The sequence below is a fragment of the Blautia caecimuris genome (assembly GCF_024622975.1).
GTDB classification, from domain to species: Bacteria; Bacillota; Clostridia; order Lachnospirales; family Lachnospiraceae; genus Blautia_A; species Blautia_A caecimuris.
The window spans coordinates 57,672-100,299 of record NZ_JANJZT010000012.1 but is presented as its reverse complement, the minus strand read 5'-3'; the positions used below and the strand labels follow the sequence as shown (position 1 = coordinate 100,299).

Below are 42,628 nucleotides of genomic sequence, written 5' to 3'. Positions count from 1 at the left end.
AGTCAGTAGTCTTATTGTACTCTGAGGTATTTTCAATTTTCAACATCCACATTTTTTATTATACAGGAAGCTCCATTATACTGTTTTTACTTAAAATATTTTTCACCTATTTACCTGATAGCCCTATTCTACCACATCTTATATACAAAAAATCCTAACGGCATATTTTGAATACCGCCAGGATTTGTTTTTAGAAATTCCCCTCCACTTTTTCAAATCTCCACTTCTGCTTCACATCCGGATACTTGTCCCTGTCCACCTCGCTCATAAACATTTCAAAAGGTCTTGCGCAGGTTTTAAAAGGTGCATACAATGCCTGATAGACTACAAATTTTTCTCCCGTTTCTGTATGATCCGCAAAAGCAAGTACTTTATAAAGATACTCTGAGGTATTTTCATTTACCCATTCTCTTTTAAAATGCCGGACAATATCTCCCGGGCGGATGTCTCTTTCAGCTGCTTTCTCTGTTATTGCAGGCGCCTCCGGTTCTGATCCAAGTTCTGTATACTCCTCTTTATCCAGAGATACCGGAACTCCGGTTCTCCCGGAAATATGAACTCCCCCGTACCAGGTTCCTTCTGTCTCAAAAACATCTCCCACTTCATACTCCTGGCTGTACTCATCGTTTTTCTTAATAATTCTGATCCTTCTCATTTTTTCCTCCTGTATCATCAAATGTTTTTATTAATAATCCATTATGGCTTACCAGATCAATCACTTTCATGGGTATTTTAATATATCAGCAATATTATCTTTTTTCAGTTAAAATTATCTCTGTTGTTTCAGAAATTCATCTCTGATCTTCACTGCCCGATCTGGATAGTTAGTAATAATTGCATCCACGCCTGCGTGGAACAGCTTCTCCATATGCTCTGTTTCATTCACAGTCCACACACGGATTTTCAATCCACTTTCCTTATATTCTCTGAGAAAATCTGCCATTGCCATATGGTAGATCGCCGGATGCAGACCTTTGATCCCGGTCTTTTTTGCATAATCTGCCACATTAAGAATCACGTCGCTGTACAGATAAGCAGTTTCCGCATCTGGCTCTAATTCTCTGATCTTCTGCATACTATAATGGTTAAAGGAAGAATAAATGATCCTGTCCTCCATTCCCTGATGCTTTACCTCTTCTATTACCATACGTTCCAGCTCCGGATACCAGAAAATCCCTGTCTTCAGTTCGATATTTACCTTAATACCGCTTGGTTTTACCAGCTCCAAAACCTCTCTCAAGGTAGGAATCCTTCCCTTTTTCCCCTCAGGAGTACTGACCTGAAATCTTTTCAGTTCTTCCAGTGTATAATCTTTTACCCAGCCTGTACCATTACAGACTCTGTCAACATTTTCGTCATGGATGATTACCATCTGGCCATCCCTGCTGAGCTGGACATCCAGTTCAATTCCATCTGCCCCCTGTTCTACTGCCAGTGCAAAAGCCTCCAGGGTATTTTCTGACTCATAGCCGCTTGCGCCTCTGTGGGCAAAAATTTCCGTAGTTTTCACTTTTCTGTCCTCCATAAAAATCTATCCGGGTGTATTTTACCACACCCGGATTTTGGAATAAAGCTATACTGCATCATTGTTTTTATTCATTTACAAGATTATATTCTTCAATTGCTCCATTAATAGATTCTGTCATGTTTTTCACTGCAGCGTCCACATCCTCATTTCCATTAAGAAGACTTTCAATTTCTGATTCCACGATTGCTCTGGCTTCCGGAAATACACTTAAAAGTGCTCCTGCATATTCCGGTGCAGAATCATGAAGCTGATCAATAGCAGTCTGGAACTGCGGATATTCCGCTACATTCTGTTTAAAGGTCTCTTCTTCCTGAGCTGCAACTGTTACCGGAAAATATCCAGTCTGTGCATTCCAGTAAGCCTGTGATTCAGGAGAGATCAGGAACTTGATAAATTCCCACGTTGCACGAAGCTTTTTCGGATCCTGGTTATCAAGAGCCCACAGAGAAGCGCCTCCAATAGATACACCACCCTCATCAGAAGAGGATACTTTCGGGAAATAAGCAGTACCAACCTCGAATTTACCGTTAACATCCTGCAGAATCTGTTTTAAAGATGCAGTAGATCCAAGAGTAATAGCAGATTTTCCTGCTGAAAAGTCTGCAAGACCTGCGTCTCCTCCTTTTCCTACAATCGGAGCAAAACCTTTGTCATTCAGATCTTTCCATACTGTAAGAATATTTTTTGCAGCTCCGTTTTCATCAAAGGCAACTGCTGTTGCAGCTTCTTTACGCCCATTTCCGTTATTGGCATACTCCAGTCCCTGTTTACTGATCAGCTGCTCAAAAAACCATCCATAAATTCCCATGGACATAGCCTCTCCTGCTCCGCCATTGTCCAGAAGCTGCTGACCAATCTCACCGATTCCTTCCAGGCTGTCCGGAACCTCTGTAATTCCTGCTTTTTCAAACATGTCTTTATTATAATAGAGAATTGGAGTCGATGAATTAAACGGCATAGAATATAATTCATTATCAATAGTATAATATGCAGCAAGGTTTGGCTCGATCTGTGAAAGATCATAGCCGTCTCCGTCGATCATCTCCTGCATAGGCACGATCCATCCGGAATCGATCATGAATCTTGTACCAATCTCATAAACCTGAACCAGATCAGCTCCCATATTTCCAATCTGAGCGCTTTTCAGCTTATTGAGAGAATCATCATACTCTCCCTGATACTGCGCGTCTACAGTAATTCCATATTCATTTTCCTCATTAAACTGTTTTACAAGAGTATCCAGAGCTTCTCCATTAACTCCTCCCATGGAATGCCAGAAGGAAATTGTTGTTCCATCTACATCTGAGGCATCCGCCATCTCTGCTGTCGTATTTTCTGCTGCAAATACAGCTGATGAAGTTCCTGCGATCATGGATAATGCCAGCATTGACGCAATTACTTTTTTCTTCATGATTTTTCTCCTCTTCTTCGTGTAATTTTTATTTATCCTTTCACAGCTCCGGAGAACATTCCCCGGATCAGCTGTTTCTGGCCGATGATGAAAATAGAAATTGACGGGATAATGATCATTACCACGCCTGCGATCATCAGAGTGATCGACTGAGAATCCACGCTGTCCAGCATGCTGATACCAATCTGAACCGTACGTCTTTCATTGGATCCTGTTACCAGAAGCGGCCACATATACATATTCCATGCATTGATAAAGGTATAGACCGCCATAGCTCCAATAGCAGATTTTGTCAGTGGAATCAGGATTTTTACGATAAAGCGCAGATTGCCACATCCATCCAGCTTTGCCGATTCATAAAGAGAAACCGGAAACGTCATATAAAACTGCCGGAACAGAAAGATTCCCATTGCAGATGTCAGATACGGAAGGATCAGTACCGGATAAGTATCAAGAATTCCCATTTTTCCTACAGTCAGGTAATTGGAAATAATCGTAGCCTCCCCGGGAACCATCATGGTTGCCATAACCAGCATAAAAAGAATTCCTTTTCCTTTGAATTCCAGGAAAGAGAAAGAAAAAGCCGCAAGCGAGCAGGAAATAATCTGTCCGATAGTAATACATCCTGCCATAATAAAGGAGTTCATAATAAATTTCAGAAGCGGTACATTTTTAAATGCATTGATGAAATTACTCCATGTAGGATGCTTTGGAAGAATATTCAATTCTGTTGTAAAAAGTTCGCTGGACGGCATAAATGCAATGCTTACTGCATAAAGCAATGGAAGCAGCACAACAAAAGCAAACAGAACATTCGCTGTCAGCCGAAGGGCTGTACGCCCTCTTCTTTTTGCAAGAGCCCTGGTATTCATTGTGTTCTTTATCTCCAGAAGCTCACTTCTGGAAATCTGTCCCTCTATGGGCAAAGCCATATTTTCTGCCTGACTCATCAGTATTTTACCCCTTTCTTTTCCATACGAAACATAATCAGTGTAATGACCATAACAATCAGAAACAGGATGACTGACTGGGCTGCTGCACTTCCGAAACGATAGTTAAAAAACGCATCTCTGTAAATAGAATAGACGATTACATTGGTGCTTTCATTTGGTCCGCCCTCTGTCAGGATCTTAATCTGTCCAAAGGACTGAAATGCCTGAATAATATTGACTACCAGTGTATAGAACATAATAGGAGAAAGTCCGGGCAGCGTAAGGCTGAAAAACTGCTGTATGCCACTTGCGCCATCCACTGACGCTCTCTCGTAAATTGTTTCGTCAATATTTCCCAGTCCTGCGGAAAAATACAGAAAGTTAATTCCGCTGTTCAGCCACGCTGTAAGGATTGCTACACACCAAAGTGCAGTTTTGGGATCATTCAGCCAGTTAATATCAAGATTCAACAGTTTATTTACAATTCCCACTGCAGGATGGAGCATGATCTGAAAGATCATTGCCGCAGAACTGGAGGCGATCGCCATAGGAAGCGCATACGCTGTGCTGAAAAACCTGATTCCCGGAAAAGCCTTATTGCAGAGAACTGCTGCCACAAGCCCCAAAAGCATGCTTCCAATCACGACCACTGAAACAAATATCAGGGTAACCTTCAGGCTGTTATGGAAAGACGGGGAACTAAGAAGAGCTTTATAGTTTTCCAGGCCCACAAAAAGCTTTGCCTCACCCATTTTATTTGTTTTATACAGACTAAGGTAAATAGTCTTAAAAAATGGATAAAACAAAAATACTGCGAAAATCAACATACTTGGGACAAGATAAAAATATGGGTTGATTTTTGCCGCTGTTTTTTTTCCCATTATTGCACCTCCTCCCTGTATAAAAGATTTTTTTCTGTTTCCGGATCAAAAATATGTATTTTTTCCATGTCGAAATAAAGTTTTATTTTGTCACCTGTCTGTGTCTTATTTTCCGGTTTCAGACGTACTGCATGAGTTTTATTCTGCTCATCAAAGTAAAGTATGGTTTCTGCACCGGTCATTTCCCGATTTACGACTATTTCTTCCATATTTTCTGTCTGATCCATAATTCCCAGCTCTCTCGCACCGTCTTCATCATAAATATCCTCTGGACGGATTCCCAGGATTACCTGACGGCCATTTGCCGTTATTCCCATACGTTTTGTCAACGGATCACTTAAATAAAACTTTTTGCCCTGACCGGATTCTTCCATTACAAGAGCCACACGATTGTCTGCCTCCGCCTTGATCCTGCACTTAAAAAAATTCATAGACGGCGAACCAAGAAAGCCTGCAACAAACAGGTTGATCGGGTTGTTGTAGATTTTTGCCGGAGCACCTACCTGCTGTATATATCCGGCTTTCATAACCACAATCTTCGTCCCCAGAGTCATTGCTTCCGTCTGGTCATGGGTTACATAGATCATCGTCGTTCCAAGCTGTTCATGAAGCTTCAGAAGCTCCACCCGCATCTGCGCTCTCAGTTTTGCGTCCAGATTCGATAATGGTTCATCCATCAAAAAGGCCTTCGGTTTACGAATGATCGCACTGCCTATGGCAACTCTCTGCTTCTGTCCTCCAGAAAGAGCTGATGGCCGACGGTCCAAAAGAGACTCGATCTCCAGAATTTTTGCCACCTGATGAACCCTCTCCTGAATTTCCTTTTTTGGAACCTTTCTTATTTTCAGAGCATACGCCAGATTTCCATAGACAGTCATATTGGGATAAAGAGCATAATTCTGAAATACCATAGCCATTCCCCGCTCTTTTGGTTCCAGATAATTACAAAGCTGTCCATCAATCCAGAGTTCACCATCTGTAATCTCTTCAAGACCTGCGATCAATCTGAGTGTAGTTGATTTCCCGCATCCGGAAGGTCCCACAAATATGACAAATTCCTTATCATGAATATCCAGATTAAAGTCTTTTACTCCGTAATGCTCTGGATCAAATTGCCTGCTTACATTTCTCAATGCAATTTCCGACATTACATTTCCTCCTCTGCAGCTTTATGCCGCGCTGTTTTAAACCTTTTCCATTATGCCGGAAGAAAATATTTTGTTCTATCATGGGTTTTAAAAAGATTAGTAAAAAATAGATGCAGAATTTTGATACTTTGTAAGAAAAAAATAAAATTTATTTTGAATATCAGACTATTTTTAATAATTTCTATACAACGAAAAACACCGTCCCCGCGGCAATCACGTTGTCCGCAAAAACAGTGCTTTAAGTGCGTCTTCAGGGGTTCGAACCCTGGACACCCTGATTAAGAGTCAGGTGCTCTACCAACTGAGCTAAAGACGCTTATTGAAATGTGTTTATTTTGTGTATTTCCTTAACGCAAGAATTATTATACGAAACACTTCATCAAAAGTCAAGAACTTTTTTACATTTTTTTTATAAAATTCAGTTTTTCTTTTCTGTTCCTTTTTTATCTCCCAGAGAATCCAGCATATGAGCCAGTTCGCCTGTGTTTTTCCTGATCTTCGACAGCTGTTTATCCAGCCTCCGGTGTTCATAACTGAACTGAGTTATAATGCTCTGCATTTTGCTGCGTTTTCTCACAGCAGCCATAAAAACACTTCCTTTTCCATATTTCCGGATTTTATATCAGAGCTATGTTCAGGCGTCAGATCTGCCTGAACATTTTGCTCTGTTTTTTTTGCAAATAATAAGTATCTGCATTTCTTCTATATTATATGTGTATTGTTATAAACCGGAACATACGGCGTCCTCCGTAAACTCTGCCGGCTTACTGTTTCTGACGCATAATAAGCTTGCAGATAGGATTTCCCATGGAAGAAAATTTCTCCTCATATTCGGTCATCACATTTCCTTTCATCATATCCTCCTGATGATGCAGGTCGAAAGTATACACCAGAAGCTCCCAGTCTTTTTCTTTTACCTCTTCCAGAGAAAACTCAAACAGCTCTCTGTTGTCTGTTTTAAATTCTACCACACCTTCAGGAATCAGGATTTTCTCATAGCGGGCAAGAAACTCTCTGGATGTAAGCCTGCGCTTCGCGTGTCTTGCCTTTGGCCATGGATCTGAAAAATTCAGATATATCTTCTGCACTTCTCCTTTTTCAAAAATATCAGGAAGCTCACGGGCATCCACTCTCATAAAAAGAAGGTTGTCCAGCTTTTCTCCCGCTTCCTCCAGTTCTTCTCTTTTCTGCAGAGCCCGGAAAAGCACGCTGTCATACATTTCAATTCCTACATAATTAATGTCCGGGTGAAGTCTTGCCATGTCCATCAAAAACCGGCCTTTTCCCATTCCAACCTCGATATGAACAGGCTGTTCCTTCAAAAAACACTGATTCCACTTTCCTTTTTGTGTTTTTGGTTCCTGGACTACATATCTGTTCTCCAGAATTGCATCTTTGGCTCCCGGTATATTTCTAAGTCTCATAATATAGTTCCTCCTTTTATCCTGCCTTCTTAATCTTATTCTATAAATGAGCAAATACAGAATTTCGCATAATAGAATTCGCAATATGCGGACATAAAAATATGTTTCAACTCTGTATGTGTATCCTGCAAAAACAAAACAACGAAGACTCTTCGTGTCAGAAAATGTCTCCTCTAAAAATACTTTATTTTATATCAGCTTCTGCCACAATATATTTATGGTTAATATCCCTTACAGCCAGTAAGGAAGAATCCATTTTGCTGCCTGGATCTGTAACTAAACAAATACTGAGTCTTACACAATGACATCTGTAATATACGAAAATAAATCTTTTCACAAAAATTCAAAGATTCTCTCCTATCATACATGTTTTCTCTGTACTCAGCAACAAAAAGATTTCCTGCATTTTCACTGCCTTGTCTGCCTGTAATTTTACCTGTATCATTATAACAGCTTCTCTGTCTTCTCTTAATACAGGATTTTCTGAATTTCTGCTGTGTTTCTTTTCCAACAATATACCTGTTTTGTGACCTTTATACAACTTATCATAAAATAATTACCATATAATGCCGTAAATTTGTATGGTATTTTTTTAACAAAAGGTGTATCATAGGAGAAAGTTCCACAAAGTAAGAATCCTGGCAGCAAAAGGAGGTTGAATATGGAACAGATACTCAATAAGCTATCTGAAATAGAACTTACTGCAAAACGCATTATGGAGGATGCAGACAGCACCAAGTCCGCGCTTTCTGCAGAAATGGAGGAAAAGTGCAAAGAATTTGACGCTGCTCTGGAACAGGAGACTAATACAAAGATTCAGGAGCTCCGTAGCAGTCTGGAACAGAAAAAAAACGAAGAGCTTTCTGAACTGCGCAGTCAGATGGAATCTGCTCTCTGTGAACTGGACAGTTATTACAGCCAGAATCACGAAACCCTTTCAGAGCATTTATTCCGGAAACTTCTTGCAAACTGAAAAAGGAGGCATAAGACAGCATGGGAAATCTCCTCTCCTACAGCGGAATTTCAGCAAAGATCCGCGCCATGCAGAGCAAGCTGACAACGGAAGAACAGTTTCAGGAAATTCTTCAGCTATCCAGTGTTCCTCAGGTAATCACTTACCTGAAGCATACAAAGGAATACGAAGAGGCCTGGGCCTCTCTGGATGAAAACACTCTCCACAGAGGACAGATTGAAAAGCTGTTAAAAGCTTCTGTTTTTAACAATTTTTCCCGTATCTATCAGTTTTCCAATCCAGAGCAGCGCAAATTCCTGGATCTTTATTCCAAGCGCTATGAGATTCGTGTTCTGAAGGAAATCATGACAGACCTGTTTGATCACCGAAACACAGATCCTGTAGATGTGACACCATACCGTGATTTTTTCCGTAAACACTCCAATATGGATCTTGACAGGCTAATCGCCTGTACCTCTATGGAAGAATTTATCACGGCATTAAAGGGAAATGAATTTTATCTGCCCCTGTCTCAGATTCAGAATCACGAAAGCGCGCTGCTCTTTGACTACGGCATGGTTCTTGACCTTTATTATTTTACACAGATCTGGAATGTCCGCAAAAAACTTTTTTCCGGAAATGATCTGAAACAGATCACTCATGCATATGGAGAAAAATTCGATATGCTGAATCTGCAGTTTATTTTCCGGTCCAAACGGTATTTTCATATGGCGCCGGCAGATATCTACGCCCTGCTGATACCAATGAATTACAAATTGAAAAAAGAAGAAATCAACACCCTTGTGGAAGCCGCCTCCTATGAAGAGGCACGGCCTTTATTCCGCAAAACCTATTACGGCAAAAAATACGAACATCTGGCAGCACATAATCTTGAGGAATTTTACAATTGTATGCTCCGCAGTACTCTGGAAAAAGAAGCCCGGAGAGATCCTTATTCCGTGGCCCTTCTCTATTCCTATATGTATCACAAAGAGCATGAAGTAAACCGTCTGACCATTGCCATTGAATGTGTACGGTACGGTGTACAGCCTGAAGAAGCGCTTCAGTTTATTCGTAATAATTAACAACCCGGAGGTAACATCGTGATTGAAAAAATGAAATTTTTGAGCATCACAGGGCCAAAGGCAGATATTGACAGAATGACAGAAACCTATCTTTCCAAATATGAGATTCATCTGGAAAATGCTCTTTCTGAGCTGACAGAGGTTGCCAATCTGTCACCGTTTCTGGAAATCAATCCTTATCGTGAAGCTCTCACTTCCATTAACAGTTTTTACGAACAATTGGAAGACCCGGAAAGCATCACGCCCAAAAAGATGGATACAGAAACCGCTGTCTCTGTGGTCCGAAGGCTCCAGAAAGAATCCGGCCATCTTGCTGACGTCCGTCAGAAGCTGAAAGCAGAACATGCTGAAATGCTGGATTCCCTAAAGATCATCCGTCCTTTCCAGAATCTTAATTATGATATATCTGAAATTCTGAACTTCAGTTATATCCATTACCGTTTTGGTCGGATTGAAAAACAGTATTTCCAGAAATTCGAGAAATACATTTATGATACCCTGGATACTTTGTTTATCAAATGCAGTGATAATGAGCAGTATATTTACGGTGTTTATTTTGTGCCAAAGCATCAGGCTCATAAGGTACATGCCGTCTATTCATCCATGCATTTTGAGCAGATCTTTGTTCCCGACTGCTATACCGGTACTGCCAGGGAGGCATTTTCAAAACTGGAGCAGCGTCACAAAGAAATCCACGCAGGTCTGGATGCCAACCAGAAAGCTGCCGACAGTTTCCTTAAAGATAACTGTCAGGATATTGTTTCTGCAAAAGCTGCATTGGATGCCTGCTCTTCAAGCTTTGATATCCGTAAGCTTGCAGCCTGCACACGAACAAGAGACGAAGTAAATCCTTTCTATATCCTGTGTGGCTGGATGACCGAAAAAGACGCGCTGGCTTTCCAGGAGGATATCAGAGACGATGACAAAATCTTCTGCCTTATGGAAGACGAAGAGTCACCGGCAAAAAAGACACCGCCAACAAAGCTTCACAATCCGAAGCTGTTCCGGCCTTTTGAAATGTATGTAAAAATGTACGGCCTTCCTGCTTATAACGAGCTGGACCCCACATGGTTTGTGGCTATTACCTATTCCCTGATCTTCGGAGCCATGTTCGGAGATGTGGGACAGGGACTGATCCTTTTCCTTGGCGGTCTGTTCCTGTATAAGAAAAAGCACATGGACCTTGCAGGCATTATCAGCTGCGCCGGTGTATTTTCCACCTTTTTCGGATTTATGTACGGAAGTATCTTCGGATTTGAAGAAATTCTCCACGCCATATGGCTGAAGCCCATGAAGGCAATGATGGACGTTCCACTGGTAGGACGGCTGAATGCAGTATTTGTCATCGCTATCGGATTCGGAATGCTTCTGATCCTGATCTGTATGGTATTTAATATCATCAATGCTGTCCGCAATCATGATACAGAACGTACATGGTTTGACAGCAACGCTGTTGCCGGGCTTGTATTTTATGGGTCCATTGCTCTGTCCGCAGTGCTTCTTGTTTCCGGCAAAAAGCTTCCCGCAGCAGCTGTTCTGGCAGTTATGTTCGGCGTACCGCTGATTCTGATGTTCCTGAAGGAGCCTCTTACCAATCTGGTAGAGAAAAAGAAACAGATCCTTCCTGAACAAAAGGGGATGTTCTTTGTTCAGAGCTTCTTTGAACTTTTTGAGGTACTGTTAAGCTATTTGTCAAACACCCTTTCTTTCCTTCGTATCGGAGCCTTCGCCGTAAGCCATGCGGCAATGATGGAGGTTGTCCTGATGCTGGCAGGAGCTACAGAGGGCGGCAGCCCCAACTGGATCGTTATTGTTCTGGGCAACATTTTTGTGTGCTCCATGGAGGGTCTGATCGTTGGTATCCAGGTTCTTCGTCTGGAATACTACGAGATCTTCAGCCGCTTCTATGCAGGAAACGGACGCGAGTTCCTTCCTTTTAAGAAAAAGGGACAGAAAGCAAACGCTTAATAAAAACAGCCGGGATTTTTCCCGTAAAAATAATTTTATTTTCAGGAGGATATTACCATGACAATGATCATTCAAATCGTAACAGCAATCGCACTGATTCTCAGCATCATCTTACCTGTGAGCTACTTTTTCCTTGGTGAGAAAAACAAAAAACGCTATAAACGCACACTTGCAGCAAACTGCTTTATGTTCTTTGGCGTAATCCTTGTTGCCTCTGTGGTAATGTTTGCAGGCACATCAAGCGTACAGGCTGCATCAGGCAACAGCGGTCTGGCTACAGGTCTTGGCTATATTGCAGCTGCCCTTGTTACAGGTATTTCCGGTCTTGGTTCCGGTATTGCAGTTGCCAGCTCCGCAAGCGCTGCGCTTGGAGCCCTCAGCGAAGACGGTTCTCTTTTTGGTAAATCTATTATCTTCGTAGCTATGGCCGAAGGTATCGCCCTTTACGGACTGATCATTTCCTTTATGATCCTTGGTAAACTTTAAGAGGCATATTTTATGAAAATGTATTTAATCAGCGACAACATCGACACCTACACAGGCATGCGCCTGGCAGGTGTCGAGGGCGTGGTTGTCCATGAACGTGATGAGCTCCGGGAAGCCCTGGAGCGCACTATTGCAGACAAGGAAATCGGGATCATTCTCCTTACGGAAAAATTTGGACGGGAATTCCCGGAGATCATTGATGAAGTCCGGCTTCACCACAAAACTCCCCTGATCATTGAAATTCCTGACAGGCACGGAACAGGACGTAAACCGGATTTTATCACTTCATATGTCAACGAAGCAATCGGACTGAAATTATAGGCAGGTGAAAACATGACAATAGATGAAAAGTTGCAGCATTTTTATGAGGTCTCTGTCGAGGAAGCAAAGGAGGATGCCGCAAAGGCGATCCAGGAACACAGAGAATCTCTTTCTCAGATGCTGGAAGATCATAAAGCAGCCCGCAGACAAAGCGCTGAGGCTGAGGTAAAGGCCGAAGCCGAGCATGTCCGCAGGGAGATCAACAAGGCTCTGGCCGCAGAGCAGATCACTCTCAAGCGCGGCTGGTCCAGAAAACAGGAAGAGCTGAAAGAAACTCTTTTTGTAGAAGTAAAACAGAAAGCACAGGCTTTTATGGAAACTCCTGAATATATGGATTATCTGTGTAAACAGATTCAGGAAGTGAAATCCTTTGCCGGCGAGGATGAAATTCAGATTTCTTTATCTTCCGGTGACAGCAGTAAGCTCGAGGCTCTTTCACAGAAAACAGGAGCGGAGCTTACTGTTTCTTCAGATGATTTTATCGGCGGTATCCGCGCTGCTATTCCCCAGAAAAATATCATGATCGACAACTCTTTTCTGGAAGGACTGGAGTCCATGCGAAAGGAATTCAAATTTGACGGAGGGCTGAAGAATGAGTAAAACAGGTATTATCTACGGTGTCAACGGCCCGGTTATTTATCTGAAGGGCGATCCCGGATTTAAAATCTCCGAGATGGTCTATGTAGGAAAGGACAATCTGGTAGGAGAAGTCATTGGCCTGAAAAAGGGAATGACCACCGTTCAGGTTTTTGAGGAGACCACAGGGCTTCGCCCCGGTGAAACCGTTACAGGAACAGGCGACGCCATCTCTGTTCTTCTGGGGCCTGGAATCATCCACAATATTTTTGACGGAATCCAGCGTCCTCTGGAGGAAATTGCAAAATCCTCCGGAAAATATATTTCCAGAGGTGTCAGTGTAGATTCTTTGGATACACAGAAAAAATGGAACACTCATATTACAGTTAAGGAGGGGGATGTTGTGGGTCCCGGTACGATCATTGCCGAGACACAGGAAACAGCCTCCATTCTTCATAAATCCATGGTTCCCCCTTCTATCCAGGACGGAACTGTCATCAAAGCAGCTCCGGACGGCGACTATAACATTCTGGAGCCTATTGTAACCATTGAACTGCCGGACGGGACTACAAAGGATCTGACGCTTGCACAGAAATGGCCTATCCGTATTCCAAGACCTACACAGCTGCGTTTCCCGGCAAGTGTTCCTCTTGTTACAGGCCAGCGTATCCTTGACACCCTTTTCCCTATCGCCAAAGGCGGTACTGCCGCTGTTCCGGGCGGATTCGGTACAGGAAAGACCATGACGCAGCATCAGATCGCCAAATGGTCTGACGCTGATATTATTATCTATATCGGCTGTGGAGAGCGTGGAAACGAAATGACTCAGGTTCTGGAAGATTTCAGCAAGCTGATCGACCCTAAATCCGGCAACCTGATGATGGACAGAACAACTCTGATCGCCAATACCTCCAACATGCCTGTTGCTGCCCGTGAAGCCTCTATTTACACCGGCGTCACTCTGGCAGAATATTACAGAGATATGGGATATGACGTAGCCATTATGGCAGACTCTACTTCCCGTTGGGCCGAGGCTCTCCGTGAGCTGTCCGGACGTCTAGAGGAAATGCCTGCAGAGGAAGGCTTCCCTGCATATCTTGCCTCCAAGCTTTCTGCCTTTTATGAGAGAGCCGGTATGATGCAGAACTTAAACGGAACCGAAGGATCTGTTTCTATTATCGGAGCGGTTTCCCCTCAGGGCGGCGACTTCTCAGAGCCTGTTACCCAGAATACCAAACGTTTTGTGCGCTGCTTCTGGGGACTTGATAAATCTCTGGCCTATGCCCGCCACTTCCCGGCAATCCACTGGCTTACCAGCTACAGCGAGTATCTGGAGGATCTCTCCCCCTGGTACCGCACCCATGTGTCCCCGAAATTTGTCACAGACAGAAATCAGATCATGGCGATCCTTAACCAGGAAAGCTCTCTGATGGAAATCGTAAAGCTGATCGGAAGCGATGTTCTTCCTGACGATCAGAAGCTGACTCTGGAAATCGCAAGAGTGATCCGTCTGGGCTTTCTTCAGCAGAACGCTTTCCATGACGAGGATACCTGTGTTCCAATGGAAAAACAGTTCCAGATGATGGAGATTATCCTTTATCTGTACGAGAAATCCCGCGCTCTTGTAAACCGCGGCATGCCGGTTTCCGTATTAAAAGAGGACAATATTTTTGAACGGATCATCTCTATTAAATATGATGTTCCAAACAAAGAGCTTGAAAAATTCGATCAGTACAAAAAAGATATTGATGAATTCTATGAAAACGTATTAAGGAAAAACGGCTGACAGGAGGAAAAGTTTATGGCAATCGAATATCTGGGATTAAGCGAGATAAACGGCCCTCTGGTTGTTCTGGAAGGAGTTAAAAACGCATCCTATGAAGAAATCGTAGAATTTCATATGGACGACGGAACACAGAAAATCGGCCGTATTGTAGAAATTTACGAGGACAAGGCTGTTATTCAGGTCTTTGAGGGAACTGAAAGCATGTCCCTGACAAACACTCATACAAGACTGACCGGACATCCAATGGAGATCGGACTTTCTCCGGAAATCCTCGGACGTACCTTTAACGGAATCGGTCAGCCTATTGACGGACTGGGCGATATTGCCCCGGAAGTAAAACTGAATATCAATGGACTTCCTCTGAATCCAGTATCCAGAGAGTACCCGAGAAACTATATCAACACAGGTATTTCTGCTATCGACGGTCTGACAACACTGATCCGCGGACAGAAACTTCCTATTTTTTCCGGAAACGGACTTCCCCACGACAAACTTGCTGCGCAGATCGTACAGCAGGCTTCTCTGGGAAGCGACTCCGATGAAAACTTTGCCATTGTATTTGCAGCAATGGGCGTAAAATATGACGTAGCTGAATTTTTCCGCCGTACCTTTGAGGAAAGCGGTGCTTCCGACCATGTTGTCATGTTCCTGAATCTGGCAAACGATCCTGTAGTAGAGCGTCTTCTGACACCGAAGATCGCTCTTACGGCAGCCGAATACCTTGCCTTTGAAAAAGGAATGCACATTCTGGTCATCCTTACTGACATTACCTCTTTCTGTGAGGCAATGCGAGAGGTTTCTTCCTCCAAAGGCGAGATCCCGTCCCGTAAAGGATATCCGGGTTATCTGTACAGCGAGCTTGCAACGCTTTATGAGCGCGCAGGAATCGTTCAGGGCGGCACCGGATCTGTAACACAGATTCCGATTCTTACCATGCCCAATGATGATATTACTCATCCTATCCCTGACCTTACCGGATATATTACAGAGGGGCAGATCGTTCTGGACCGTCAGCTTCACGGGCAGGCAATTTACCCGCCTATCAATGTGCTTCCGTCTCTTTCCCGACTGATGAAGGACGGTATCGGAGAAGGCTTTACACGGGCAGACCATCAGGATGTGGCCAACCAGCTTTTCTCCTGTTATGCAAAAGTAGGCGATGCCAGAGCTCTGGCATCCGTTATCGGTGAGGATGAGCTCTCTCCTCTTGATAAGCGCTACCTTGTGTTCGGCAAGGCTTTTGAAGCGGAATTTGTAGGACAGACAGAAACAGAAAACCGCAGCATTACCGAAACCCTGGATAAAGGCTGGGAGCTTCTGGGACTTCTTCCAAAAGAAGAGCTGGATCGTATTGATACCAAGATTCTGAACAAATATTACAGAGAAACCGTCAGATAAGAAAGGGAGGTGGTTTCTTGGATCCAAATACCTTTCCCACCAAGGGAAATCTGATACTTGCAAAAAATTCCCTTGCTCTTTCCCGTCAGGGATTTGAGCTGATGGACAAAAAAAGAAACATTCTGATCAGAGAAATGATGGACCTTATCGATCAGGCAAAGGATATCCAGACACAGATTGACGAAACCTTCCGGACTGCATATGCGGCTCTTCAGAAGGCAAATATGGAAATCGGCATCGCTTTTGTTCAGCAGATTTCCTATACTGTTCCTGTGGAAAACTCCATCCGGATCAAAACCCGAAGCGTTATGGGAACAGAAATCCCACTGGTAGAATATGACGCTCAGAGTACCAACACCCCCACTTATGCCTACTACAGTACAAAAATGTCTCTGGATCAGGCAAAGGCGGAGTTCGAAAAAGTAAAAGAGCTGTCCATCCGGCTCTCCATGATCGAAAATGCAGCCATTCGCCTGGCCGCCAACATCAAAAAAACTCAAAAGCGGGCAAACGCTCTTAAAAATATTACAATCCCCAGATACGAGACATTAACCAGAGATATCCAGAATGCTCTGGAAGAAAAAGAGCGAGAGGAATTTACAAGACTGAAGGTTATCAAACGAATGAAACAGAATGCTGCGTCAGCAGATTCCTGTGGATAACATTCTTTTTTAAACTTTATCCACAATGCAGTAAAAATCCCCAAAAGAGAATTTTATTTCTCTTCCGGGGATTTTTATTTTTCCATAACTCAAAACACTATAAAATGTATACCATTATGTTCAGCATACTATATGATGTAATTTTGTTTATACACGCCAACTTTTCTTAATATTGTCAGATAATTATTCTTTCAAACAGCAAAATCACTCTTTTGTACAAAATATTTCCCTATATTTTCACATTGAAAATGTCAATAGAAATCTGTTGGTTTTTGTCGATTTTTGTATTTTTATCATTATTAACCAAAACATCTGTTTCTTGTCTTTTTATGTAAATCAGGTATTCCACATGTTATTCATGTGGATAATGTGGATAACTTTGTGCATAACTTGATTTTACAGGGTTTTCCACGTTTTCTTACAGTGGATAACTTTTGTACAAAAATCCATACAATCCACATTTTTCGACAGGCTTTGTGCAATTTGCCAAACCCTCGATTATTTCAGATAAGTTCCGACACCAGACGGTGTTTCAAAATCATAATCAGAGACTTTGATCCCTGATGCAGAGGTACTGGCATGAATGATTTTCTCATCTCCGATATACAGGCCTACATGATAAATATTGCTGCCATAAAAAACAAGATCCCCCACCTCAATATCACTGAGCTCTTTTTTCTGTGACGATTCATACTGGGCCGCAGCCACTCTGGGAAGCTCGTATCCAAACTCTTTAAACACAGACATCATAAACCCGGAACAGTCAGCTCCATTTGTCAGGCTTGTTCCCCCATATACATAGGGATTGCCCTCAAACTGCATTGCAAAATCCACAATCTCCTGACGGTGAGCCACGCGCTCCTCTTCCGCCTTTCTTGCTCTTTCCTCAGCCGCTTTTTTTGCAGCCGCTCTGTCCGCCTCTTCCTTCAGCTTCTGGTATTCCTGAGCCTTCTCTTCAGCCTGAGCTACAATATCATTTGCAATTTCACTGATGTCACCTGTCTGATCATCTTTGCTGCCGTCAGTAAAGGTTCCCTCCAGCGTTTCCTCACCGCTGGTAAAATCTGCCGCCTGCGCACCTGCTGCCATGGCGGTGCTCATACAAACACTTAACATCACTGCTGCAATCTTTTTTATCATGGAAATCTCCTTTTTATTCATCCTTGTTTTCATCAGAAATATCCCGATATCCGTACCAAAACCGGAAACAGGCATCTCTGTGCTGCATACAGTTGCGTATGTTATCACAGAAATGCCTGTTTTGTCAAATTTTATTACAGAATGATTACATTTTTGTTTATAACTCTCTCAGAAATGAATGGAACTTTTCTTTCACCTCTCTCTGTCTGCTCTCACTGATAGGAAGAAGCATTTTCCCAACCATTTCTACTCTATCCGGATAATATCTGTTTATTTCATAAGGATTTACAAGATATGACTGATGGATTCTGATAAACGGACGGCCGCCCTTTTCCAACTCTTTTTGTATTTCCCCCAATCTTCCATAGAAAATATCAGTGCAGTCTTTCCCATGAAGTATAATTTTTCGTCTGCGGCTCTCAAAATAAAAAATATCCCGTACAGGAACCCGGCAGGTACTGTGTCCGGTTGTATAAGTATAATAGCATAAGCGCTCTCTGAGCCTCTTTAAAGCCTGTTCAAGGTATCTGTTAAACTGTTCCTCCTCCAATGGTTTACCAAGATAACGAAAAGGCTCCGTTTCAAACATCTGTGTAAAATAAACTTCATGAAAAGTAACATAAATAACCATGGTCTCAGGAGATATTTTCTTTATCTCACGCACTGTACTGATCCCGTTTCTATTACCCATCTCAATGTCCATATAAACAAGATCATACTGTCCGCCGTTGAGGATTGCCTGCAGAATACTGTCTCCATCTGAAAAGACTTCTGTATCTAAACTGACAGCTTTCTGTTTTCCATAGGATAATATCCGGTTTTCCAGTTCAGCCGCAAACTGTGTATCGTCATCACATACAGCAATATTTACCATCACAATTAACTCCCCTTTCGCTTGCCTGCGGTTATTTTTACATATCAAAAAAGTATATGTCAAGCACTCTTTGTTCCAATGAGATTCCCTTTTTACTGTTTCTTACTAAAACTACGTTATTTCTATTCTTTTTTTATCTGCTTTACTTTTGTTATCTAAAATAATATTTTTCTAAATTTAAGTTTCTAAATCCAACTGTTTTTTCTTCTTTCTAACAAAAGGAGAAAAATCATGGAAAATACTATTTTTATTCATACATTACAACAGGCAAAAAACGGCGATACCTCTGCACAGGAACAAATAATTCTCAAATTTCAGCCCATGATTCGCAAGTATGCATACAAATGTCATGCTATGGAATACGAGGATGCACAGCAGGAACTGACCCTTGCTCTTTTAATAGCTATCCAATCCATAAAATATATCCAAAATGAAGGAGCTTGCATTTGTTTCATTCAAAATGCACTGAAAAATCACTTCAAATATCTGTGCCGTATGTCTATTCGGCACTCCGAATACGAGCAGTCCTCTGAAAGTGAAACCTTTGCTTCACTTCCTGCATACAGTGACTTCGGTTTTATAGAACTGAATCTCTCACTTCAGGAATATATGAGATCACTTTCTTCAACCAGACAGAAAATACTGAATTTTATTCTGTCGGAAAAATATTCAACCTCTGAAATCGCAGATAAGCTACATCTGTCTGTTCAGTATATAAATCGTGTAAAAAAAGAATTTTTGTCAGAAAGGAGAAAATTCACATGAAATCCGAACACACTATACAGCTCTTATTATCCGGTATGCTCACCTGGATTGGTTCAAAATTTCAGACTTTTGGTATGTTAATCCTAAGTCTCTTATTTCTTATGATCATTGATTATATCACAGGTATGCTCGCCAGCCGTAAAGAAGGCATTGAACACCCTGATGATATCTCTTATGGCTGGAATTCCCGCAAAGGATTTTTAGGAATCCTGAAAAAGACAGGGTGCTGGCTGGTTATCGGAAGCGCTTTCTCTGTAGATGGATTATTACACAATTCCGCTTCCAGCCTTGGGATTGTCTATCCCTCCCATTTCTATCTGGGTGTTTTTATTACAGTATGGTACTCTCTGAATGAACTTCTGTCTATCATTGAAAATGCGGGACGGATGGGTGTTCCTATCCCTCAAAAATTAAAAAAATATATTTCTGTTTTAAAAAAAGAACTAAATGACAAAGACAGCCTTCCCTAAAGGATCGCTGTCTGTCTTTCAGCCCAGCCTTAATAATTCATGCATTTTTTCCTTTACAACAGTTCTATATGCAGTGCTTACCATCAACTCTGCCCCATTTTCCATAATAATCTTTGAGGATTTATACTGAGAAATATAATGATAATTTATAAGATATGATTGGTGGATTCTGATAAAAGGAATCACAGAATTGTTCAAATTATTTTCAACAGTTGATAACTTTCCATAAAAATAATCCATCCCCTGCAGCGTATGAATATGTATTTTTCGATACACACTTTCAAAATAAATAATATCTTTCATCCGTATTTTGTTTTCCTGATAATGATTTTTATAAGAGAAATACATTACTCTTCTTTCCATCGTGTTTAACGCTTTTCTCAGACATGCCCGAAACTATTCTGGATAAAGAGGCTTTTTCAAAAATCCCACCGGGTTTACATCAAATAGCTGCAGCACATACTCCTCATGACTTGAAATATAAATCAGCTGTACATCCTCATCTATTTTCCGAATAATCTTTGCTGCGCTGATTCCATTCATACGCTTCATTTCTATGTCCATCAGGATAATATCAAAGCAAATTCCCTGCTTTACCGCTTCCAGTAATGTATCTCCATCAAAATAAATACATATGTCAAAGGAGTACGCCTTACTAAAATCCATAATAAGCTCTTCCAGCCGGGTTGTAAAAACCATATCATCATCGCAAATGGCAATATTTATCATCTTTTGTCCTCCAGATATTTATTTAAGATCATCTGGAACGCCACCAGGAATTCTTTTTCATCCGCTTTTAAAGATCTTTGCATCTCAACAATAAAAGTTTCTTTTTCATCATGATCTAAAGACACACAACCCGATAAAATCTCATTGGGTGTTGTATCCAGAATCTGACACAGTTTAATCAGGATATAAAGTGTGCATGTCTTATGTCCATTTTCAATATTGCTGTAATGTCCACTGGATATTCCCAGCTTTTCTGAAACATAATCCTGCTTAAAACCTTTTAAATCCCTGATAGCTTTTATTTTCTGTCCAATAAGATAATTATACTTTTTCAGTTCTGTTTTATTATACTCCATACAACGTCTCCTTTTTCTACCATTGTAAGGAGTAATATCTATAAACTTAAGTTTCTATAAGAATTATTTGCCGTCTATAAGACAACATTTTGATATTTTTACTATCTGATCTCCTTTTCTGTATCCACAGGAATAAAGTCTCTCAGGATTCTGTCTGCTGAAATTCCAAACTCCCTGCATATTCCAATCAGAACTTCAATCGGACAGCTTCTGTTGCCTTTTTCTATGTTATTATAATACGAGTAAGAAATCCCCAATCTATGCGCCAGTTCCTGCTGCGTTATATTCTTATTTTTCCTCTCCTGCCGCATCCGGTATCCAATACATACCGCATATTTTTTAATTATTTTTTCCATTTGCTTCATCCCCTTTTATAGTTACTTTCTGTTTTGGCAAAATAACAGATACCTGAAATCTCCCTTTCTGCACATCAATACAGAGATCTCCCTTACATTCCTCTACGGCACGCTTTACTGATAATATTCCCATTCCATGACCTTTTTCCTTCTTAGTGCTCAGGAAATAATTTCCTTTCCTGATAACAGCATTTTCCTGACAGGAATTCTGTATCATGAGAAAAAAGTTATCTTTTTTCAATACAAATTTAAAAAATATATGTCTTTCATTTTCCTGTAATTGCCGGGTACCCTCAATCGCATTGTCCAGCAGATTCCCGATAATAATACATAAATTATCCTCCGGCATTTCCAGGTTTGAAGGAATCACTACCTCTGATCGGAAATCAATATGTAAGGATTTTATATATGGAATTTTATAATTGACCAACCCGTCTACAAGCATATTCCCACTGTTCACTGCTCCCTGATAAACCAGACCTCTTGATGCCAGCAATTTATCTATATATCTGCAGGCCTCTTCATTCTTCTGTTGGCGAATCAATTCATCCATATAGATCAGATGATTCTTCATATCATGTTTCAGACTACGAAATTCTTTTAGCGTTTCCTCTCTCTCGGAACTTTGCACCCGATAAGCTTCTACCTGTCTCTGATAAATTGTATTTCTGGTTTCCAGCTCTGCTTTCTCCCCCAGTCCTTCGTAAATCTTAATAATAACTATAGACATAACCATCATAATTGATGCTATTAATATTGCATAATAATCGGCAGATGTGCTTTTAGGATACATATATATCTGATATACTCCCCAGTCAACAATCACTGTAGCTGTAGCTAAAAGTAAAAGAATCACACTGCTCTGGCTTTTTACTCCATGGCTTTTTTTATAAGAAACAATCCTGCTGATGCATAATGTAAGAAAAACCAGCAGACAATGAGATACCGTTCTTGCAAAATCGTAATATTCTTTTTCAAAAATAACTTCCTGGGCATACGACAACGAAAGAATAAACAACACTATATATTCGCATAAACATCCCATTAATTCCCACAGAACAATATGGAAAAATATCTTATCTCTCCTTCCCTGATATATAAACATCCCATAAATAGAAAAAAAGATTATTACTATAGCTATATTTCCCCATGGGTTAACATTTGGAAATATAATTAATATTATATATGTCATACATGCTATTACTGGATTAACTAAGATTAAGTGCCAATGCCTCTTTTCAAAAAATATATCCATATATATTTGCATAGATAAGCTTAATAATATGAAACATATAATATTTACTGGATTAAACAATATTTTACCCTCCCTCTTTCTTCTTATTAATTTTAACAGCATAATATGCTATTGGCATATATATGTTTAATATGTCATAAAATATGCATTTTATACGATACTGTTTTTACTGCTTTTCTTTTTTTCTTATAATCCCTTTATCACAAACCAAGGAGAATATCTTATGTTAAAAAAATTTAAACCTCTTTTATCTCACATTTTACTTTCAGCCTGTGCCTTCTCTGTTATTTGCAGAGCATCCATATGTCTTACTATTTTTCACGACAACGTTCCGCCAGACGATCTGGAGCAGTGGATTTCCAATAAACGTAAACGCCATGATTGATACTCTCCTACGCAAAATGGATGTTTCAGAAAATGACTTGCCCTATTATCACTACGGGCTTGTCACGGTTCTGGAAACTGCAAGTGTACAGCTTTTCTGTATCTTCTGGACTGCTTTCCGGAACCAGCTTACAGATTATCTGATCTTCTATATAATTTTTCTGCTAATGAGAAAATATGGAGGCGGCTTTCATTTCAGAGATTTTCTTCCCTGTTTTATCACCTCCATCCTTTCTCTGCTGGGAATTCTGGAACTGTTACAGTATATCCGCCTGGAAATACTTCCCTGCACATTAATCAGTTCTCTTTCACTGCTGTTTATCTTTTTAATAGCTCCGGTTCCCAGCATTGCAGAAGATTTCACTACAGAAGAATTACGCATCCGCAAATATAAACTACTCCATATCATATGGATAATGGAAGTATTCATAATTTTTCTGGCATTTATAAAACAAAAACATCTGCTTCACCTTTTTATGATAACTCTTCTGTTTACATCCAGTATCATGGTAGCAGGAAAAATACGCATTTTTTATTACAGAAAAATAATTACAAAAGAAAAAACAGATGATTAAGAAACTAATTTAGAAATTTTTGTTTCAACCTGTCATATTTTTTTCTTCTTATAAAGTGAATTTGCAAATTCTAAAAATCACGAAAGGATGAAAAAACAATGACAGAACACGAAAAACTTGTAATGCGTAACATTATCTATGCAGTAGAAACAGGAGGACAGGTTTACGGACAGAAAGACTATGCGGATTTCACAGAAGCCTATACAAACAGTTCCTCTGAACATGCAATCACTATTGGAGCCGGACAGTGGTACGGAAATGAAGCCCGTACTCTTCTTCTGAATATCAAATCTGCAGATGCTGCAACTTTTAAGAAATACGATAATGCCGGTGTAGCTTCAGACCTTACCAAAACAGACTGGTCCAATTACCGAATTTCCAAAACTTCTGCAAAGGCCAAAGCTATTGTTAAAATTATTGACTCTGCTGTAGGTCATCGTTGTCAGGACAAACTTGTAGACACTCAGATGGAAGCTTATGTAAAAGAAGCTGCTGCTCTTGGTGTTACATATATAGATGCCAAAATGATGTGCGCCAATTTCAGACATCAGGGCGGGGCTTCCGCTGTAAAAAGAATTTTAGCAAAAACTGCAAAGCCCTATACTTTGGATCACCTTTATGCTGCCTGCCAGACGGACACCGGAAATCAGGTTGGCGCTTATAAAAGCCGCCAGAAAATGGTATACAATGCTCTTAAAACACACATTACCAATTATAAGGTAACTGCTGCAGAAGCCATTCAGGCAGCTATTAAAATCGCAAAAGCTGAAATTGGGTATCTCGAAAAAGCAAGCAACAAAGATCTTGACGATAAAACAGCAAATGCCGGTAATGGAAATTATACCAAATATTGGAGAGATGTTGCTCCAGAATATCAGGGTTCTTACTGGTGTGCCGGCTTTATCAGTTGGGTGTTTATGAAAGCTTTCGGTAAATCTAAAGCAATTGAACTTTTAAAACACTGGCCGTATATTTCCGTTTATGACCTGTCAACCCGCTTTACACATTATTCCACTCCTAAAGTCGGTGATATTGTTATGTTCTACTCTAGCAGCCAGGGTTACTACCACACTGGTTTAGTTATTTCCGTCAATGGCAGCCAGTTCACTACCATTGAAGGAAACACAAGCGGTGGAAGCGGAATTGATCCCAATGGCGGAGGTGTTTTCCAGAAAAATCGTTCTGTCAACAGTGGTACCTTATTCGCCAGACCGGACTACAGTATTGTAACTTCTATCAATGGCTCCGGTGAGGATCCTGTTCCTCCATCTACATGGGTAACCACGGGAACCGCTGTATGTACTGGTGACGATGTCTATGTGCGTAAGACTCCGGGTGGTACTGTAATGGGTATGGTATCCAAAGGTACTAAGCTGGAACTTGACGGCACAAGTTCCGGTGTATGGGTTCATGTAAGAGTTTCCGGAATTGGTATCGGATATATGCATCAGGACTATGTTGGCAAAGATTCCGGCTCTACAGGATCTTCTCCTGTTACAACTGCTCAGAAGGCTTTAAACAGCAAATTTAGTGCCGGACTTGCCGTAGACGGTATCTGGGGACCAGCCTGCAAAAAAGCTTATATTAAAGCAATCCAGTCCGCCCTGAACTCCGTATATGGTGCCGGGCTTGCAACCGATGGCATCTGGGGAACAAATACTTCCAATGCCTGTGCTGCCCATGTCCTCTCTGAAGGCGCTAATAATCTTTATGTTGGAGTTCTTCAGATTGGTCTTTATGCCCACAATATTACGCTGAACAGTGGTATTGATAACGACTTCGGTCCATCCACAAAACAGGGTGTAATTAAGTTCCAGTCTTCTCAGGGATTAGCTGCAGATGGAATGGCAGGGCGAGATACTTTTGCCAGACTTGCCGATGTCTAACTTGTATTTCAGGAAAAGGGGGCTGTATAATACAGCTCCCTCTTCTCTTTTACCTCTGTCTCCTAGTAATCTGCCTCTGAATTTGCATCTTCATCTACATAATCCTCTCCGTAATCCTCTGTATCTCCACTATCCTGAGGCTCTTCATAATCAGAGGAATCATCATAGTCCTGAGAGTTTTCCTGCATTTGCTGTTCCTGTTCATACTTATACAAAAAACTTGGAGAAAAATATTCAATTCCATCACTATGTATATAGGTTGCAATATTCATGCCATCTTTCACATAATAATCCACATCCACATTCAGACTTGTTCGAAGACTGCTGGCTCCGACTACCTCATTTTCCTCAATATTCACTTCTGCATCACTGATATCAAAAGTCATTTCATAAAAATTGCCATCAGAGCCTGTCTCTATAGTCATTGATGTGTCATCATTAGTCATTACATTTCCACTGATGTATTGAATTTCATATTCTTCCTCTGCTTCGTTTCCTGATGAAGAATTACCCGAATTATTTCCTGTCTGTGAGGAACTGCTGCTTCCGGACTGTGAACCGGCGCTGCTCTGAGAGCCTGTGCTAGAAGGTTTCGGTGTAGCGGTTGCCTTTGGCGTTGGCGTTGCTGTTGCCTTCGGTGCAGCGGTTGCCGTTGCCTGCGGACTTGGCGCTGCTGTAGGGGCTGATGTGGATTCTTCTGTCAGACTACAGCCCGAAAAGCACATCATTGTCATTCCCAATGCTATAAATACTGCGATCATTTTTTTATTATTCATTTTTCTTTCCTCCCGCTATACGAAATTATTATTTATGTTTATTATATCCCTTTCTTTTTCCGTTCTGTAAAACCTGTTATAATCACGGCACTTTTTGTAATAATTTCGTTGCTGTTCATACTGCCTTTTGATCAGGGTGCTGTGAACAATTATAAATCCTGTTCCTTCTGTTCTCCCCTTTTCGGAAATTCGTCTTTTACAATCGGGCCTCCTGTGATAAAATATTTATAAAATACTGCAAAGGAACTATCTGCTATGACATTTACGCAAAAAGTCAAACAAATCATTCTGCTTATTTTTGGTCTGTCTGTAGCCCATCTGGGGGTTACCTTTTTTATTCAGGCAAACCTTGGCACAGACCCTTTTAATGTTCTGGTACAGGGAATTTTCCGAAGCATTCCATGGCCGGATGCACTTCACTGGACTCACGGACGCACTCATATGATGATCTGCTTTCTGATCATACTGGTACTGCTTGTGATTGACAGAAGCTACATACGGATCGGAACCATTATCTGTATGTTCCTTGGGGGACCGATCATTGATCTTTTCACTGTAATCCTTGGAGACTATATCAACAGCTCTCTTCCCCTTGCAATACGTGTTATTGTCCTTGTTGCAGGATGCATGATTCTTGCTTTGGGGATGACCATTGTCATTAAATCAGAGGCCGGAACAGGCCCCAATGACCTGGTGGCCATTGTGATCAGCGACAAAACCCACAGAGCTTTTGGTCTTGTCCGTATTTTAACAGACTGCTTTTTTGTTGCAGCCGGCTTTCTTTTAGGAGGAACCTTCGGTCCTGGAACTATTATCTGCGCCTTTATCGTAGGACCGGTTGCTCAGATTTTTATGCCCTATTCTGAGCGTTTTTGTAAAAAAGTACTTGGAAGCCGATGAACACAGACTGTCGAACCAAACATGCAAGTTCACTTTTAACTTCTGAAATATCTCACTCTCTGATGACCTTAAAAAAACGACCACACGTCATGTATGGTCGTTTTTCAGCGCTTTATTTTACATATTCAGTCTGTCTGAAAAAGAGCATGCCGCTCTTTCCTGTATCTTTCATATTGGTTTCTGATATTATAAAAAGCGTTCTGCAGAGATCACAGCATTTGCTCCGTCTGCCACTGCAGTCACTACCTGACGCAGCTGCTTGGTGCGGATATCTCCTGCTGCAAAAATCCCCGGAACACTTGCAGCACAGTCTTCTCCTGCAGAAATATATCCTCCTTCATCCACTTTCACCAGTCCCTGAACCAGCTCTGTATTCGGAACGATTCCAACAGCAACAAAGACTCCCTCCAGAGAAATCTGCTGCTCTTCCCCTGTCTTTTTATTTTGGATCTTCAGTGCAGTCACCTTGTTTTCTCCCTCAATGGCAAGAGGCACGGTATCCCATATGATTTCCACATTTTCGCAGGCAAACAGCTTTTCCTGAAGTATTTTATCCGCCCGGAGTTCATCTCTTCTGTGGATCACATAAACCTTTTTACAGGTTCGGGAAAGAAGAATCGCATCTTCCACCGCTACATTTCCTCCTCCGATCACAGCAACTGTCTGATTCCGGAAAAAAGCTCCGTCGCAGGTGGCGCAGTAGGATACTCCCATTCCCCCAAGCTCCTGTTCCCCCGGAATATCCAGAGTTCTGTGAGCGGCTCCCATTGCAAGAATCAGAGTTTTTGCCCTGTATTCATTTTTACGGGTGCGGATGATCTTAATTCCTTCCTCCAGCTCTATGGATATGACATTCTCTCTTACCGGAGTCAGTCCCAGTTTTTCCGCATGAGAAGCCATTGCTTCACCCAGATCCAGTCCGTTGATCCCGGGCATTCCCGGATAATTATCCACTTCATAAGTATCTACGATCTGACCGCCCTGAGCGAACTTTTTTTCCACCCACAAGGTATTAAGCTGAGCCCTTGCAGCATAAATAGCTGCGCTGATCCCAGCCGGACCCGCTCCCAGTATCGCTAAATCATATATTTCCGACATGATAGATTCCTCCGTTTCTCAGTTTTCTGCTGATTTTTTATCTGTCTTAACCTTTTTTCAGTGTAGCATACATTTGTATTTTTTCCAATAAAATAGTAAAAACACGCTTGCCAGGAGTATTTCTATGCCCGCATTTCTGCGCAGATACAAAAAAACCTTTTTAATCACTGCCTCATTGTTCCTTGTTCTTCTCTCCGGTATGGGGATCGGATATTTTTCCAGCCATGTCTGGTCTGAAAATGGAAAATTTGAAACCTTCTGCAGGGAAATCTTTAAAAAAGAGGTTTCCGAAAACATGCTGACTCTCCATTACTCTCTCGCCCATCCGGAAAAAGAAGGGATTACCCGCCCTGCGCCTGTTCTCGGCACTGTCAGCGCTGATATGTCCGATACATACAAAGCCTGTGAAAATCATCTGAACAAGTTAAAATCTTTTTCTGCATCCAGGCTTTCCCGTGAAAATCAGATTACTCTTGATATGCTTCTTTTGTATTTTCATACCCGGCTTTCGCTCAAAGGAAATGAGCTTCTGGAAGAAATGCTTTCCCCCAGTCTCGGAACACAGGCACAGCTTCCTGTTCTGCTTGCAGAATATGCATTTTATGAAGATCAGGATATTGCAGATTATCTGAATCTTCTTTCTTCTGTCAAGCCATATTTTCAAAGTATCCTGGAATTTGAGAAGCAGAAATCACAGGCCGGATTTTTTATGAGCGATGCCACTCTGGACAGGATTCTCATGCAGTGCAAAGCATTTATAAAAGATCCTGATTCCAATTACATGCTGGAGGTTTTTGCCCGGAAGCTGGAAGATTACGGAAAGTTTTCCCCGGAAGATCAGAAAAAACTTCTGGATGCTCATGAAAAAATCCTGAAATCCCAGGTCATTCCTGCCTATCAGCGTCTTATCCAGGGACTGGAATCACTTCGAGGAACAGGAGTGTCAAGCCGGGGGCTTGCCCATTTTTCAGGCGGAAAAGAATATTATGAATATCTGCTGAAAAGTCAGGTTGGCTCCTATGCCTCCGTTGCCGACATAGAAAAAAGACTTTTGTCACAGCTTTCCGCAGATTTTAAATCAATGCAGCTTTTGCTTCGCAAAAATTCTGCTCTTATTGAGAAACTTCAGCAAAATCCGGAAATTTTTTCCACTGATCCGGAGCAGATTCTTCAAAAGCTCAGCCAGTGTATCACGGCGGATTTCCCGGAACCACCGTCTGCTCCTTATGAGGTTCTCTATGTACATGAATCTATGGAGGATTACCTGAGTCCTGCCTTTTATCTGACGCCGCCATTAGATACCGGAACCCCCAACGTGATTTATATTAACCGTTCAGGCCGCCACTCCGGTCCGGAACTTGTTTCCACTCTTGCTCACGAAGGCTTTCCGGGACATCTTTATCAGACTACCTCTTTTGCCTCCTGTCAGCCGGAAGATATCCGTTATCTGATCTCCTGCGGCGGTTACGTAGAAGGATGGGCAACCTATGTGGAATCCTGCCTTCCCTCCTATGCGGATAATTTTATAAAGGACAGTGATGCAAAAAACCTTTCATCTCTGTACTGGCTGAACAGAAGCATTAATCTGTGCATCTATTCACTTCTGGATATCGGCATCCATGAGCATGGATGGAATCAGTCCCAGACAGCCCGGTTTTTACGTGTTTTTGGCATCCAGAAAACAGATGTTATCCAGGAAATCTATCAGTATATCGTGGAAACCCCTGCCAACTACCTGAAATATTACTGGGGATATCTGAATTTTCTTGATCTGAAAGAAATGCAGAAAGAAGAGCTTGGAGAGGCTTTTGATCTCAGGCTGTTTCATCAGAAAGTACTGGAAATCGGCCCTGTTCCCTTTCCGGTTCTGTATAAATATATGACACAGTAATTATGGGGGCCCAACGCCCCCATATATTTTTTATTCGTCTCTGTAATTTCTGAAGAAATCCTGCAGATGGCTCAAAGCTTTTGTCAGAGTCTCTGTCTCCTGCCTGTCCAGTCCTTTTAAAACCGACATTACCATTCGTTCATGGAACATCCGGTGATGATGATAGGCTTTTTCTCCCTTCTCCGAAAGGGAAACAAGAACAACCCGCCTGTCTTCTTCACTTCTGCCCCGATTGATATAGCCTTTTTTTACCAGATGATTTACAGCTATTGTCAGGGTTCCTACCGTAACGGAGAGATCCTTTGCTATTGCGGACATGCTCCTTGGATTCCGGATCCCCACAGCCTCTATTACATGCATATCATTTACAGAAATGTCCTTATATTCAGGAGTGATCAGAGCCCTCTCCTCAATGTCCATAATTTCATTAAACAAATTTACCAGAACATCATTTACCGTTTCAACAGAATTCATAGCTGGCTCCTTTCCCTGTATGTTTTCTTTATTATACCCCAAACCAGTCCCGGCACAAAGCACTTTTTTGAAGCTTCCGGCTTTCTCTGTAATTTTATTGTTCCTCCTTCTACTGCTGTCAGAAGGAGAGATAACCATACCATTTCTGTATGAAAGAGTAAATATCAACTATGCGGAGGTAAATTCCACCGCATAAGGGCGGTGGAATTTAAAATTTCATTTTAGGGGTAAACAGCAACATTTCGGCTGCACTTGTCAAAAGTGCGCTCTTTTTGCTATAATAAATAAGAAAATCCACGAAATTTATATAAAGGAATCTGCCATGAAAAAAAATAAAAATATACCTCTCAATCTCAGAGAAAAAAGTAATTCCCGGATTGCCTTTTTCTGCTCTGTGACAGTTCTGGTCATTCTGGTTGTCCTTTTCCGCCAGCTTGACTACAATCTGATACAGAAGCCTGCAGAAACTGCAAAAAAAGAAGCTGCAATAAAAAAAGCAGAAGCAGAAAAAAAGGCCAATACTCCGGAAGTATCTACCGCCACTGTTATCGCTGTAGGAGACAATCTTTACCATGGAAGTCTGATAGAGTCCGGCCAGTATGAATCCGGAACATGGAATTACGAGCATATCTACGAGAATGTTAAGGATGAGATCCAGGCCGCAGATATAGCCATGATCGACCAGGAAACTGTATTTACCACAGACCACAGTGCGGTCAGCTCCTATCCTTCCTTTGCCACACCTACAGAAGTAGGCGACGCTCTGATCAAGGCCGGCTTTGACGTCATTGAATCAGCCACCAATCACATTGATGACTATGGTCCTGACTACATAGAACAGACTCTGGATTTCTGGAAGACCAACTATCCGGAAGTTCCTGTACTGGGCATCCATTCCAGTCAGGAAGATGCAGATACTGTAAAAACACTGGAGGTAAACGGGATTAAAATTGCTTTTCTTGACTACACCTACGGAACTAACAACGGAGATTATGTAGACGGAAAAGATTATATGATCGATATTTTTGAAAAAAGCGAAGTTGCTTCTATGATCCAGAAAGCAAAGGAAGACAGCGACTGCCTTATTTTTGTCGCTCACTGGGGAAAAGAGGACGAAACCATGCCTACCGAATATCAGAAGCAGTGGGCTGCCTTTCTGATGGAACAGGGGGTCGATGTTGTAATCGGCGGTCATCCTCATGTACTTCAGCCATATGGACGCATGTCTGACGATAACGGAAACGAAATGCTGATTTTTTATTCTCTTGGCAACTTTGTTTCCACTCAGCAGGAGCTTCCGGAGCTGCTGGAAGGCATGGCCGGTTTTACCATCCAGAAATCTGTGCTGAAAGGAAAAACCACTGTAGAAATTCTGGATGCCACTGTAAAGCCTATGGTTATGCACTATAATAAAGATGAGGGCGTCTTTAGCCCATATATGCTGGAAGACTACACCGAAGATCTGGCATCTCAGCACGGAGTGCGGGACATCATTGGTGATGAATTCACCCTGGATAATCTCCGAAAAAAATTCGATGAGATCATGTCCATGAATGTGGAGCCGTCCACCAGAACCAATCTTCTGGAGGTTTCCTTTGACTATGAACTGAACATGACGGATTCCAAAGGAAATTATGTAGAAGATACATGGTCTGTCAGCTCCGATCAGTATTATGAACAGCTTGGAAGTTCTGATAATACCTCTTCTGATGATACCGGCGAAGGTTCCGGGGAGAATTCAGACGGAGGATCTGACAGCTATGATAACGGTTCCGGGGATTCCTCTGAGGAAACAGAAGATGATGGCTATGATGACGGTTCCGGAGATTACGACTCCGGCTATGAAGATGAGGAAGCTTAAACGTATATAAAAACTGCTGCAGATTTTGTTTACCTGAAACAATTTCCACAGCAGTTTTTTATATGATTTTATTTTATATGACTCTATTTTATGCGATGAAAAAGAAGCTTCTCTGCATTCTGACCTGTAATGCGAATCACTTCCTCCTCTGAAATCCCTTTCAGTTCTCCAATAGCCCGGGCTACATAGGGCAGGTTCAGGGAACTGTTTCTTTTTCCTCTGTTGGGTTCAGGGCTTAAATACGGACTGTCTGTTTCCAGAACAAGCTGTTCAAGAGGGGCATATTCTACAACCTCTTTTAATTTTTTTGCATTTTTAAAAGTCACTACTCCGCCGATTCCAAGATATAATCCCATATTCAGGTACTGCTCAGCCATTTCCTTTCCGTAGGAAAAACAATGGATGATTCCGCCGTACATACCCTCGTCCATATACTCCTTCACAATATCAAGAGTATCCTTTGCAGCATCTCTGCTGTGGATCATAAACGGAAGCTTTTCTTCTCTGGCAATATCCATCTGAGCGCGGAACATTTTTTTCTGGATCTCGTGCGCTGCCTCTTCCTTATGCCAGTAATAGTCCAGCCCGATCTCGCCAATGGCAAGAATCTTTTCTCTGCGGGAAAGCTCACGGATCTCATTTAACGTCTGCTCTGTCATTTTATCCGCATCATCCGGATGCACTCCCACTGCGCCGTAAACAAAGGGATACTTTTCTGTGAGAGTAATTGTGCGCCCAAGCTCCCCCACAGAGGCGCACACATTTACCACGGTGCCGATTCCATTCCCCTGAAGAGAGCTTAAAAGCCCGTCCCTGTCCGGCTCAAAAGCCTCATCGTCATAATGTGCATGTGTCTCAAAAATACTGTATGTTTTCATTCATCCTGTCCTTTTTCACAACACAGAAATTCGTCTCCCGGACGGATCACACCGCCGTGAATTACTTTTGTAAATACGCCCTCTCTTGGCATAATACAGTCTCCCATAGCCTGGAAAATCGCGCAGCCATGGTGGCATTTTTTGCCGATCTGTGTCATTTCCAAAATTACGTCATTACAGCGGAATCTTGTACCTACAGGCATAGCGGCAAAATCAAAGCCCTCTACTACAATATTTTCTCCAAAGGCTCCGTCTGTCACCTCAGCGCCTCTGGCACGGAAATCTTCAATCTTGTCAAACGAAAGAAGACTTACCTGTCTGTGCCACTTTCCGGCATGGGCATCCCCTTTGATTCCCCAGTCCTCAATAAATTCCGCTTCCTGTACACTGTGTTTCTGTGTGCCTTTCTCCTCACTGATACAAATTGCTATTACTTTTCCCATAATTCATTACCTTCTTTATTATTATGATTTTCCCCTGTAAAACCTCTCCGAGCCCCTCAGTCTTCCCGGCTTCTGTCCGGAAATCTTTTATTTTCGGGCGCAGTCAGACGCTTCTCCTGTAAGGATTTCGATTCCGTGCTCCAGAGAATCAATAATATATTCCAGACTTTCCCGTACTGCCTTTGGACTTCCGGGAAGATTGATGATAAGTGTTTTTTTGCGGATTCCTGCTGAAGCCCTGCTCAGCATTGCTCTCTTTGTAATAGTCATGCTGTAAGCACGCATAGCCTCCGGGATTCCCGGAACCCTTCGCTCAATAATATCCTCTGTCGCTTCCGGCATTACATCTCTCTCCGAAAAGCCTGTGCCGCCTGTAGTAAGGATCAGCTCCGCCAGCCCCTGATCCGCGATTTCTGCCATTTTATTTTTCAGTATTTCTCTGTCGTCAGGAAGAATATCCAGAGACACTACCTGATATCCTTCTCTTTCCAGAATTTCACGGATTGCCGGCCCGCTTAAATCTTCCCGCTCTCCCCGGTAACCGGAATCACTTGATGTTATGATTGCTACCCGCTTCATATTTCACCCTCCTATCTGAGACATACAGAGCTTTTCTGTGTCGTCTGCCTGTGCCTTTTCCAAAAACTGATGTCCGTCCGGTTTCTGTTCCAGTGCCTCCAGAATTGCTTCTGTCAGTTCCTCATCTGTGCCGCCGTTTCTTATAATCTCTCTTAAATCCTTTCCCGCCGAATACTGAAGGCAGGTTTTCAGATATCCCTGAGAGGTCAGGCGGATCCGGTTACAGTCTTTACAGAACTTATGGCTGACTGCACTGATAAAGCCCAGTTTTCCTTCAAATCCTTGTGCTTCATAATATCTGGACGGCCCGTTTCCAAGAGGTTCTCCCTGATAAAGAGTCAGAGACCCAAAGCGCTTTTCCAGAAGCTCTGTCAGTTCCTCTTCTGACATTCCCTTAAATTCCATACCGCAGCCAATAGGCATCATTTCAATAAAACGCACATGAACCGGATATTTCCGGGCAAGCTCTGCAATCTCACAGAGATCCTGCCCCTCTATTCCCAGAGGAACACAGTTGATCTTCACAGAAATACCCGGATAGCGCAGGGCCTCCTGAATCCCCTCCAGAGCTTCATTTAAAAGATCTCTTCTTGTGATCTTCTGAAAGCAGTCTCTGTTCAGAGTATCCAGACTGATATTCACTGCATCCAGCCCCGCCTCTGCAAGTTCCTTCATCTGCTCCTTTAAAAGAGTTCCATTGGTAGTCAGGGTTACCTTTTTAATTCCCGGAATCTCCTTGATCTGACATACCAGCTCCGGCATCCTTACATGTACCAGCGGTTCTCCTCCGGTCAGCTTGATCCTGGTAATTCCAAGCTGTGCCATAACCCGGCTGATTCTTATGATTTCTTCCTCCCGAAGGATCTGACTTCGCTCCACCAGCTTGACGCCGTTTTCCGGCATACAGTAAATACAGCGGAGATTACAGCGGTCTGTCACCGAGATCCGAAGATAATCTATCGTTCTTCCACAACGGTCTATCATTTGTCCTTAAAACGGAAATCTCCGCTTTTTCCTCCTGTTTTTTCTACAAGATGGATCTCCGACATTACCATATGCTTGTCAATAGCCTTACACATGTCGTAAATTGTCAGAAGCGCTGTCTGTACGCCTGTCAGAGCCTCCATCTCCACCCCGGTTTTGCCCTCTGTCTTTACCGTACAGTACGCATGGATCCGGCTGTTTTCCTGATCCAGTTCAAAATCAACTGCACACTTCTGGATTGGCAGCGGATGGCACATTGGAATCAGAGAAGAAGTCTGCTTCACCCCCATGATCCCTGCTACTCTGGCTACGCCGAGAACATCGCCTTTTTTTACATTTCCTCCCGTAACCGCCGCCATGATTTCTGCTCCCACGGAAATATAGCCTGTGGCTACAGCTGTCCGAAAAGTGGGCTCCTTACCGGAAACATCCACCATCACTGCATTTCCTTTATGATCAAAATGGCTGAATTCCTTCCCCATCAATACAACCTCCTTATACTCCCTCTAGTATAGAAAATTTAGAGAGGTACGTCAAGCAGAGCAGCATAGTATAAAACTGCAAATTTATATTTGGCTGTCAGCCATTTTCAGATACAGAAAAAAGGCAGAATCATAATGCCTTGCAATGTTTACCAGGAAACACAACACATGATCTGCCTTTTCTCATATTCATCGTCTGCGGATAACAAAAAATAAAAATTCTTTCCTCCGCAAACATAAATTTCTACTCTTAATAAAGTTCCGTTTTATCAGCAGATTTCTGCTCCTGCCGGCATGTTTTTCTCCGGTGTCATAAGGGCAAGATTGCCTTCTGCATCCTCTGCACAGAGGATCATTCCCTCACTCATAACTCCTGCAAGCTTCGCAGGCTTCAGGTTGGTAACTACCATAACCTTTTTGCCTACCATTTCCTCAGGGGTGTAATGGGCTTTGATTCCGGATACGATCTGGCGAACCTGACTTCCGATCTTTACCTGAGAGCAAAGAAGCTTTTTGGATTTTTTTACTGCCTCACAGGCAATGATCTCGCCAACCTGGAACTGCAGCTTCTCAAAATCCTCAAATGTGATCTCTGCTTTTGGCTCAAGATCAATTCCGGACTCCTCTTCCTTTTCTTCCTGTACAGGCGGGTGGAGCTCTTCTACCTTTGCCATTACCTCTTTAAGATCAAGACGGGCAAACAGAATTTCCGGTTTTTCTACAACCTTATTGCCGGACGGATACAGGCCAAAAGTATCCAGTGATTCAAAACTGCGTTTTTCAGCATTAAGCTGTGCAAGAATACGCTCTGTTGTCTCCGGCATAAATGCCTCCAGAAGAGCTGCTCCTATGGTGATTCCCTCTACAAGATTATAGAGCACAGTTGCAAGACGGTCCTGCTTGTCCTCTTCCTTTGCAAGAGCCCACGGCATTGTCTCGTCAATGTATTTGTTCAGGCGTTTAAAGAGACTGAATACCTCTGTCATGGCGTCTGCCACACGGAGCTTCTCCATCTTGGCTGCAACCTTGCCCGGCGCTGCCAGTACAAAAGCTTTCATATCCTCATCAACAGGCTCTGTTACATTTTTGTTTTCCACTACGCCGCCGAAATATTTGTTAGACATGGAAATGGTGCGGTTTACAAGATTTCCAAGAGTATTGGCAAGCTCGGAGTTCAGACGCTCCACCATCAGCTCCCAGGTGATCACGCCGTCGTTCTCAAACGGCATCTCATGAAGCACAAAGTAACGAACTGCATCTACTCCAAAGAAATCCACAAGCTCGTCTGCATAAAGCACATTTCCCTTGGATTTACTCATTTTTCCATCGCCCTGTAACAGCCATGGATGACCGAATACCTGCTTGGGAAGCGGAAGATCCAGTGACATCAGGAAGATAGGCCAGTAAATTGTATGGAAACGGATAATATCCTTACCGATCAGATGAAGATCTGCCGGCCACAGCTTACCGAACTGCTCTGTGCTGTCTCCGTCGCAGTCATATCCGATTCCTGTGATATAGTTTGTAAGAGCGTCAAGCCATACATAAACAACATGCTTCGGATCAAAATCTACCGGAATTCCCCATTTAAAGGAAGTTCTGGAAACACAGAGATCCTGAAGTCCCGGAAGAAGGAAATTGTTCATCATCTCGTTTTTACGGGACTCCGGCTGGATAAACTCAGGATGTGTCTTGATGTGCTCAATAAGGCGGTCTGCATATTTACTCATTTTGAAGAAATATGCCTCTTCCTTAGCCGGAACACAGGGACGTCCGCAGTCAGGACATTTGCCGTCTACAAGCTGACTCTCTGTAAAAAAGGACTCACAGGGAGTACAGTACATTCCCTCATAATGTCCCTTGTAAATATCGCCCTTTGCATACATTTTTTTGAAGATCTTCTGAACCTGTTTCTCGTGGTCTTCGTCTGTAGTACGAATGAATTTGTCATAGGAAGTGTTCATCAGATCCCAGATATTTTTGATCTCGCCGGATACATTATCAACAAATTCCTTAGGTGTAATTCCTGCTTCTTCTGCTTTCAGCTCGATTTTCTGGCCATGCTCATCTGTTCCTGTCTGGAAAAATACATCATATCCTTCCAGTCTTTTGTAGCGTGCAATGGCATCTGCCAGAACAGCCTCGTAGGTATTTCCGATATGAGGCTTACCGGAAGTATAAGCGATAGCTGTTGTAATATAATACTTCTGCTTTTCCATTATAAAAAATCCTCCTGGGGTATTTTGTAAATGATAAACTGCCGTCTCTGTCAGGCAGACATGCCAATGCCTGACAGGTACGAATCGCTCTTTAAATACTAGCATATTTATAAGGATTTAGCAAATTACATTTTCATGATTTCAGCAGAAAACAGCCCCAAAATACATGCTTTACCCAAGATAAAACTTTGTTTATCCGAACCTTTTACTGCTGTCCGGCAGCTGACCTGTCAATTTCCATGATTTCCTCTACAGACATTTCTGTCATGTCTGCAATTTCCTCATAAGAAAACTGGTTTTTGGCCAGTATTTTCAGGATGAGCTTTCTAATGCCATCCTGGCGTCCTTCCTGCCACCCTTCCTGACGCCCTTCTTCCTTAAGATCCTCAAGAGCCTTACACATATCAATTTTTTCCTCCTCTTCCCTGATCTCAAAATCACTTCCTGTCAGTATCTTTATCACCTGTCCGGCTTTCCTGTCCACAGACAAAAAATGTGGATCTGCAGTTACAATTTTGCGAAGCCGGTTTTTATCTTTTGAATATTTAATAAATAAAATCACTTCCCGGAGGCTGGTATGAAACTGATCCAGGCTTATATCCGAAATACTATATGGGGAGATCAGATTAATCCTGTAGTCTGGAATGTATGATAAAAGTTCCGGATCTTCAATCTTTATCATATCATGCAGCCCCATTGGAGCATCCCATTCCTCTGGTCCAAAGTGAATTACAAGCGTAATTACCGGAAGAAGTTTGTCATCTTTATAAAACCCTGAGAGAAATTCTCCCGAACTGACTTTACATCCTGATTTTCCCCCGGCTTTCAGATGCCGTCTGTGCCTCCTGCCTGCCCGGCTTTACTTTTTATACCTGGCTTCAATCCGCATATACGCAACGCTGATTCCTATTACCCAGAACATTGTTCCCAGCACCAGAAAAATTGCCCAGGGCGAATTCTGCCTGATAAACAGCAGCGGAATCCCCAGTATTTCAAATAAAACTGTACCTGCACTCCACAAAACTGACACTGCATGATTATACTTTTTCACATCCTTTACCTCAGACGCCTTCACAAATGTAAAAAAAGAAACTGCCTTCTCCGATCTCACTGTACAAACGGACTTTCCAGCAGGGAAACAGTTTTATTCTCCGCATCCAGTCTTACCTGGCAGCCAAGAGGCAGTGTAAACATGGGATGTGTATGACAGCAGTCAAACTCTGCCAGAACCGGAATCTCTGTTTCTCCCAGAACCTCCTGCAGAATTTCGTAAGGCTTTCTTCCTGTTCCGTTATCGTCAAATTTCTCATGTTTTCCCAGGATAATTCCACTTACCCTGTCAAATACTCCGGCAAGCCTCAGCAATGAGAAGGAACGCTCAATGGTACATGCATCCTTCAGGGAATCCTCTATAAACAAAATATCTCCCTTCCGGATCTCAGGCATATACTCTGTTCCAAAAAATCCCTCCATGGTATTCAAGTTTCCACCGATGAGCCTTCCCTGACATATTCCCGTCTTTACGCAGATCCAGTCATTTTTGTACTGTGCCTTTGAACGATCCTGTTCATCCCATTTAATAAATTCATCTGTCCAGAACTCCGGCATCGGATAATCATAGGGACAGGTGATCCTGCCTTTTACCATGGAATCAAAGTACTCAAAAGTCCGGTCCACAAAAGGCGGCAGCTCCCCAAAGGAAGACGCTACTGCAGGACCGTAAAATGTCACCAGTCCGGTTTTCGCATAAATGGCAAGAAGCAGCGCAGTGGTATCTGAATACCCGATAATTATTTTCGGATGTTTTTTCAAATATTCATAATCAATATACGGAAGAATCGAATTTGTGTTATTTCCTCCAATGGATGCCATCAAAATCTGCACTTTTTCGTTATACAGCAGATTATTAAATTCCTCTGCCCGCTGCTGAATAGTTCCTGATCTGTAAAAATCCTGTTTTCCCTGTAAACTTCCGTGTATCATCTCATAGCCTCTGGACTTTAAATACTCTATGCCCCGGTCATAACGTACCGGAACTGTTGCCGAAACAGGAGATGAAGATGAAAATACTCCTATTGTTATCTGTCCGTTTAATTTACCTGCCTTCATATGTGCTCCTCCCTTATAAGCCTTTCTTTTTCTGCAAATATATCACAATTTCCTGCCCCTGAACTACTTTTATTGTTATGCCCACAGCAAACTGACCAGAGCCTGCGCCTTTCCCTCCTGCCAGTCTCTTCACTGCACGCAGTTACATGCCCTTCCGGATTTGTATATAAAAAGCGACCAGTCATAATGACCGGTCGCCCTCTGAACCACCTGTTATTTTTCGTCCAACGCTTCCATTGTATATTCATGGAGAGTTTCTCTTCTTCTGAAGCCTTCTGTCCGGAGTATTCTGGAATACAGCATATCAATCATAACAAGAATGGGAAACTGAGGAGAAATATCTTTTCCTCTTTCCAGATTTTCCTTCACTGCAAACAGCATGATCTCATCACAGAAATCTTCAAACTTCTTTTCTTTACGGGATGTCATAAGTACTACGGCTGCACCGCATTTTTTTGCTGCTTTAAGCGAATCTATAACAGTCTCTGTTTTTCCGCTGATACTGATTCCTATAACGCCGCACTCCCCATCCAGCAGAACTGAGTTCATTTTCATAATATGCTCGTCTGTGATGGCTTCAATATTTACTCCGATGCGCATAAACCGAAGCTTCATCTCTGTTCCAACTGTACCGGAGCTGCCTTTTCCATATACATAAATTCTCTTTTTTTCTGTCAGGATCTTTACGATACGTTCTATCTGGGCTTCATCGATCAGAGAATAGCTTTTATTCAGAAGTTCCTGATAGCTGTTAAAAACAAGCTTGATATTATCGCTGGCCTGCTGCCTGTTCATTCCCGATTCGTACTGTTTGTAACAGAAAATAAACTCCCGATACCCTTTATAACCGCATTTTTTTGCAAATCTGGACAGGGAGGCTTCTGACACAAAAAGCTTTTTTGACACACTTTTTGATGACAGATCTTTTTTCTCATCATTATGGATAAAAAAATCCGCTATTGTTTTTTCCAAAGGTGTAAAGCTGCTGTAAATAGCTTCCATCTGCGGAATAATATTTTCCATGCTCCCCCTCCTCTTCCGGTTTATGTGCGGCTGACAGTTCCTTAGTGTCTTGACCGAAAATGATAATAGGCTCCCAGCATTCCTGCCTGATTCTGATTCTGTGCAAACTCCATCCGGGTATGCCGGGCAACTGACGGAATCAGATATTTATCAAGGCTTTCTCTCAGAATATCTTTCAGATATTCTTTCTGCGCCATAATTCCGCCTCCCAGAACTACTACCTCCGGATTCACTACATAGCAGATGTTTGCGATCCCCATTCCCAGAACCTCACACATTTCCTGAATGGCGCGTATACAGTCAGAGTCTCCCTGCTTTGCCTGTTCAAATACATATTTGCCATTGATGGATGCAGGATCTATGCGCTTATATTCCGCTGTCTTTTTTACAAGGATACTGCTTGCTCCCAGGTCCTGAAATTCGCCTCCCGGAAGATGCATATAGCCTACCTCACATCCGCTTCCGGAAAATCCGTGAAATACTTTTCCGTCAATGATAATAGCTCCGCCGATCCCTGTACCAATAGTAAGGCAAAGACTGATGCTGCTTCCTTTTGATGCTCCGGCAAAATGTTCTGCAAGGCCGGCGCAGTTTACATCGTTTTCTACTTCACAGGGAATCCCATACAGATCTTCCAGTGTTTTTTTAATTTCTGTGCCTGTATAGTTGGGGATCAGAGGAGCTGCATAAGTAATTTTTCCTTTCTCGCAGTCTACCATTCCGGCTGTGGAAATGCAGATTCCTTCCGGCTGATACTCTTCCCTGTAAACTTCAACGATCTTCTTTGCTTTTTCCATAATCCCGGGGCCGCCATATTCCATGGCCTGTGTGGGCATTTCTCCTGTAACAGCAAAGGTTCCGTCCTCTCGTACCACGCCGTGCTTTATAGAAGTGCCTCCAATATCAATACAGATATATTCCTTCATCCTGCCGCTCCTTTATCTGTTTACTGATTATTTAATTCTGATCTTAAAAATAGCCTTTTTGATCTGTTCAGGTCCGTTTACCTGTATAGCTGTTCTGTGTCCGTCTTTTGGATAACAGATCAGGAAATCACCGGCAGAAAGAACTACATGGCTGTTTTTTTCTCCTTCCAGAGGAAGAAAATCATCTTTTTCCACAAATTCCTTCTGTACCATATTGTCAATAAAGTTCACATCAATCTCCTCTGTTCCCTTCAGCATCAGATGAAGATCCAGATACTGGCGATGCGCTTCCCAGATTCTGTTTTCCGGTGTTGTTGTCTCATATTCTACAATATTAACAAACAGGTTGTCACCCTCTATTTCATGACTTCCTTTTTCAAAATCCACAAGTTCATTATTTTTTGCATACTCTAAACATTTTAATACGTTTTCCTCCAGAAATCCATATTCCTCAACGTCTTTTATATTTCCAAATATCATTTTATTTTCCTCCTGTTTTTTATTGAAATAATCAGCCTGGACTTGCTTAGAAGAAAGACCAGGCTGATTCTGTGCTGCTGATTAATGTTTGTAAATAGTTGTATTGGGAGCCGGCTTTGACTGATCTCCTTTTATTTTTCTCCAGATCATACTTGCA

General features: G+C 42.2%; 47 protein-coding genes and 1 tRNA gene (1 of these 48 running past the window's edge). 16 read left to right on the top strand and 32 right to left on the bottom strand.

Annotated elements, in window-relative coordinates; genetic code table 11:
- Positions 1–190 precede the first annotated feature (190 nt).
- The 9 genes from NSA57_RS09420 to trmB form a co-directional block, all read right to left on the bottom strand.
- Positions 191–655, bottom strand: coding sequence for a DUF1653 domain-containing protein (locus tag NSA57_RS09420; RefSeq protein ID WP_173752723.1), 465 nt, complete (start codon positions 653–655; stop codon positions 191–193).
- Positions 656–769: 114 nt separating this feature from the next.
- Entirely contained in the window at positions 770–1,525 is a 756-nt protein-coding gene (locus tag NSA57_RS09415; protein ID WP_147599521.1) for a glycerophosphodiester phosphodiesterase, read from the bottom strand.
- Between the two features lie 67 nt (positions 1,526–1,592).
- Positions 1,593–2,939, bottom strand: coding sequence for an ABC transporter substrate-binding protein (locus NSA57_RS09410; protein WP_147599520.1), 1,347 nt, complete (start codon positions 2,937–2,939; stop codon positions 1,593–1,595).
- A gap of 32 nt (positions 2,940–2,971) precedes the next feature.
- Positions 2,972–3,811, bottom strand: coding sequence for a carbohydrate ABC transporter permease (locus tag NSA57_RS09405; RefSeq protein ID WP_390427233.1), 840 nt, complete (start codon positions 3,809–3,811; stop codon positions 2,972–2,974).
- A gap of 77 nt (positions 3,812–3,888) precedes the next feature.
- Positions 3,889–4,752 carry a carbohydrate ABC transporter permease gene (locus NSA57_RS09400; RefSeq protein ID WP_257464685.1) on the bottom strand — a complete coding sequence of 288 codons (864 nt, stop codon included), beginning with the start codon at positions 4,750–4,752 and terminating at the stop codon, positions 3,889–3,891.
- Complete coding sequence (locus NSA57_RS09395) at positions 4,752–5,900, bottom strand: ABC transporter ATP-binding protein (protein WP_257464684.1); 1,149 nt, start codon at positions 5,898–5,900, stop codon at positions 4,752–4,754. Before NSA57_RS09395 ends, NSA57_RS09400 begins: the two co-directional genes overlap by 1 nt.
- Before the next feature lie 243 nt (positions 5,901–6,143).
- Positions 6,144–6,216: transfer RNA gene (locus NSA57_RS09390), tRNA-Lys, on the bottom strand.
- A 102-nt stretch (positions 6,217–6,318) separates the two neighbouring features.
- Complete coding sequence (locus NSA57_RS09385; RefSeq protein ID WP_173752728.1) at positions 6,319–6,486, bottom strand: hypothetical protein; 168 nt, start codon at positions 6,484–6,486, stop codon at positions 6,319–6,321.
- 178 nt (positions 6,487–6,664) lie between these two features.
- Positions 6,665–7,324: a tRNA (guanosine(46)-N7)-methyltransferase TrmB gene (gene trmB / locus NSA57_RS09380; RefSeq protein WP_257464682.1), complete on the bottom strand. Its 660-nt coding sequence runs from the start codon at positions 7,322–7,324 to the stop codon at positions 6,665–6,667.
- 661 nt (positions 7,325–7,985) lie between these two features.
- Between trmB and NSA57_RS09375 the strand changes: the two genes are divergently transcribed.
- Genes NSA57_RS09375 through NSA57_RS09335 form a run of 9 tightly spaced genes read left to right on the top strand, consistent with a single transcriptional unit; the run spans position 7,986 to position 16,558 of the window.
- On the top strand, positions 7,986–8,297 hold the full coding sequence (locus tag NSA57_RS09375; RefSeq protein ID WP_022068819.1) for a hypothetical protein: 312 nt from the start codon (positions 7,986–7,988) through the stop codon (positions 8,295–8,297).
- A 20-nt stretch (positions 8,298–8,317) separates the two neighbouring features.
- On the top strand, positions 8,318–9,361 hold the full coding sequence (locus tag NSA57_RS09370; RefSeq protein WP_147599514.1) for a V0D/AC39 family V-type ATPase subunit: 1,044 nt from the start codon (positions 8,318–8,320) through the stop codon (positions 9,359–9,361).
- 18 nt (positions 9,362–9,379) lie between these two features.
- On the top strand, positions 9,380–11,329 hold the full coding sequence (locus NSA57_RS09365; RefSeq protein WP_257464680.1) for a V-type ATP synthase subunit I: 1,950 nt from the start codon (positions 9,380–9,382) through the stop codon (positions 11,327–11,329).
- A 57-nt stretch (positions 11,330–11,386) separates the two neighbouring features.
- Positions 11,387–11,815 (top strand): ATP synthase subunit C, encoded by a 429-nt coding sequence (locus NSA57_RS09360; RefSeq protein ID WP_022068823.1) that lies wholly within the window; start codon positions 11,387–11,389, stop codon positions 11,813–11,815.
- A gap of 12 nt (positions 11,816–11,827) precedes the next feature.
- Positions 11,828–12,136, top strand: coding sequence for a V-type ATP synthase subunit F (locus NSA57_RS09355; protein WP_022068824.1), 309 nt, complete (start codon positions 11,828–11,830; stop codon positions 12,134–12,136).
- A gap of 12 nt (positions 12,137–12,148) precedes the next feature.
- Positions 12,149–12,736 carry a V-type ATP synthase subunit E gene (locus NSA57_RS09350; protein WP_147599512.1) on the top strand — a complete coding sequence of 196 codons (588 nt, stop codon included), beginning with the start codon at positions 12,149–12,151 and terminating at the stop codon, positions 12,734–12,736.
- Positions 12,729–14,498, top strand: a complete 1,770-nt coding sequence (locus tag NSA57_RS09345) for a V-type ATP synthase subunit A (RefSeq protein WP_147599511.1) — start codon at positions 12,729–12,731, stop codon at positions 14,496–14,498. Before NSA57_RS09350 ends, NSA57_RS09345 begins: the two co-directional genes overlap by 8 nt.
- Before the next feature lie 15 nt (positions 14,499–14,513).
- On the top strand, positions 14,514–15,896 hold the full coding sequence (locus NSA57_RS09340; RefSeq protein ID WP_022068827.1) for a V-type ATP synthase subunit B: 1,383 nt from the start codon (positions 14,514–14,516) through the stop codon (positions 15,894–15,896).
- Positions 15,897–15,913: 17 nt separating this feature from the next.
- Positions 15,914–16,558 carry a V-type ATP synthase subunit D gene (locus NSA57_RS09335; RefSeq protein WP_147599510.1) on the top strand — a complete coding sequence of 215 codons (645 nt, stop codon included), beginning with the start codon at positions 15,914–15,916 and terminating at the stop codon, positions 16,556–16,558.
- Between the two features lie 498 nt (positions 16,559–17,056).
- Here the strand turns inward: NSA57_RS09335 and NSA57_RS09330 are convergent, their stop codons facing one another.
- The gene (locus tag NSA57_RS09330; protein WP_257464678.1) at positions 17,057–17,698 is read right to left on the bottom strand and encodes a C40 family peptidase; all 642 of its coding nucleotides are present in this window, start codon (positions 17,696–17,698) and stop codon (positions 17,057–17,059) included.
- A gap of 157 nt (positions 17,699–17,855) precedes the next feature.
- Positions 17,856–18,572, bottom strand: a complete 717-nt coding sequence (locus tag NSA57_RS09325) for a LytR/AlgR family response regulator transcription factor (protein WP_257464692.1) — start codon at positions 18,570–18,572, stop codon at positions 17,856–17,858.
- Positions 18,573–18,803: 231 nt separating this feature from the next.
- On the opposite strand from NSA57_RS09325, the gene NSA57_RS09320 reads away from it, so the two are divergent.
- Positions 18,804–19,337, top strand: coding sequence for a helix-turn-helix domain-containing protein (locus NSA57_RS09320; protein ID WP_257464676.1), 534 nt, complete (start codon positions 18,804–18,806; stop codon positions 19,335–19,337).
- Complete coding sequence (locus NSA57_RS09315; RefSeq protein ID WP_257464675.1) at positions 19,334–19,807, top strand: phage holin family protein; 474 nt, start codon at positions 19,334–19,336, stop codon at positions 19,805–19,807. The genes NSA57_RS09320 and NSA57_RS09315 overlap by 4 nt, the downstream gene beginning before the upstream one ends.
- Positions 19,808–19,825: 18 nt before the next feature.
- On the opposite strand, the gene NSA57_RS09310 is transcribed toward NSA57_RS09315, so the two are convergent.
- The 5 genes from NSA57_RS09310 to NSA57_RS09290 form a co-directional block, all read right to left on the bottom strand.
- Entirely contained in the window at positions 19,826–20,110 is a 285-nt protein-coding gene (locus NSA57_RS09310) for a LytR/AlgR family response regulator transcription factor (protein WP_257464674.1), read from the bottom strand.
- A gap of 93 nt (positions 20,111–20,203) precedes the next feature.
- Positions 20,204–20,536 carry a LytR/AlgR family response regulator transcription factor gene (locus NSA57_RS09305; RefSeq protein WP_257464673.1) on the bottom strand — a complete coding sequence of 111 codons (333 nt, stop codon included), beginning with the start codon at positions 20,534–20,536 and terminating at the stop codon, positions 20,204–20,206.
- The gene (locus NSA57_RS09300; RefSeq protein WP_178709218.1) at positions 20,533–20,892 is read right to left on the bottom strand and encodes a helix-turn-helix domain-containing protein; all 360 of its coding nucleotides are present in this window, start codon (positions 20,890–20,892) and stop codon (positions 20,533–20,535) included. The genes NSA57_RS09305 and NSA57_RS09300 overlap by 4 nt, the downstream gene beginning before the upstream one ends.
- Before the next feature lie 101 nt (positions 20,893–20,993).
- Positions 20,994–21,248 (bottom strand): helix-turn-helix domain-containing protein, encoded by a 255-nt coding sequence (locus tag NSA57_RS09295; protein WP_257464672.1) that lies wholly within the window; start codon positions 21,246–21,248, stop codon positions 20,994–20,996.
- Entirely contained in the window at positions 21,232–22,563 is a 1,332-nt protein-coding gene (locus tag NSA57_RS09290) for a sensor histidine kinase (protein WP_257464671.1), read from the bottom strand. Before NSA57_RS09290 ends, NSA57_RS09295 begins: the two co-directional genes overlap by 17 nt.
- Positions 22,564–22,880: 317 nt before the next feature.
- Between NSA57_RS09290 and NSA57_RS09285 the strand changes: the two genes are divergently transcribed.
- Complete coding sequence (locus NSA57_RS09285) at positions 22,881–23,462, top strand: accessory gene regulator B family protein (protein ID WP_257464670.1); 582 nt, start codon at positions 22,881–22,883, stop codon at positions 23,460–23,462.
- A gap of 98 nt (positions 23,463–23,560) precedes the next feature.
- Complete coding sequence (locus NSA57_RS09280; RefSeq protein WP_178709210.1) at positions 23,561–25,348, top strand: peptidoglycan-binding protein; 1,788 nt, start codon at positions 23,561–23,563, stop codon at positions 25,346–25,348.
- Positions 25,349–25,410: 62 nt separating this feature from the next.
- Here NSA57_RS09280 and NSA57_RS09275 read toward each other — a convergent pair whose 3' ends face one another.
- Positions 25,411–26,124, bottom strand: a complete 714-nt coding sequence (locus tag NSA57_RS09275) for a hypothetical protein (protein ID WP_178709208.1) — start codon at positions 26,122–26,124, stop codon at positions 25,411–25,413.
- Between the two features lie 255 nt (positions 26,125–26,379).
- Between NSA57_RS09275 and NSA57_RS09270 the strand changes: the two genes are divergently transcribed.
- The gene (locus NSA57_RS09270; protein ID WP_173752751.1) at positions 26,380–27,024 is read left to right on the top strand and encodes a YczE/YyaS/YitT family protein; all 645 of its coding nucleotides are present in this window, start codon (positions 26,380–26,382) and stop codon (positions 27,022–27,024) included.
- Between the two features lie 186 nt (positions 27,025–27,210).
- On the opposite strand, the gene trxB is transcribed toward NSA57_RS09270, so the two are convergent.
- Positions 27,211–28,122: a thioredoxin-disulfide reductase gene (gene trxB / locus NSA57_RS09265; protein ID WP_147599497.1), complete on the bottom strand. Its 912-nt coding sequence runs from the start codon at positions 28,120–28,122 to the stop codon at positions 27,211–27,213.
- Positions 28,123–28,246: 124 nt separating this feature from the next.
- Between trxB and NSA57_RS09260 the strand changes: the two genes are divergently transcribed.
- Positions 28,247–30,013 carry a DUF885 domain-containing protein gene (locus NSA57_RS09260; protein ID WP_257464669.1) on the top strand — a complete coding sequence of 589 codons (1,767 nt, stop codon included), beginning with the start codon at positions 28,247–28,249 and terminating at the stop codon, positions 30,011–30,013.
- 30 nt (positions 30,014–30,043) lie between these two features.
- Here NSA57_RS09260 and NSA57_RS09255 read toward each other — a convergent pair whose 3' ends face one another.
- Complete coding sequence (locus NSA57_RS09255) at positions 30,044–30,487, bottom strand: MarR family winged helix-turn-helix transcriptional regulator (protein ID WP_022067969.1); 444 nt, start codon at positions 30,485–30,487, stop codon at positions 30,044–30,046.
- A 322-nt stretch (positions 30,488–30,809) separates the two neighbouring features.
- Here NSA57_RS09255 and NSA57_RS09250 point away from each other — a divergent pair, with 322 nt between their 5' ends.
- Complete coding sequence (locus NSA57_RS09250) at positions 30,810–32,348, top strand: CapA family protein (RefSeq protein ID WP_257464668.1); 1,539 nt, start codon at positions 30,810–30,812, stop codon at positions 32,346–32,348.
- 83 nt (positions 32,349–32,431) lie between these two features.
- Here NSA57_RS09250 and NSA57_RS09245 read toward each other — a convergent pair whose 3' ends face one another.
- From NSA57_RS09245 to NSA57_RS09185, 13 genes are all read right to left on the bottom strand, one after another.
- Positions 32,432–33,226 (bottom strand): TatD family hydrolase, encoded by a 795-nt coding sequence (locus NSA57_RS09245; RefSeq protein WP_257464667.1) that lies wholly within the window; start codon positions 33,224–33,226, stop codon positions 32,432–32,434.
- On the bottom strand, positions 33,223–33,669 hold the full coding sequence (locus tag NSA57_RS09240) for an MOSC domain-containing protein (protein ID WP_138271613.1): 447 nt from the start codon (positions 33,667–33,669) through the stop codon (positions 33,223–33,225). Before NSA57_RS09240 ends, NSA57_RS09245 begins: the two co-directional genes overlap by 4 nt.
- 87 nt (positions 33,670–33,756) lie before the next feature.
- On the bottom strand, positions 33,757–34,248 hold the full coding sequence (locus NSA57_RS09235) for a MogA/MoaB family molybdenum cofactor biosynthesis protein (RefSeq protein WP_147599493.1): 492 nt from the start codon (positions 34,246–34,248) through the stop codon (positions 33,757–33,759).
- A 3-nt stretch (positions 34,249–34,251) separates the two neighbouring features.
- The gene (gene moaA, locus NSA57_RS09230) at positions 34,252–35,232 is read right to left on the bottom strand and encodes a GTP 3',8-cyclase MoaA (RefSeq protein ID WP_257464666.1); all 981 of its coding nucleotides are present in this window, start codon (positions 35,230–35,232) and stop codon (positions 34,252–34,254) included.
- Positions 35,229–35,714: a cyclic pyranopterin monophosphate synthase MoaC gene (moaC, locus tag NSA57_RS09225; RefSeq protein WP_147599491.1), complete on the bottom strand. Its 486-nt coding sequence runs from the start codon at positions 35,712–35,714 to the stop codon at positions 35,229–35,231. Before moaC ends, moaA begins: the two co-directional genes overlap by 4 nt.
- A gap of 269 nt (positions 35,715–35,983) precedes the next feature.
- Entirely contained in the window at positions 35,984–37,933 is a 1,950-nt protein-coding gene (gene metG, locus NSA57_RS09220; protein ID WP_147599488.1) for a methionine--tRNA ligase, read from the bottom strand.
- A gap of 205 nt (positions 37,934–38,138) precedes the next feature.
- On the bottom strand, positions 38,139–38,762 hold the full coding sequence (locus NSA57_RS09215; protein ID WP_257464691.1) for an Rpn family recombination-promoting nuclease/putative transposase: 624 nt from the start codon (positions 38,760–38,762) through the stop codon (positions 38,139–38,141).
- A gap of 30 nt (positions 38,763–38,792) precedes the next feature.
- Positions 38,793–38,984, bottom strand: a complete 192-nt coding sequence (locus NSA57_RS09210) for a hypothetical protein (protein ID WP_257464664.1) — start codon at positions 38,982–38,984, stop codon at positions 38,793–38,795.
- Positions 38,985–39,040: 56 nt separating this feature from the next.
- The gene (locus tag NSA57_RS09205; protein ID WP_257464663.1) at positions 39,041–40,042 is read right to left on the bottom strand and encodes a S66 family peptidase; all 1,002 of its coding nucleotides are present in this window, start codon (positions 40,040–40,042) and stop codon (positions 39,041–39,043) included.
- 213 nt (positions 40,043–40,255) lie between these two features.
- The gene (locus NSA57_RS09200) at positions 40,256–41,065 is read right to left on the bottom strand and encodes a MurR/RpiR family transcriptional regulator (RefSeq protein ID WP_257464661.1); all 810 of its coding nucleotides are present in this window, start codon (positions 41,063–41,065) and stop codon (positions 40,256–40,258) included.
- A 41-nt stretch (positions 41,066–41,106) separates the two neighbouring features.
- Positions 41,107–41,991 (bottom strand): ROK family protein, encoded by an 885-nt coding sequence (locus NSA57_RS09195; protein ID WP_257464660.1) that lies wholly within the window; start codon positions 41,989–41,991, stop codon positions 41,107–41,109.
- 27 nt (positions 41,992–42,018) lie between these two features.
- Positions 42,019–42,471, bottom strand: a complete 453-nt coding sequence (locus tag NSA57_RS09190; protein WP_257464659.1) for a NanQ anomerase/TabA/YiaL family protein — start codon at positions 42,469–42,471, stop codon at positions 42,019–42,021.
- Between the two features lie 81 nt (positions 42,472–42,552).
- Positions 42,553–42,628 carry the final stretch of a sodium:solute symporter family protein gene (locus NSA57_RS09185; protein WP_257464658.1) on the bottom strand. The gene runs 1,436 nt beyond the window's last position, so 76 of the gene's 1,512 nt are visible here — the last part of the coding sequence; the start codon falls outside the window, past its right edge — the gene reads right to left on this strand; its stop codon occupies positions 42,553–42,555.

What these genes read in the sequence shown, in the direction of transcription:
- NSA57_RS09420 (WP_173752723.1), bottom strand. Translation starts at nt 655, where the DNA reads ATGAGAAGGATCAGAATTATTAAGAAAAACGATGAGTACAGCCAGGAG.
- NSA57_RS09415 (WP_147599521.1), bottom strand. Translation starts at nt 1,525, where the DNA reads ATGGAGGACAGAAAAGTGAAAACTACGGAAATTTTTGCCCACAGAGGC.
- NSA57_RS09410 (WP_147599520.1), bottom strand. Translation starts at nt 2,939, where the DNA reads ATGAAGAAAAAAGTAATTGCGTCAATGCTGGCATTATCCATGATCGCA.
- NSA57_RS09405 (WP_390427233.1), bottom strand. Translation starts at nt 3,811, where the DNA reads ATGAATACCAGGGCTCTTGCAAAAAGAAGAGGGCGTACAGCCCTTCGG.
- NSA57_RS09400 (WP_257464685.1), bottom strand. Translation starts at nt 4,752, where the DNA reads ATGGGAAAAAAAACAGCGGCAAAAATCAACCCATATTTTTATCTTGTC.
- NSA57_RS09395 (WP_257464684.1), bottom strand. Translation starts at nt 5,900, where the DNA reads ATGTCGGAAATTGCATTGAGAAATGTAAGCAGGCAATTTGATCCAGAG.
- NSA57_RS09385 (WP_173752728.1), bottom strand. Translation starts at nt 6,486, where the DNA reads ATGGCTGCTGTGAGAAAACGCAGCAAAATGCAGAGCATTATAACTCAG.
- trmB (WP_257464682.1), bottom strand. Translation starts at nt 7,324, where the DNA reads ATGAGACTTAGAAATATACCGGGAGCCAAAGATGCAATTCTGGAGAAC.
- NSA57_RS09375 (WP_022068819.1), top strand. Translation starts at nt 7,986, where the DNA reads ATGGAACAGATACTCAATAAGCTATCTGAAATAGAACTTACTGCAAAA.
- NSA57_RS09370 (WP_147599514.1), top strand. Translation starts at nt 8,318, where the DNA reads ATGGGAAATCTCCTCTCCTACAGCGGAATTTCAGCAAAGATCCGCGCC.
- NSA57_RS09360 (WP_022068823.1), top strand. Translation starts at nt 11,387, where the DNA reads ATGACAATGATCATTCAAATCGTAACAGCAATCGCACTGATTCTCAGC.
- NSA57_RS09355 (WP_022068824.1), top strand. Translation starts at nt 11,828, where the DNA reads ATGAAAATGTATTTAATCAGCGACAACATCGACACCTACACAGGCATG.
- NSA57_RS09350 (WP_147599512.1), top strand. Translation starts at nt 12,149, where the DNA reads ATGACAATAGATGAAAAGTTGCAGCATTTTTATGAGGTCTCTGTCGAG.
- NSA57_RS09345 (WP_147599511.1), top strand. Translation starts at nt 12,729, where the DNA reads ATGAGTAAAACAGGTATTATCTACGGTGTCAACGGCCCGGTTATTTAT.
- NSA57_RS09340 (WP_022068827.1), top strand. Translation starts at nt 14,514, where the DNA reads ATGGCAATCGAATATCTGGGATTAAGCGAGATAAACGGCCCTCTGGTT.
- NSA57_RS09330 (WP_257464678.1), bottom strand. Translation starts at nt 17,698, where the DNA reads ATGATAAAAAAGATTGCAGCAGTGATGTTAAGTGTTTGTATGAGCACC.
- NSA57_RS09325 (WP_257464692.1), bottom strand. Translation starts at nt 18,572, where the DNA reads ATGGTAAATATTGCTGTATGTGATGACGATACACAGTTTGCGGCTGAA.
- NSA57_RS09320 (WP_257464676.1), top strand. Translation starts at nt 18,804, where the DNA reads ATGGAAAATACTATTTTTATTCATACATTACAACAGGCAAAAAACGGC.
- NSA57_RS09315 (WP_257464675.1), top strand. Translation starts at nt 19,334, where the DNA reads ATGAAATCCGAACACACTATACAGCTCTTATTATCCGGTATGCTCACC.
- NSA57_RS09310 (WP_257464674.1), bottom strand. Translation starts at nt 20,110, where the DNA reads ATGAAAGATATTATTTATTTTGAAAGTGTGTATCGAAAAATACATATT.
- NSA57_RS09305 (WP_257464673.1), bottom strand. Translation starts at nt 20,536, where the DNA reads ATGATAAATATTGCCATTTGCGATGATGATATGGTTTTTACAACCCGG.
- NSA57_RS09300 (WP_178709218.1), bottom strand. Translation starts at nt 20,892, where the DNA reads ATGGAGTATAATAAAACAGAACTGAAAAAGTATAATTATCTTATTGGA.
- NSA57_RS09295 (WP_257464672.1), bottom strand. Translation starts at nt 21,248, where the DNA reads ATGGAAAAAATAATTAAAAAATATGCGGTATGTATTGGATACCGGATG.
- NSA57_RS09285 (WP_257464670.1), top strand. Translation starts at nt 22,881, where the DNA reads ATGATTGATACTCTCCTACGCAAAATGGATGTTTCAGAAAATGACTTG.
- NSA57_RS09280 (WP_178709210.1), top strand. Translation starts at nt 23,561, where the DNA reads ATGACAGAACACGAAAAACTTGTAATGCGTAACATTATCTATGCAGTA.
- NSA57_RS09275 (WP_178709208.1), bottom strand. Translation starts at nt 26,124, where the DNA reads ATGAATAATAAAAAAATGATCGCAGTATTTATAGCATTGGGAATGACA.
- NSA57_RS09270 (WP_173752751.1), top strand. Translation starts at nt 26,380, where the DNA reads ATGACATTTACGCAAAAAGTCAAACAAATCATTCTGCTTATTTTTGGT.
- trxB (WP_147599497.1), bottom strand. Translation starts at nt 28,122, where the DNA reads ATGTCGGAAATATATGATTTAGCGATACTGGGAGCGGGTCCGGCTGGG.
- NSA57_RS09260 (WP_257464669.1), top strand. Translation starts at nt 28,247, where the DNA reads ATGCCCGCATTTCTGCGCAGATACAAAAAAACCTTTTTAATCACTGCC.
- NSA57_RS09255 (WP_022067969.1), bottom strand. Translation starts at nt 30,487, where the DNA reads ATGAATTCTGTTGAAACGGTAAATGATGTTCTGGTAAATTTGTTTAAT.
- NSA57_RS09250 (WP_257464668.1), top strand. Translation starts at nt 30,810, where the DNA reads ATGAAAAAAAATAAAAATATACCTCTCAATCTCAGAGAAAAAAGTAAT.
- NSA57_RS09245 (WP_257464667.1), bottom strand. Translation starts at nt 33,226, where the DNA reads ATGAAAACATACAGTATTTTTGAGACACATGCACATTATGACGATGAG.
- NSA57_RS09240 (WP_138271613.1), bottom strand. Translation starts at nt 33,669, where the DNA reads ATGGGAAAAGTAATAGCAATTTGTATCAGTGAGGAGAAAGGCACACAG.
- NSA57_RS09235 (WP_147599493.1), bottom strand. Translation starts at nt 34,248, where the DNA reads ATGAAGCGGGTAGCAATCATAACATCAAGTGATTCCGGTTACCGGGGA.
- moaA (WP_257464666.1), bottom strand. Translation starts at nt 35,232, where the DNA reads ATGATAGACCGTTGTGGAAGAACGATAGATTATCTTCGGATCTCGGTG.
- moaC (WP_147599491.1), bottom strand. Translation starts at nt 35,714, where the DNA reads ATGGGGAAGGAATTCAGCCATTTTGATCATAAAGGAAATGCAGTGATG.
- metG (WP_147599488.1), bottom strand. Translation starts at nt 37,933, where the DNA reads ATGGAAAAGCAGAAGTATTATATTACAACAGCTATCGCTTATACTTCC.
- NSA57_RS09205 (WP_257464663.1), bottom strand. Translation starts at nt 40,042, where the DNA reads ATGAAGGCAGGTAAATTAAACGGACAGATAACAATAGGAGTATTTTCA.
- NSA57_RS09200 (WP_257464661.1), bottom strand. Translation starts at nt 41,065, where the DNA reads ATGGAAAATATTATTCCGCAGATGGAAGCTATTTACAGCAGCTTTACA.
- NSA57_RS09195 (WP_257464660.1), bottom strand. Translation starts at nt 41,991, where the DNA reads ATGAAGGAATATATCTGTATTGATATTGGAGGCACTTCTATAAAGCAC.
- NSA57_RS09190 (WP_257464659.1), bottom strand. Translation starts at nt 42,471, where the DNA reads ATGATATTTGGAAATATAAAAGACGTTGAGGAATATGGATTTCTGGAG.